General features: G+C 71.6%; 43 protein-coding genes. 20 read left to right on the top strand and 23 right to left on the bottom strand.

The genetic code is table 11. From position 1 onward, the window contains the following. Positions 1–125: 125 nt before the first annotated feature. From ACWGE1_RS11350 to ACWGE1_RS11310, 9 genes are all read left to right on the top strand, one after another. Positions 126–896 carry a GntR family transcriptional regulator gene (locus ACWGE1_RS11350; RefSeq protein ID WP_453420269.1) on the top strand — a complete coding sequence of 257 codons (771 nt, stop codon included), beginning with the start codon at positions 126–128 and terminating at the stop codon, positions 894–896. 41 nt (positions 897–937) lie between these two features. Then, positions 938–1,165 (top strand): 4Fe-4S dicluster domain-containing protein, encoded by a 228-nt coding sequence (locus ACWGE1_RS11345; protein WP_393852541.1) that lies wholly within the window; start codon positions 938–940, stop codon positions 1,163–1,165. A gap of 14 nt (positions 1,166–1,179) precedes the next feature. Then, entirely contained in the window at positions 1,180–2,535 is a 1,356-nt protein-coding gene (locus ACWGE1_RS11340; protein WP_453420268.1) for an ABC transporter substrate-binding protein, read from the top strand. Beyond that, positions 2,532–3,458, top strand: a complete 927-nt coding sequence (locus tag ACWGE1_RS11335; RefSeq protein WP_453420267.1) for an ABC transporter permease — start codon at positions 2,532–2,534, stop codon at positions 3,456–3,458. Before ACWGE1_RS11340 ends, ACWGE1_RS11335 begins: the two co-directional genes overlap by 4 nt. Continuing rightward, on the top strand, positions 3,455–4,294 hold the full coding sequence (locus ACWGE1_RS11330; RefSeq protein ID WP_453420266.1) for an ABC transporter ATP-binding protein: 840 nt from the start codon (positions 3,455–3,457) through the stop codon (positions 4,292–4,294). The genes ACWGE1_RS11335 and ACWGE1_RS11330 overlap by 4 nt, the downstream gene beginning before the upstream one ends. Before the next feature lie 11 nt (positions 4,295–4,305). Then, on the top strand, positions 4,306–7,032 hold the full coding sequence (locus ACWGE1_RS11325; RefSeq protein ID WP_453420265.1) for a fumarate reductase/succinate dehydrogenase flavoprotein subunit: 2,727 nt from the start codon (positions 4,306–4,308) through the stop codon (positions 7,030–7,032). A gap of 89 nt (positions 7,033–7,121) precedes the next feature. After that, on the top strand, positions 7,122–8,096 hold the full coding sequence (locus ACWGE1_RS11320; protein WP_453420264.1) for a hypothetical protein: 975 nt from the start codon (positions 7,122–7,124) through the stop codon (positions 8,094–8,096). 99 nt (positions 8,097–8,195) lie between these two features. Further along, positions 8,196–8,804 carry a hypothetical protein gene (locus tag ACWGE1_RS11315; protein ID WP_453420263.1) on the top strand — a complete coding sequence of 203 codons (609 nt, stop codon included), beginning with the start codon at positions 8,196–8,198 and terminating at the stop codon, positions 8,802–8,804. A 109-nt stretch (positions 8,805–8,913) separates the two neighbouring features. Next, positions 8,914–9,513 (top strand): Uma2 family endonuclease, encoded by a 600-nt coding sequence (locus ACWGE1_RS11310; protein ID WP_453420262.1) that lies wholly within the window; start codon positions 8,914–8,916, stop codon positions 9,511–9,513. Between the two features lie 66 nt (positions 9,514–9,579). On the opposite strand, the gene nuoN is transcribed toward ACWGE1_RS11310, so the two are convergent. The 14 genes from nuoN to ACWGE1_RS11240 are packed head-to-tail and all read right to left on the bottom strand — an operon-like array spanning position 9,580 to position 25,408. After that, positions 9,580–11,226 (bottom strand): NADH-quinone oxidoreductase subunit NuoN, encoded by a 1,647-nt coding sequence (gene nuoN / locus ACWGE1_RS11305; protein WP_453420282.1) that lies wholly within the window; start codon positions 11,224–11,226, stop codon positions 9,580–9,582. A 5-nt stretch (positions 11,227–11,231) separates the two neighbouring features. Next, on the bottom strand, positions 11,232–12,848 hold the full coding sequence (locus ACWGE1_RS11300; protein ID WP_453420261.1) for an NADH-quinone oxidoreductase subunit M: 1,617 nt from the start codon (positions 12,846–12,848) through the stop codon (positions 11,232–11,234). A 1-nt stretch (position 12,849) separates the two neighbouring features. Then, a complete protein-coding gene (gene nuoL, locus ACWGE1_RS11295; protein WP_453420260.1) occupies positions 12,850–14,745 on the bottom strand; it encodes an NADH-quinone oxidoreductase subunit L in 1,896 nt (631 codons plus the stop codon). Between the two features lie 9 nt (positions 14,746–14,754). Continuing rightward, positions 14,755–15,054: an NADH-quinone oxidoreductase subunit NuoK gene (gene nuoK / locus ACWGE1_RS11290; protein ID WP_030653455.1), complete on the bottom strand. Its 300-nt coding sequence runs from the start codon at positions 15,052–15,054 to the stop codon at positions 14,755–14,757. Beyond that, positions 15,051–15,857, bottom strand: a complete 807-nt coding sequence (locus ACWGE1_RS11285) for an NADH-quinone oxidoreductase subunit J (protein WP_453420259.1) — start codon at positions 15,855–15,857, stop codon at positions 15,051–15,053. Before ACWGE1_RS11285 ends, nuoK begins: the two co-directional genes overlap by 4 nt. After that, positions 15,854–16,450: an NADH-quinone oxidoreductase subunit NuoI gene (gene nuoI, locus ACWGE1_RS11280; protein ID WP_453420258.1), complete on the bottom strand. Its 597-nt coding sequence runs from the start codon at positions 16,448–16,450 to the stop codon at positions 15,854–15,856. Before nuoI ends, ACWGE1_RS11285 begins: the two co-directional genes overlap by 4 nt. A 3-nt stretch (positions 16,451–16,453) precedes the next feature. After that, entirely contained in the window at positions 16,454–17,809 is a 1,356-nt protein-coding gene (gene nuoH, locus ACWGE1_RS11275; RefSeq protein ID WP_453420257.1) for an NADH-quinone oxidoreductase subunit NuoH, read from the bottom strand. After that, positions 17,806–20,310, bottom strand: coding sequence for an NADH-quinone oxidoreductase subunit G (locus ACWGE1_RS11270; RefSeq protein ID WP_453420256.1), 2,505 nt, complete (start codon positions 20,308–20,310; stop codon positions 17,806–17,808). Before ACWGE1_RS11270 ends, nuoH begins: the two co-directional genes overlap by 4 nt. After that, positions 20,307–21,653: an NADH-quinone oxidoreductase subunit NuoF gene (nuoF, locus tag ACWGE1_RS11265; protein ID WP_453420255.1), complete on the bottom strand. Its 1,347-nt coding sequence runs from the start codon at positions 21,651–21,653 to the stop codon at positions 20,307–20,309. The genes ACWGE1_RS11270 and nuoF overlap by 4 nt, the downstream gene beginning before the upstream one ends. Beyond that, the gene (nuoE, locus tag ACWGE1_RS11260; RefSeq protein WP_453420254.1) at positions 21,653–22,408 is read right to left on the bottom strand and encodes an NADH-quinone oxidoreductase subunit NuoE; all 756 of its coding nucleotides are present in this window, start codon (positions 22,406–22,408) and stop codon (positions 21,653–21,655) included. Before nuoE ends, nuoF begins: the two co-directional genes overlap by 1 nt. Beyond that, positions 22,405–23,745 carry an NADH-quinone oxidoreductase subunit D gene (locus ACWGE1_RS11255; RefSeq protein ID WP_453420253.1) on the bottom strand — a complete coding sequence of 447 codons (1,341 nt, stop codon included), beginning with the start codon at positions 23,743–23,745 and terminating at the stop codon, positions 22,405–22,407. The genes nuoE and ACWGE1_RS11255 overlap by 4 nt, the downstream gene beginning before the upstream one ends. After that, positions 23,745–24,482, bottom strand: a complete 738-nt coding sequence (locus ACWGE1_RS11250; protein WP_453420252.1) for an NADH-quinone oxidoreductase subunit C — start codon at positions 24,480–24,482, stop codon at positions 23,745–23,747. The genes ACWGE1_RS11255 and ACWGE1_RS11250 overlap by 1 nt, the downstream gene beginning before the upstream one ends. Next, entirely contained in the window at positions 24,479–25,033 is a 555-nt protein-coding gene (locus tag ACWGE1_RS11245; RefSeq protein ID WP_030010012.1) for a NuoB/complex I 20 kDa subunit family protein, read from the bottom strand. The genes ACWGE1_RS11250 and ACWGE1_RS11245 overlap by 4 nt, the downstream gene beginning before the upstream one ends. Positions 25,034–25,048: 15 nt before the next feature. After that, positions 25,049–25,408, bottom strand: coding sequence for an NADH-quinone oxidoreductase subunit A (locus tag ACWGE1_RS11240; protein WP_030010013.1), 360 nt, complete (start codon positions 25,406–25,408; stop codon positions 25,049–25,051). An 838-nt stretch (positions 25,409–26,246) separates the two neighbouring features. Between ACWGE1_RS11240 and ACWGE1_RS11235 the strand changes: the two genes are divergently transcribed. Then, positions 26,247–27,083, top strand: a complete 837-nt coding sequence (locus ACWGE1_RS11235; protein WP_453420251.1) for a C40 family peptidase — start codon at positions 26,247–26,249, stop codon at positions 27,081–27,083. A gap of 114 nt (positions 27,084–27,197) precedes the next feature. Here ACWGE1_RS11235 and ACWGE1_RS11230 read toward each other — a convergent pair whose 3' ends face one another. After that, positions 27,198–28,163: a hypothetical protein gene (locus ACWGE1_RS11230; protein ID WP_453420250.1), complete on the bottom strand. Its 966-nt coding sequence runs from the start codon at positions 28,161–28,163 to the stop codon at positions 27,198–27,200. Between the two features lie 29 nt (positions 28,164–28,192). Further along, positions 28,193–28,603 (bottom strand): hypothetical protein, encoded by a 411-nt coding sequence (locus tag ACWGE1_RS11225; RefSeq protein WP_453420249.1) that lies wholly within the window; start codon positions 28,601–28,603, stop codon positions 28,193–28,195. Positions 28,604–29,007: 404 nt separating this feature from the next. Between ACWGE1_RS11225 and ACWGE1_RS11220 the strand changes: the two genes are divergently transcribed. The 5 genes from ACWGE1_RS11220 to ACWGE1_RS11200 are packed head-to-tail and all read left to right on the top strand — an operon-like array spanning position 29,008 to position 33,291. Beyond that, entirely contained in the window at positions 29,008–29,313 is a 306-nt protein-coding gene (locus ACWGE1_RS11220; protein ID WP_453420248.1) for a hypothetical protein, read from the top strand. Next, on the top strand, positions 29,310–30,926 hold the full coding sequence (locus tag ACWGE1_RS11215; protein ID WP_453420247.1) for a peptidoglycan-binding protein: 1,617 nt from the start codon (positions 29,310–29,312) through the stop codon (positions 30,924–30,926). Before ACWGE1_RS11220 ends, ACWGE1_RS11215 begins: the two co-directional genes overlap by 4 nt. Then, positions 30,923–31,672 (top strand): ABC transporter ATP-binding protein, encoded by a 750-nt coding sequence (locus ACWGE1_RS11210; protein ID WP_453420246.1) that lies wholly within the window; start codon positions 30,923–30,925, stop codon positions 31,670–31,672. The genes ACWGE1_RS11215 and ACWGE1_RS11210 overlap by 4 nt, the downstream gene beginning before the upstream one ends. Continuing rightward, positions 31,669–32,904 carry an ABC transporter permease gene (locus ACWGE1_RS11205; protein WP_453420245.1) on the top strand — a complete coding sequence of 412 codons (1,236 nt, stop codon included), beginning with the start codon at positions 31,669–31,671 and terminating at the stop codon, positions 32,902–32,904. Before ACWGE1_RS11210 ends, ACWGE1_RS11205 begins: the two co-directional genes overlap by 4 nt. A 57-nt stretch (positions 32,905–32,961) precedes the next feature. Then, entirely contained in the window at positions 32,962–33,291 is a 330-nt protein-coding gene (locus ACWGE1_RS11200; RefSeq protein WP_453420244.1) for a hypothetical protein, read from the top strand. Between the two features lie 41 nt (positions 33,292–33,332). Here ACWGE1_RS11200 and ACWGE1_RS11195 read toward each other — a convergent pair whose 3' ends face one another. Beyond that, positions 33,333–34,616 carry a geranylgeranyl reductase family protein gene (locus ACWGE1_RS11195; RefSeq protein ID WP_030722345.1) on the bottom strand — a complete coding sequence of 428 codons (1,284 nt, stop codon included), beginning with the start codon at positions 34,614–34,616 and terminating at the stop codon, positions 33,333–33,335. A gap of 97 nt (positions 34,617–34,713) precedes the next feature. Between ACWGE1_RS11195 and ACWGE1_RS11190 the strand changes: the two genes are divergently transcribed. Beyond that, positions 34,714–35,232, top strand: coding sequence for a GNAT family N-acetyltransferase (locus ACWGE1_RS11190; RefSeq protein ID WP_453420243.1), 519 nt, complete (start codon positions 34,714–34,716; stop codon positions 35,230–35,232). A gap of 11 nt (positions 35,233–35,243) precedes the next feature. Continuing rightward, positions 35,244–35,597 carry a hypothetical protein gene (locus tag ACWGE1_RS11185; RefSeq protein WP_453420242.1) on the top strand — a complete coding sequence of 118 codons (354 nt, stop codon included), beginning with the start codon at positions 35,244–35,246 and terminating at the stop codon, positions 35,595–35,597. A gap of 18 nt (positions 35,598–35,615) precedes the next feature. Here the strand turns inward: ACWGE1_RS11185 and ACWGE1_RS11180 are convergent, their stop codons facing one another. Next, the gene (locus tag ACWGE1_RS11180) at positions 35,616–36,512 is read right to left on the bottom strand and encodes a glutaminase (RefSeq protein ID WP_453420281.1); all 897 of its coding nucleotides are present in this window, start codon (positions 36,510–36,512) and stop codon (positions 35,616–35,618) included. A 38-nt stretch (positions 36,513–36,550) separates the two neighbouring features. After that, the gene (locus tag ACWGE1_RS11175) at positions 36,551–37,243 is read right to left on the bottom strand and encodes a demethylmenaquinone methyltransferase (RefSeq protein ID WP_453420241.1); all 693 of its coding nucleotides are present in this window, start codon (positions 37,241–37,243) and stop codon (positions 36,551–36,553) included. Between the two features lie 266 nt (positions 37,244–37,509). Between ACWGE1_RS11175 and ACWGE1_RS11170 the strand changes: the two genes are divergently transcribed. Together ACWGE1_RS11170 and ACWGE1_RS11165 are read left to right on the top strand one after the other, a co-directional pair. After that, positions 37,510–38,409 carry a DUF3152 domain-containing protein gene (locus ACWGE1_RS11170; RefSeq protein WP_453420240.1) on the top strand — a complete coding sequence of 300 codons (900 nt, stop codon included), beginning with the start codon at positions 37,510–37,512 and terminating at the stop codon, positions 38,407–38,409. Between the two features lie 47 nt (positions 38,410–38,456). After that, positions 38,457–38,849, top strand: coding sequence for a response regulator transcription factor (locus tag ACWGE1_RS11165; RefSeq protein ID WP_453420239.1), 393 nt, complete (start codon positions 38,457–38,459; stop codon positions 38,847–38,849). On the opposite strand, the gene ACWGE1_RS11160 is transcribed toward ACWGE1_RS11165, so the two are convergent. From ACWGE1_RS11160 to ACWGE1_RS11145, 4 genes are all read right to left on the bottom strand, one after another. Further along, positions 38,815–39,459, bottom strand: a complete 645-nt coding sequence (locus tag ACWGE1_RS11160) for an imidazolonepropionase-like domain-containing protein (protein WP_453420238.1) — start codon at positions 39,457–39,459, stop codon at positions 38,815–38,817. The genes ACWGE1_RS11165 and ACWGE1_RS11160 overlap by 35 nt on opposite strands. Positions 39,460–39,475: 16 nt before the next feature. Continuing rightward, positions 39,476–40,675: a cyclic dehypoxanthinyl futalosine synthase gene (mqnC, locus tag ACWGE1_RS11155; RefSeq protein ID WP_453420237.1), complete on the bottom strand. Its 1,200-nt coding sequence runs from the start codon at positions 40,673–40,675 to the stop codon at positions 39,476–39,478. Between the two features lie 111 nt (positions 40,676–40,786). Further along, the gene (locus ACWGE1_RS11150) at positions 40,787–42,535 is read right to left on the bottom strand and encodes a serine/threonine-protein kinase (protein ID WP_453420236.1); all 1,749 of its coding nucleotides are present in this window, start codon (positions 42,533–42,535) and stop codon (positions 40,787–40,789) included. A 202-nt stretch (positions 42,536–42,737) separates the two neighbouring features. Continuing rightward, complete coding sequence (locus ACWGE1_RS11145; protein WP_453420235.1) at positions 42,738–43,601, bottom strand: menaquinone biosynthetic enzyme MqnA/MqnD family protein; 864 nt, start codon at positions 43,599–43,601, stop codon at positions 42,738–42,740. A 237-nt stretch (positions 43,602–43,838) separates the two neighbouring features. Between ACWGE1_RS11145 and ACWGE1_RS11140 the strand changes: the two genes are divergently transcribed. Beyond that, positions 43,839–44,042, top strand: coding sequence for a cold-shock protein (locus tag ACWGE1_RS11140; RefSeq protein WP_030012116.1), 204 nt, complete (start codon positions 43,839–43,841; stop codon positions 44,040–44,042). Positions 44,043–44,191: the final 149 nt, after the last annotated feature.

Below are 44,191 nucleotides of genomic sequence, written 5' to 3'. Positions count from 1 at the left end.
GGGGGGGTGGCTTATCTTCCCCCCCCCCCCCCGAAACCGCAGCTCAGAGCCCTGCGGAAGCGCCATCAGGTGGCGCAACACTGCAGCAACACCACCGGCGCCGGGCCGCCGGTACGTTCCCTGCCATGCCAGCCGAACGAACCGCCACGCACACCGTCCCGGTCGCAGCCGCGCGCCGGCGGCGACTGCGCGCGGACCAGGCGCGGCAGCTCGCCGACCTGCTGCGCCACCAGATCCTGGCGGGCGGCTACCCCGGCGGGGTCCTCCCCCTGGAGAGCGATCTCGCCGACGCGTACGGCGCCGGCCGCAACACCGTCCGCCAGGCCCTCGACCTGCTGCGCGGCGAGCAGCTCGTGGAGCGGCGCCCGGGCGTGGGCACCGTCGTGGTCTGCGAGAAGTACCCGCACGGCCTCGACCGGCTGCAGGGTCTGGCCGAGACCCTGAACGAGCACGGCCGGGTGACCAACGAGGTCCGCACGGTCGGCCCCGTACGCGCCCCCGCCCCGGTCGCCGGGCGGCTCGGCCTGCCCGAGCACGCGGACGTCCTCTACATCGAACGGCTGCGGCGCCTGAACGGGCTGCCGCTCTCCCTCGACCTCACCTACGTCCCGATGGACATCGGCGCCGGACTGCTCGGCTGCGACCTGGAGAACACCGACGTCTTCCGGCTCCTGGAGCAGCTGACCGGGCAGCCGCTCGGCCACGCCGAGATCACCCTTGAGGCCGTCAACGCCGACGCGCACTCCGCCGCCGTCCTGCAGGCCCCGCGCGGGGCGGCCGTCCTGATGCTGGAGCGGCTCACCCACCTGGGCGACGGCCGGCCCGTGGACCTGGAGTTCATCCGCTTCCGCGGCGACCGGATCACCATGAGCGGCCTGCTGCGCCGCTCCCTCTGAGCCCTCCGACACCGAACGCACCCACATTCCTGGAGACAGCCATGCCCGTGGTCCCCCAGCGCGGCGACGTGCCCGTGACCATCGACGAGTCCCTGTGCATCGACGGCTGCACCCTCTGCGTCGACATGTGTCCGCTCGACTCGCTCGCGATCCGCGAGGACAACGGCAAGGCCCACATGCACGTCGACGAGTGCTGGTACTGCGGCCCGTGCGCCGCCCGCTGTCCCACCGGCGCGGTCACCGTCAACATGCCCTACCTGCTCCGGTGAAAGGTCCCGTCCCCATGCGCACGACCCGCACGAAGGCACTCGCGCCCGCGGCGCTCGCCCTGCTCCTCGCCCCGCTGGCCACGGCCTGCTCGGGCTCCGCCGGCGCCGCCGGCTCCAAGACGGTCACCGTGACCGTCGGCTACCAGTCCAAGACCATCAACACCGTCACCGCCGGCACCCTGCTGCGCTCCCTCGGCTACTTCGAGCAGGAGCTCGCCGCGCGCGGCAGGAAGGACGGCGTCACCTACAGGGTGGACTGGCAGGACTACGCCACCGGCGCCCCGATCACCGCCCAGATGACCGCCGGGAAGATCGACATCGGCTCGATGGGCGATTTCCCGCTGCTCATCAACGCGGTGCGCGGCAAGGAGCTCAAGCAGCCCACCCGCCTCGTCTCCGTGACCGGCTACAACCTGCGCGGCGGACTCAACACCGTCGTCACGGCCCCGGACTCCAAGCTGGAGTCCCTCGCCGACCTGCGCGGCAAGAAGGTCTCGACGAGCGTCGGCTCGGCGGCCGACGGGACCCTGGTACGGGCCCTGCAGCGCGCCGGGATCGACCCGTCGGCCGGCATCGAGAAGCTCAACCAGCAGCCCAGCGTGGGCGCTTCGGCGCTCCAGGCGGGCAGCGTCGACGCGCTCTCGCAGTTCGTGGCGTGGCCGGGGCAGCTGGCTTACGAGGGCCGGGCCAAGGCCCTGTACGACGGCGCCGAGTTGAACCTGCCGACCTTCCACGGGGTCACCGTGCGGGAGAAGTTCGCCCGCGAGCGGGCGGGCGTGCTGGACGACTTCCTGCGGGCGCAGCGCCGGGCCACCGACCACCTGCGCACGGAGCCGGTCGCGGCCGCCGAGTCGGTGGCGAAGGAGACCGGGCTGCCCGCCGAGGTGGTGTACCTCTACAACGGGGCGAACGGCATCGCCACCTTCGACCCGGCCCTGCGCCCGGAGCTGATCGACGCGCTGAAGCAGGACGTGCCGGTGCTGAAGGACGCCAAGCTGGTCGGCGACGTGGACGTGGACGCCTTCGTGGACCCCGAGCCCCTCGAGCGGGCGGCCGCCGAGACGGCGGAGTACCCGAAGGCGGTGGCGGCCCGCCCCGAGCTGTGGCTGAAGGGGCAGGCCCGCACCCAGTCCTTCGACTCCCCGCGCGAGCTGCTCAGGGCGGTGCACGGCGCGGACGTCCGGGCGGCGTACGTGCCCGACGCGGTGACCGGGACGCTCTGGTTCGCCGACAGGGCGGTGTGGGTCGCCGAGGGAACGGAGCTGCGCGCCTTCGTCACGCCCGCGGGCGCGAAGGCGTACGTCGAGGCGCACCAGGGGTCCGGGGCACGGATCGTGAGCTTCGCCGAGGCCGGGGCCCTGGCGTCATGACGGGCGGCCGCCGGCTGCTGAGGGCGGCCTCGCTCGGCGCGGCCCTGCTCGTGTGGCAGGGGCTGACCTCGCTGGACGTGAACCTGTGGCTGCGCTTCGAGCAGTTCCCGACGGTGGGCGAGGTCGCCGGGGCGTTCGCCGAGCGGGCCGGGACCGGACCCTACTGGCAGGACCTCGTCTCCAGCCTGCGCCGGATCGTGACGGGCTTCGCGCTCGCCGCGGTCCTGGGGGTGGCGGTCGGCACGGCGATCGCCCGGTCGCGGATCGCGGCGGACGTGCTGGGCCCGCTGCTGGAGGTGTTGCGGCCCGTCCCGGCCATCGCCCTGGTCCCGGTGGCGATCCTGCTGTTCCCCACCAATGAGCAGGGGATCGTGTTCATCACCTGCGCGGCCGCCTTCTTCCCGGTGCTGGTCTCGACGCGGCACGCGGTGGGGGCGCTGACCCCGGTGTGGGAGGAGGCGGTCCTGACCATGGGCGGCGGGCGCGCCCGGATCCTCTTCTCCGTGGTCCTGCCGGGTGCCCTGCCGGGCATCTTCGGGGGCCTGTCGGTGGGGATCGGGGTGTCCTGGATCTGCGTGATCTCGGCCGAGATGATCTCCGGCGAGTACGGGGTCGGCTACCGGACCTGGCAGGACTACACGGTGATCGACTACCCCGGGGTCTTCGTCGGCATGGTCACCATCGGCGCGCTGGGCTGGCTGACCTCCACCGCGGTGGAGCGGGCGGGCCGCCGCCTGACTCGGTGGCTCCCGGCGCGCGACTCCTCCGGCCCCGTGCCGTCCTCGGCCGCCCGCACCCGTACGTGGCGGCGCCCCGGCCGATCGCCCCGGGCCCCGCACCCGGCCGCGGCCCGGGCCGGCGCGACCGGCCCGCGTCCCGGATCGGGGGCCCTTCCCGAGCAGACCCGAGAGGTGACCCCATGAGCCTGACCCAGGCAGATGCCCGAACCGGTCCCGGCGCCGCCGCGCACCCCGCGCCGCACGGGGCTCGGCTCGCGCTGCGCGGCGTACGGCTCGGGCACCGGGGGAACGCGGTGCTCGACGGGGTCGATCTGACGGTCGAGCCCGGGGAGGTGCTCGCCGTCGTGGGCCCGTCCGGCTGCGGCAAGTCCACGCTCCTGCGCACCCTCGCGGGGCTGCTGCCGCCGCTCGACGGCCTGGTGGAACAGGACGGCGCCCCGGTCCGCGGCCCGGACGCCGGCCGGGCGCTGGTCTTCCAGGACGACGCCCTGCTCCCCTGGCGCACGGTCCGGGCCAACGTCGAACTCCCGCTCGCCATCGGGCACTCGCGGGGCCCGTCCGAGGAGAAGGGCGCGGCGCCCGACCGGCACGGCCGCTCCCCCGTGTTCGATCCGTCGCGTGCCGCCCGGCGGGCCCGGCGGCGGACCGCCGAGCAGTGGCTGGAGCGGGTCGGCCTGGCCGGGCACGCGCACAAGTTCCCGCACCAGCTCTCGGGCGGGCAGCGCCAGCGCGTGCAGCTGGCCCGCGCCCTTGCCGCGCGCCCCCGCGCCGTCCTCATGGACGAACCCTTCGGGGCGCTCGACGCCCAGACGCGAGCCGAGATGCAGGACCTCCTCGTGGACGTCCTCGCGGGCACCGGCGCGACGGTCGTCTTCGTCACCCACGACGTGGACGAGGCGCTGTTCCTGGGCGACCGCGTCGCACTGCTCGGCACCGCGCAAGTGCTCCCCGTACCGCAGCCGCGGGACCGCGGGGCCGCGCACGCCGGGCTCCGGCAGCAGATCATCAACTCACTCTGAAGGGCCGCACCATGGACATCCCCGCGATCGGCGACGCCGAGGAACTCTCCTGCGACGTCCTCGTCATCGGCGGCGGCACCGCCGGCACGATGGCGGCGCTGACCGCCGCGGAGCGCGGCGCGCGGGTCCTGCTCCTGGAGAAGGCGCACGTACGCCACTCCGGGGCGCTCGCCATGGGCATGGACGGGGTCAACAACGCCGTCGTCCCGGGCCGCGCCGAGCCCGACGACTACGTCGCCGAGATCACCCGGGCCAATGACGGCATCGTCGACCAGTCCACGGTCCGCCAGACCGCCACGCGCGGGTTCGCGATGGTGCAGCGCCTGGAGGCGTACGGGGTGAAGTTCGAGAAGGACGAGCACGGCGAGTACGCGGTGCGCCAGGTCCACCGCTCGGGCTCGTACGTGCTGCCCATGCCCGAGGGCAAGGACGTCAAGAAGGTCCTCTACCGGCAGCTGCGCCGCCGCGAGATGCGCGAGCGGATCCGGATCGAGAACCGGGTGATGCCGGTACGGGTCCTGACCTCGCCCGAGGACGGCCGGGCGATCGGCGCGGCCGCCTTCAACACCCGCACCGGGGCCTTCGTGACCGTGCGCGCCGGGGCGGTGATCCTGGCGACCGGCCCCTGCGGACGGCTCGGACTGCCGGCCTCCGGATACCTGTACGGCACGTACGAGAACCCGACCAACGCGGGCGACGGCTACGCCATGGCCTACCACGCGGGCGCCGCGCTGACCGGGATCGAGTGCTTCCAGATCAACCCGCTGATCAAGGACTACAACGGGCCGGCGTGCGCGTACGTCGCGAACCCCTTCGGCGGCTACCAGGTCAACCGGCACGGCGAGCGGTTCGTGGACTCCGACTACTGGTCGGGGCAGATGATGGCGGAGTTCGCGGCCGAACTGGCCTCCGACCGGGGCCCGGTGTACCTCAAGCTCAGCCACCTGCCGGAGGAGTCGGTGGCCTCCCTGGAGTCCATCCTGCACACCACCGAGCGGCCGACGCGCGGGACCTTCCACGCGGGCCGCGGCCACGACTACCGCACCCACGACATCGAGATGCACATCTCGGAGATCGGGCTGTGCGGCGGCCACTCGGCGTCGGGCGTCCGGGTCGACGACCACGCCCGCACCACGGTGCCCCGGCTGTACGCGGCCGGGGACCTGGCGTCCGTACCGCACAACTACATGATCGGGGCGTTCGTCTTCGGCGATCTGGCGGGCGGGGACGCGGCGCGGTACACGGCGTACGAGGGCGCGCTGCCCGCCGACCAGCTGGCGGCGGCCCACGAGCTGATCTACCGCCCCTTGCGCAATCCGGACGGGCCGCCGCAGCCGCAGGTGGAGTACAAGCTGCGGCGGTTCGTGAACGACTACGTGGCCCCGCCGAAGACGGGCGCGAAGCTCTCGCTCGCCGTGGCGGCCTTCGACCGGATGACCGGCGAGATCGAGGAGATGGGCGCCACCACCGCGCACGAGCTGATGCGGTGCGCGGAGGTGTCCTTCATCCGGGACTGCGCGGAGATGGCGGCCCGCTCCTCCCTGGCCCGTACGGAGTCCCGCTGGGGCCTCTACCACGAGCGGCTCGACCACCCGGAGCGCGACGACTCGGGCTGGCTGCACCACCTTGACCTGCGGAAATCAGCCTCGGGGGCGATGGAGTTCACCGCCCGGCCGGTGGAGCCGTACCTGGTGCCGGTCGACGGGTTCGCCCCGGCCGGCGGCCCCTCGCGGAACCTGGGCGAGGTCGCCCTGGTCCCGGTGGCCACGGCGGGTGCCCGCGAGGCGGCTCCTGCGGCCCGCGCGCATGCCTCCCCGGTCCCCGACGGCCCGGACGCGGTACCCGCGGCCCCGCACGGCTCCGGTTCCTCGCCCCGGATCCTCGAACTCCTCGCCCTGGCCGAGGAGTCGCCCGACCTGGCCGCCCTGACGCCCTACCTGGCCGACCCCGATCCGGCGGTGCGGGCCGCCGCCGTGGCCGCGCTCGGCGAGACCGTGCCGGCCGGCGCCGGACCCGCGCTGGCCGCGCGCCTCGCCGATGAGGATCCCGTCGTACGGGCGGCCGCCGCGGCCGCGCTGCGCGAGCTCGTGGAGGTCCTGCCGGGCGGGCCGGAGCTGGGGGCGGGCCTGCGTGCCGCCCTCGCCGTGCCCGACCCCGCGGTGCACTCCGCCGCCCTCGAAGCCCTGCGGGCGCTGCGGCTGGGCGACGCCGGGCTGTACGCCGCCTCGCTGGCGGACGCCGACCCGGAGGTCCGGATCCACGCGGTCCGGGGGCTCGTCTCGGTGGACGCGGTCCCGGAGCTGGCCGCGGCCGCCGCGGACCCGGCCCGCGAGGTACGGGTGGCGGTGGCCAAGGGCCTGGCCTCGGTGCACGCCCCGGCCCCGGCCCCGCTGGACCCGCTGCTGGCCGACGCGGACCCGCTGGTGCGGGGGGCGGCGCTGGCGGCCCTGGCCCGGGCGGGCTGCCCGGCGGGGTACGCCGGGACGGCGGTGGCGGCCCTGGGGGATGCCGCATGGCAGGTGCGGTCCGGGGCGGCCGCGGCACTGGCGGCCGCCGCGGCCGGGGTGGCCGTACCGGCCCTGGCCGGGGCGCTGGCCGACCGCAACGCCGACGTCCGCAAGGCCGCGGTCCTCTCCCTCCTCGCCCACCGGGACACCGCCGAGGCCAGGGCGGCCCTCGCCACGGCGGTCACGGACCCGGACGCGGACGTCCGCGCGTACGCCGGTCGGGCGGCCTGAACCCGGCGCCCGGGGCGGCCCTTCCCCCTTGACCCTCACACGGTGTCAGGCGGTCACGTGGACCCCACGTTCCGAGGAAAGGCTGCGTCATGCTCGACTACGTGGGGTCCGGCCCCTACTGCTACACCCACTCCCTCGCGATGGTGCTCGGGCCGGGCGCGCCCTCGCCCGCCGTGATCGAGACGCTGACGGGATCGCCGTTCGGCATGCAGTTCATCGCGGGCGCCCTGCCGTTGTTCGATCCCTTCGGATGGGACCCGGAGCTGGGGCTCGACTCCGCGATCGAGCTGCTGGGGTGGCGGTGCGAACGCAGCGCAGGCGGAACACGGCAGGAGGCGCTGGAGCGGTTGCGGGCCGCCTGCCGACGGGGGCCGGTCCTCGTCGGGCCGGTGGACATGGGGCTGCTCCTGTACCGGCCGGGGACCCCGTGCGCCGACGGCGGCGACCACTACGTCGTGGTCCTGTCGGCCGACGAGGAGCGCGTCCGGCTCCACGACCCGCAGGGACACCCGTACGCCACCCTGCCCACCGGGGCGTTCCTCGCGGCCTGGGCCGCCGAGTCGGTCGCCTACACCGATGCCCCGTACGTGCTGCGCACCGGCTTCGTGCGCGAGCGGGAGGTCGGCGGGGCCGAGGCGCTGCGGGACTCGCTGCCCGGGATGGTGCAGTGGCTGGCCGGCCGTCAGGACCTGCCGGTGCCGCCCGGTTCGGTGGGCGGGGCCGCGGCGGCGCAGGAGCTGGCCGCCCGGCTGTCCCGGGGACTGGATCCGGGCATCCGCACCCTGCTCACGATGTTCGCGGTCCGGGTCGGTGCCCGCCGCCTGAGCGACGCGGCGACGTGTCTCGCCGCGCTGGGTCTGGCCGGGCCCGCGGCCGTCGCGGTGGAACAGGCCGAGATCGTGGGCGAGTTGCAGTTCCTGCTGGTCACCGGCGACGACGCGGCCGCCGCCACGGCACTGCGCCGCCTCGCACCCACGTACGAACGCCTGCGTGCGGCCCTGGTCGCCGAACTGACCGTCCCTGACGGTGCCGTTCCCGGATCCGGATCCGGGCACACGGTGTAGCCCGCGGTCCGCCGCGCCCCCGTTTGGGGGTGCGCGGCGTGCAGGGCCCGCGGGGCGCCGGGATGGTGGACGGAAAGACCGTCAACGACAGGAGTCCCCATGTCGCCCCGTGCCCGCAAGGCCGCCCTCGTCATCACCGCCGCCGTGTCGCTGGGGCTGGCCACCGTGGCCCCGGCGCACGGGGTGGAGGGCCCCGCGCCCGACCCGCGCAACGCGAAGGCCATGCGGGACATGGCGAAGGCGATCGCGGCGACGGCCAAGTACGCGGACGAGCGGGAGGCCCTCAAGGACGGGTACGTCCCGCACGGCGAGGAGTGCATGACCAACCCGTTCGGGGTGGGCGCCATGAACTACCACTACGTCAAGCAGGCCAACTGGGGCTCGAAGGACCCCGCGAGGCCGACCGCGCTCCTCTACAGCAGGGAGAAGGACCGGGACGGCCGCCGCAGGCTGGAGACCGTGGAGTGGATGTCGACCGACCGGGACCAGAACCTGAAGACCTCCGACGACCGGCCGAGCATGTTCGGTCTGCCCTTCGACGGACCCATGCCGGGCCACTGGGCGGGCATGCCCAAGCACTACGACCTGCACCTGTGGGCGTACAAGGAGAACCCGGCCGGCCGCTTCCACAACTGGAACCCGGCCCTGACCTGCCCGAAGAAGGCCCCCACCCCGGGCAAACCGGCCCCCCACGCGCACGGCCACTAGTCCGCGCCCGCCGGTACGGTCAAGTGCCAAGCACATATGACTCACCCGTAAGGACGGCTCTCGCGAGAACTCCGGCGATACGCTGGTCGCACTCGCGAGACTGCGGCTCATGGGAGCACTGATGAACCCGGAACACAGCTGGCCGATCCCGCCCCCGGGCGGCTGGACTGCCGACGACCTGGACACGCTTCCGAATCTGCCTCCGCACACGGAGCTGATCGACGGGAGCCTTGTTTTCGTGAGTCCGCAGACCCGTTTCCACCTGCGAGCTGTGAACTTCTTCGAACGGCAACTGGAGTCCGTCGTGCCGGACGGACTGGAGGTGTTGCGGGAGTTCACCATCGACATCGACCGTCACAACCGTCCGGAGCCGGATGTGATCGTCGTCCCGAAGGAACCCGAGGAGGATCCGGACCAGACCCGGCTTCCCGCCGGTTCCGTCCGGCTCGCGATCGAGGTGGTGTCCCCGGAATCGGTGGCTCGCGACCGTGAGGCGAAGCCGGTCAAGTACGCCCGCGCCATGATCCCGCATTTCTGGCGGGTGGAGAACAAGGAGGGGCGGGCCGTGGTCTACGTCTACGAACTCGAACCTGCGACCAGGGTGTACGTCGCCACCGGCATCTTCCACGACCGGCTGAAGGTTTCCGTACCCTTCCCCATCGACCTGGACCTCAACCAGATCATGCCTGCACGCCGCAGCACCGGCTGACGCCCCGGCGCACCAGGGCCCGGCTCCCCCGAAGGGGGCCGGGCCCTGTGTCGTGCGGCGAACCGGTCAGCGGACGAAGGTGCTCGCCTGTCCCGCAAGCTCCAGGAAGTACTGCGGGGCCAGGCCCAGGACCAGGGTGACCGCGACGCCCACCGCGATGGTGGTCATCGTCAGCGGCGAGGGCACCGCCACCGTCGGGCCGTCGGCCTTCGGCTCGCTGAAGAACATCAGGACGATCACCCGGATGTAGAAGAACGCGGCGATCGCGGACGAGATGACACCGATCACGACCAGCACCCCGGCGCCGCCCTCCGCCGCCGCCCTGAACACGGCGAACTTCCCGGTGAAGCCGGAGGTCAGCGGGATGCCCGCGAAGGCGAGCAGGAACACCGCGAAGACGGCCGCCGTCAGCGGTGACCGCCGGCCCAGGCCCGCCCACTTGGACAGGTGGGTCGCCTCGCCGCCCGCGTCGCGCACCAGCGTGACCACCGCGAAGGCGCCGATCGTCACGAAGGAGTACGCGGCCAGGTAGAAGAGGACCGCCTGGACCCCCTCCGCCGAGGTCGCGATCACACCGGCCAGGATGAAGCCGGCGTGCGCGATCGAGGAGTACGCCAGCAGCCGCTTGACGTCCGTCTGGGTCACGGCGATCACCGCGCCCGCCAGCATCGTGACGATGGCCACCGCCCACATCACCGGACGCCAGTCCCACCGCAGGCCCGGCAGGACCACGTAGAGGAGGCGCAGGAGAGCACCGAAGGCGGCCACCTTCGTCGCCGCCGCCATGAATCCGGTGACCGGGGTCGGGGCGCCCTGGTAGACGTCCGGGGTCCACATGTGGAAGGGAACCGCGCCGACCTTGAAGAGCAGGCCCATCAGGATCAGCGCCCCGCCGATCAGCAGCAGCGCGTCGTTGCCCATGGTGGAGGCCAGCGCCGGGTCGATCTTCGTGACCGTGCCGTCGACCACGTCGGCGATCACCGCGTACGAGACCGAGCCCGCGTACCCGTAGAGCAGCGCGATGCCGAAGAGGAGGAAGGCGGAGGAGAAGGCGCCCAGCAGGAAGTACTTCACCGCGGCCTCCTGCGACATCAGCCGCTGGCGGCGGGCGACGGCGCAGAGCAGGTACAGCGGGAGGGAGAAGACCTCCAGCGCGATGAACAGGGTCAGCAGGTCGTTGGCCGCCGGGAAGATCAGCATCCCGGCGATCGCGAACAGGGCCAGCGGGAAGACCTCGGTGGTGGTGAAGCCCGCCTTGACGGCGGCCTTCTCGCTGTCGCTGCCCGGTACGGACGCCGCCTGGGCGGCGAAGGAGTCCACCCGGTTGCCGTGCGCGGCGGGGTCGAGGCGCCGCTCGGCGAAGGTGAAGACCGCGACGATCGAGGCCAGCAGGATGGTGCCCTGCAGGAAGAGCGCCGGGCCGTCCACGGCGATGGCGCCCATGGCCGCGATCTGGGCCTTGGTGGATCCGTACCCGCCGGCCGCAAGGCCGACGACCGCCGCGAAGGCCGAGGCCAGCGCGGCGACCGCGAGGAACACCTGGACGTAGTAGCGGGCCTTGCGGGGCACGAATGCCTCGACGAGGATCCCGAGGACCGCCGCGCCCACCACGATCAGCGTGGGCGCGAGCTGCGCGTACTCGATGGTCGGTGCCGGGATCCGGTCGGCCGGTGCCTCGGCCGCCAGTGTCCACAGGCTGTGGGCGGAAGTCAGTGTGCTCACTTCGCCGCCTCCCCGTTCTTGGCTTCGACGTCGACCTCGGGCTTCGGGTCCGTCTGCTTCACATCCGACATGGTGTGCTCCACCGCCGGGTTGACGATGTCGGTGAGCACCTTCGGGTAGACGCCGAGTCCGATCAGCAGCGCGATCAGCGGGGCGACCACCAGTACCTCCCGCAGGCGCAGGTCCGGCATGGTGCGGACCTCCTCCTTCACGGGACCGGTCATCGTGCGCTGGTAGAGCACCAGCGTGTAGAGCGCCGCCAGCACGATGCCGATCGTGGCGATGATGCCGATGACCGGGTACCGGGCGAACGTGCCGACCAGGACGAGGAATTCACTGACGAAGGGTGCGAGGCCCGGCAGTGACAGGGTGGCGAGGCCGCCGATCAGGAAGGTGCCGGCGAGGACCGGGGCCACCTTCTGGACACCGCCGTAGTCGGCGATGAGCCGCGAGCCGCGCCGCGAGATCAGGAAGCCGGCCACCAGCATCAGCGCCGCCGTCGACAGGCCGTGGTTGACCATGTAGAGGGTGGCGCCGGACTGGCCCTGGGAGGTCATCGCGAAGATGCCCAGGATGATGAAGCCGAAGTGCGAGATCGAGGCGTAGGCGACCAGCCGCTTGATGTCGCGCTGGCCCACCGCGACCAGCGCGCCGTAGACGATGCTGATCAGGGCGAGTACCAGGATCACCGGGGTGGCCCACTTGCTGGCGTCCGGGAAGAGCCCGAGGCAGAAGCGGAGCATCGCGAAGGTGCCGACCTTGTCGACGACCGCGGTGATCAGTACGGCGACCGGGGCGGTGGACTCCCCCATCGCGTTCGGCAGCCAGGTGTGCAGCGGCCAGAGCGGGGCCTTCACCGCGAAGGCGAAGAAGAAGCCGAGGAACAGCAGCCGCTCGGTGTTGGTCGCCATGTCGAGCGTGCCCGCGGCGCGCGCGGCGGTGATCTCCTGGAGCGAGAAGTTCCCGGCGACCACGTACAGCCCGATGACTGCGGCCAGCATGATCAGGCCGCCGACCAGGTTGTAGAGGAGGAACTTGACCGCCGCGTAGCTGCGCTGCGCGGCCGCGTTCTCGTCGCTGCCCGAGTGGGCCCGGTCCCCGAAGCCGCCGATGAGGAAGTACATCGGGATGAGCATGGCTTCGAAGAAGATGTAGAAGAGGAAGACGTCGGTGGCCTCGAAGGAGATGATCACCATCGCCTCGACCAGCAGGATCAGGGCGAAGAAGCCCTGGGTCGGCCGCCACCGGTAGCTCTTGCCCGCGGCGGAGCCGCTGTCGGACGCAGCCAGGGGGTCGGCGTCGTGCCAGCCGGCCGCGATCACGAAGGGGATCAGGAGCGCGGTGAGCCCGATGAGCACCACCCCGATCCCGTCCACGCCCAGCTCGTAGCGGACGCCGAAGTCGGCGATCCAGGGGCGGGATTCGGTGAGCTGGTAGCGGTCACCGCCCGGGTCGAAGCGGACCGCGACGAGCACGGCCAGGGCCAGGGTCGCCAGCGAGAAGAGCAGCGCGAGCCACTTGGCGGCGGTCCTGCGGGCGGCCGGGACGGCCGCCGTCAGGATCGCGCCGACCGCGGGGACCGCGGCCGTCACCGTCAGAAGCGGGAAATTCATCTCACACCGCCCTCATCAGCAGGGTCGCGGCGATCAGGACCACCGTTCCCCCGAACATCGAGACCGCGTAGCTGCGGGCGTAGCCGTTCTGCAGCTTGCGCAGGCGGCCCGAGAGCCCGCCGACCGAGGCGGCCGTCCCGTTGACCACCCCGTCGACCACGCTGTGGTCGAGGTACACGAGCGAGCGGGTCAGGTGCTCCCCGCCCCGGACGAGCACGACGTGGTTGAAGTCGTCCTGGTAGAGGTCCTTGCGGGCCGCCCGGGTGAGCAGCGAGCCGCGCGGGGCGACGACCGGGACGGGCCTGCGGCCGTACATCGCCCAGGCGATGCCGACTCCGACGAGGAGCATCACCATGGTGGCCGCGGTGATCGTCATGGCGCTGACCGGCGGATTGCCGTGCGAGTAGCCCGTGACGGGCTCCAGCCACTTCAGGAAGCGCTCGCCGATCTCGAAGAAGGCTCCGGCGAAGACCGAGCCGAAGGCCAGGATGACCATCGGAATGGTCATCGACTTCGGGGACTCGTGCGGGTGCGGCGGGTTGCCGTCCGCGTCGGCCTGCCAGCGCTTCTCGCCGAAGAAGGTGAGGAGCATGACGCGGGTCATGTAGAAGGCGGTGATGCCGGCGCCCAGCAGGGTCACTCCGCCGAGGATCCAGCCCTCGGTGCCGCCCTTCGCGAAGGCCGCCTCGATGATCATGTCCTTGGAGAAGAAGCCGGACAGACCCGGGAAGCCGATGATCGCCAGGTACCCGAGTCCGAAGGTGACGAAGGTGACCGGCATGTACTTCCGCAGGGCGCCGTACTTGCGCATGTCGACCTCGTCGTTCATCCCGTGCATCACGGAACCCGCGCCGAGGAAGAGGCCCGCCTTGAAGAAGCCGTGCGTCACCAGGTGCATGATCGCGAAGACGTAGCCGATCGGGCCGAGGCCCGCAGCGAGGATCATGTAGCCGATCTGCGACATCGTCGAGCCCGCCAGGGCCTTCTTGATGTCGTCCTTCGCGCAACCGACGATCGCACCGAAGAGCAGCGTGACCGCGCCCACGACGGTGACGACCAGCTGTGCGTCCGGTGCCCCGTTGAAGACGGCGGCCGAGCGGACGATCAGGTACACGCCCGCCGTCACCATGGTGGCCGCGTGGATCAGGGCCGAGACCGGGGTCGGGCCCTCCATCGCGTCCCCGAGCCAGGACTGCAGCGGGACCTGGGCCGACTTGCCGCAGGCGGCCAGGAGCAGCATCAGGCCGATGGCGGTGAGCATGCCCTCGGAGGTCTCGCCCACGGCGGCGAACACCGGCTCGAAGGCGAAGGTGCCGAAGGTGGTGAACATCAGCATGATCGCGATCGACAGGCCCATGTCGCCGACGCGGTTGACCAGGAAGGCCTTCTTCGCGGCCGTGGCCGCGCTGGGCTTGTGCTGCCAGAAGCCGATCAGGAGGTACGAGGCGAGGCCGACGCCCTCCCAGCCGAAGTACAGCAGCAGGTAGTTGTCGGCGAGGACCAGCAGCAGCATCGCCGCGACGAAGAGGTTCAGGTAGCCGAAGAAGCGGCGGCGGCGCTCGTCGTGCTCCATGTACCCGATCGAGTACACGTGGATGAGCGTGCCCACCCCGGAGATCAGCAGGACGAAGGTCATCGACAGCTGGTCGAGCTGGAAGGCCATCTCCGCCTGGAAGCCCTCGACGGGGATCCAGGTGTACAGCCGCTGGTACAGGGTCCGGTCATCGGCACTGCGGGCCAGCATGTCGGCGAACAGTGCGACGCCGATGCCGAAGGAGACGGCCGCGAGCAGGGTGCCGATCCAGTGACCGATCTTGTCGAGGCGCCGGCCGCCGCACAGCAGCACCACCGCTCCGAGCAGGGGCGCCGCGATCAGCAGCGCAATCAGGTTCTCCACAGCGACCCCTTACAGCTTCATCAGGCTGGCGTCGTCGACCGAGGCCGAGTGGCGGGTACGGAACAGCGACACGATGATCGCCAGGCCGACCACGACCTCCGCGGCGGCGACGACCATCGTGAAGAACGCGATGATCTGGCCGTCGAGGTTGCCGTGCATCCGGGAGAACGCGACGAAGGCGAGGTTGCAGGCGTTGAGCATCAGCTCGACGCACATGAACAGCACGATCGCGTTCTTGCGGATCAGGACCCCGGTGGCACCGATGGTGAACAGCAGGGCCGCCAGGTACAGGTAGTTGACCGGATTCACTTCGAGGCCTCCTCACGGCCGAGGCGCTCCGAGGACGCCTGCTCCAGTGCCTTGAGGTCGTCGAGCGCCTCGCTGGAGACGTCCCGGATCTGGCCCCGGGCGCGCAGCGTCCTGTTGACGGTCAGCTCGGACGGGGTGCCGTCCGGCAGCAGACCGGCGACGTCCACCGCGTTGTGCCGGGCGTAGACGCCGGGCGCGGGCAGCGGCGGGAGCTGGACGCCCTCGCGGACGCGCTTCTCGGCGAGCTCGCGCTGGGTGGCGGCCCGTTCGGTGCGCTCGCGGTGGGTGAGCACCATCGCGCCGACGGCCGCGGTGATCAGCAGCGCGCCGGTGATCTCGAAGGCGAAGACGTACTTGGTGAAGATCAGCTGTGCCAGGCCCTCGACGTGCCCGGCGGAATTGACCCGGCCGAGCCCGTTGAAGTGGGTGAGCCCGGCGTGGGCGATGCCGGTGATCAGCAGGATGCCGAAGCCGAGCCCGCACAGGACGGCCATCCAGCGCTGCCCCTTGATGGTCTCCTTCAGGGAGTCGGCGGCGGTGACGCCGACGAGCATGACCACGAAGAGGAAGAGCATCATGATCGCGCCGGTGTAGACGATGACCTGGACGACGCCCAGGAAGTACGCCCCGTTGGCGAGGTAGAAGACGGCCAGGATGATCATCGTCCCGGCCAGGCTGAGGGCGCTGTGCACGGCCTTCTTCATCAGGATCGTGGCCAGGGCGCCGATGACGGCGACCGTGCCGAGGATCCAGAACTGGATCGCCTCGCCCGTGGAGGTCATGGAGGCGGCGACGACGCTCATGCGTCCACCCCCTCGGACGGGCCGTTCTCCGGGGCGACTTCGCCCTTGGACACGGCGACCTGCCGGACGGTGCCCGGGGCGGCCCCGGTCACCAGTCCGCGGTAGTAGTCCGTGTCGTCCGTGCCGGGGAAGACCGAGTGCGGGGCCTCGACCATGCCCTCGGTCAGACCCGCCAGCAGCTGCTCTTTGGTGTAGATGAGCGATTCGCGGCTGGAGTCGGCCAGTTCGAACTCGTTCGTCATGGTCAGCGCCCGCGTCGGGCACGCCTCCACGCACAGCCCGCACAGGATGCAGCGGGCGTAGTTGATCTGGTAGACGCGGCCGTACCGGTCACCCGGGGAGTAGCGCTCCTCCTCGGTGTTGTCCGCGCCCTCCACGTAGATCGCGTCGGCGGGACAGGCCCAGGCACACAGCTCGCACCCGATGCACTTCTCCAGACCGTCGGGGTGCCGGTTGAGCTGATGCCGTCCGTGGAAGCGCGGTGCGGTCGTCTTCTGCTGCTCCGGGTACTGCTCGGTGAGGCGCTTCTTGAACATGGCCTTGAAGGTCACGCCGAAGCCCGCCACCGGGTTCTGCCACTTCTCGTCGGACATCTCTCAAGCCTCCTCTCGGTCACTGTCAGTATTCGTGCCGCCACTGACAATCAGCTCCCGCTCGGTGCGGGACCGCCTGCGCGGTACGGGTGCCAGGTGCTGGCCGGGCTTGGGCGGTACGGGGAAGCCGCCCGCCAGCGGGTCGAAGGGCGCGGCGTCGCTCACGGCCTCGGCGGCCGCCGTCTTCTTCTCGCGCTTGTCGCGGAAGACGTCCGCGACGAAGGAGAGCAGCAGGATCGCCACGACGGCGCCGCCGACGTAGAGGACGATCTCGCTGAAGTCGTACGCCTCGTTGCGCAGCGCCCGGACGGTGGCCACCAGCATCAGCCAGACCACCGAGACCGGGATCAGGACCTTCCAGCCGAGCTTCATCAGCTGGTCGTAGCGCACGCGCGGCAGCGTGCCGCGCAGCCAGATGAAGAAGAACAGCAGCAGCTGCACCTTGAGGACGAACCAGAGCATCGGCCACCAGCCGTGGTTGGCGCCCTCCCAGAAGGTGCTGATCGGGTACGGAGCCCGCCAGCCGCCGAGGAAGAGGGTGACCGAGACCGCCGAGACGGTGACCATGTTGACGTACTCCGCCAGCATGAACAGCGCGAACTTGATGGACGAGTACTCGGTGTTGAAGCCGCCGACCAGGTCGCCCTCGGACTCCGGCATGTCGAAGGGGGCGCGGTTCGTCTCGCCGACCATCGTGATGACGTAGATGATGAAGGACACCGGCAGCAGGACGATGAACCAGCGGTCCGCCTGGGCCTCCACGATCGCCGAGGTCGACATGGACCCGGAGTAGAGGAAGACCGAGGCGAAGGCCGCGCCCATCGCGATCTCGTAGGAGATCATCTGCGCGCAGGAGCGCAGGCCGCCGAGGAGCGGGTAGGTCGAGCCGGAGGACCAGCCCGCCAGGACGATGCCGTAGATGCCGACCGAGGCCACCGCGAGGATGTAGAGCATCGCGATCGGCAGGTCGGTCAGCTGCATCGTGGTGCGCTGGCCGAAGATGGAGATCTCGTCGTCCGCGGGCCCGAAGGGGATCACCGCGATGGCCATGAAGGCCGGGATCGCCGCGATGATCGGGGCCAGGACGTAGATCACCTTGTCGGCCCGCTTGACGATCAGGTCTTCCTTGAGCATCAGCTTCACGCCGTCGGCGAGCGACTGGAGCATGCCCCAGGGACCGTGCCGGTTCGGGCCGATGCGCAGCTGCATCCAGGCGACGACCTTGCGCTCCCACACGATGGAGAAGAGCACCGTCACCATCAGGAAGGCGAAGCAGAAGACCGCCTTGATGACGACGAGCCACCAGACGTCCCGTCCGAAGAGGGACAGGTCCTCGGCAGCGAGTTGAACGGTGTTCACGCGCCCACCTCCGCAGTGGTGTCGCCTGCGCCGGCCGGGGTCGCCGGGCCGATGCGCACGAGGGTGCCCGGGCGGGCGCCGGCGTCGGCGAGGACGCCGGAGCCGGTGGAGTTCAGCGGGAGCCAGACCACGCGGTCGGGCATCTCGGTGATCCGGAGCGGGAGTTCCACGGTGCCGGCGGGGCCGGTGACCGCGAGGACGTCGCCGTCCTTGACGCCGGTCTCGGCGGCCGTGGCGGCCGACAGCCGGGCGCTCGCCTCGTGCCGCGTACCGGCCAGGGCGTCGTCGCCCTCCTGCAGCCGGCCGAGGTCCAGGAGGAGCCGGTGGCCCGCGAGGACCGCCTCGCCGATGCCCGGCCGGGGCAGCGCCGCGGTGTCCGCGCTCTGCCCGGCGGCCCGCCCGCCCGTCCACGCGCCGAGCCCGTCCAGCTCCCGGCGTACGGCGTGCACGTCGGGCAGCGCGATCGGCCGGTCGGCGGCGTCGGCCAGCATGTGCAGCACGCGGGCGTCGGCCGGGGCGAGCCGGCGGGTCATCTGGTCGGGCTTGAGCGCGGCCTCGAAGGGCCGGACCCTGCCCTCCCAGTTGATGAACGCGCCCGCCTTCTCGGCCACCGCGGCGACCGGGAGGACCACGTCCGCGTGGGCGGTGACCTCGCCGGGCCGCAGTTCCAGGGAGACCACGAAGGCCTCCTGGAGGGCGGTCCGCGCGCGGGCCGGGTCCGGCAGGTCGGCGACCTCGACGCCCGCGATCAGCAGGGCCGAGAGCTCCCGGGTCGCCGCGGCCTCGACGATCTGGCCGGTGTCGCGGCCGTAGCGGTGCGGGAGTTCGTCCAGACCCCAGGCGGTGGCGACCTCGTCGCGGGCCCGCGGGTCGGTGGCCGGACGGCCGCCCGGCAGCAGGGACGGCAGGGCGCCCGCCTCGATGGCGGCCCGCTCACCGGCCCGGCGCGGGATCCACACCAGGGTCGCCCCGGTCACCCCGGCGGCCCGTACGGCCGCGGTCAGCGCGCCCGGCACCCCGGCGAGGCGCTCCCCGACGAGGATGACCGCGCCGGGCAGGCGCACCGCGTCGGCGGCTTCTGCTCCCCCGGTCTCCAGGCCGGTCCGCGACGCCAGCGCGTCGAGCCACTCGGGCTCGGTGCCGGGTGCGGCGGCCAGCAGCGTGCCGCCCGCCTTGGCCAGGCCCCGGGTGGCGAACGGGGCCACGGAGAAGGTCTTCTGCTTGTGCTTGCGGTGGGCCTTGCGCAGCCGCAGGAAGACGCCCGGGGCCTCCTCCTCCGCCTCGATGCCGACGAGCAGCACCGCGGGGGCCGCCTCCAGCCCGGCGTACGAGAGCCACTGCCCGCCGAGGTCGACCCCGCACCCGGCGACCTCCGAGGCCAGGAAGTCGGCCTCCTCCGCGCTGTGCACGCGGGCCCGGAAGTCGATGTCGTTGGTGTCGAGCACCACCCGCGCGAACTTGGCGTACGCGTAGGCGTCCTCGACGGTGAGCCGGCCGCCGGTGAGGACTCCGGCCCGGCCGCGCGCGGCGGCGAGCCCGTTCGCCGCCGCCTCCAGGGCCTCGGGCCAGCTCGTCGGCTCCAGCTCGCCCGCGGCATTGCGCACCAGCGGGGTGGTCAGCCGGTCCGGGCGCTGCGCGTAGCGGAACCCGAAGCGGCCCTTGTCGCAGATCCACTCCTCGTTGACCTCGGGGTCCTCGGCGGCGAGCCGGCGCAGCACCTTGCCGCGGCGGTGGTCGGTGCGGGTCGCGCAGCCGCCCGCGCAGTGCTCGCACACGCTCGGGGAGGAGACGAGGTCGAAGGGGCGGGAGCGGAACCGGTAGGCGGCCGAGGTGAGGGCGCCGACCGGGCAGATCTGGATGGTGTTGCCGGAGAAGTACGACTCGAAGGGGTCGCCCTCGCCGGTGCCGACCTGCTGGAGCGCACCGCGTTCCAGCAGCTCGATCATCGGGTCGCCGGCGATCTCGTTGGAGAAGCGGGTGCAGCGCGCGCACAGCACGCACCGCTCGCGGTCCAGCAGCACCTGGGTGGAGATCGGGACGGGCTTCTCGTAGGTGCGCTTCCTGCCCTCGAACCGCGATTCGGCGTTGCCGTGCGACATCGCCTGGTTCTGCAGCGGGCACTCGCCGCCCTTGTCGCAGACCGGGCAGTCCAGCGGGTGGTTGATGAGCAGCAGCTCCATCACCCCGCGCTGGGACTTGTCGGCGACCTCGGAGGTCAGCTGGGTCTTGACGACCATGCCGTCGGTGCAGGTGATGGTGCAGGAGGCCATCGGCTTGCGCTGGCCCTCGACCTCGACGATGCACTGGCGGCAGGCGCCGGCCGGCGAGAGGAGGGGGTGGTCGCAGAACCGGGGGATCTCGATGCCGAGCTGCTCGGCGGCCCGGATGACGAGGGTGCCCTTGGGCACGGACAGTTCGACGCCGTCGATGGTCAGCGAGACGGTGTTCTCCGGCGGGACCGCCGCTGCGCCCCCGGAGGCCGCCGTAGTGGTGACGGTCATGCGTTCACCTCCGTGTCGGCCCAGAGGGTCGACTTCCTGGGGTCGAAGGGGCAGCCCTTGCCCGTGATGTGCTGCTCGTACTCCTCGCGGAAGTACTTGAGCGAGGAGAAGATCGGGCTGGCCGCGCCGTCGCCGAGCGCGCAGAAGGACTTGCCGTTGATGTTGTCGGCGATGTCGTTCAGCTTGTCGAGGTCGGACATGACGCCCTTGCCGGCCTCGATGTCACGGAGCAGCTGGACCAGCCAATAGGTGCCTTCGCGGCACGGCGTGCACTTGCCGCAGGACTCGTGGGCGTAGAACTCGGTCCACCGGGTCACGGCCCGCACCACGCAGGTCGTCTCGTCGAAGCACTGGAGGGCCTTGGTGCCGAGCATGGAGCCGGCGGCACCCACGCCCTCGTAGTCGAGCGGGACGTCGAGGTGCTCGTCGGTGAACATCGGGGTGGAGGAGCCGCCCGGGGTCCAGAACTTCAGCCGGTGCCCGGGGCGCATCCCGCCGCTCATGTCGAGGAGCTGGCGCAGGGTGATGCCGAGCGGGGCCTCGTACTGGCCGGGTCCGGCGACGTGCCCGGAGAGCGAGTACAGCGTGAAGCCGGGGGACTTCTCGGTCCCCATCGACTTGAACCAGTCCTTGCCCTTGTTCAGGATCGCGGGAACCGAGGCGATGGACTCCACGTTGTTCACCACGGTGGGGCAGGCGTAGAGCCCCTCGACGGCAGGGAAGGGGGGCCGCAGCCGGGGCTGCCCGCGCCGGCCTTCGAGGGAGTCGAGCAGCGCCGTCTCCTCGCCGCAGATGTACGCGCCCGCGCCCGCGTGCACCGTGATGTCGAGGTTGCGGCCGGTGCCGTCGATGTCCTTGCCGAGGTAGCCGGCCTCGTACGCCTCGCGCACGGCCTCGTGCAGGCGCCGCAACACGGGCACCGTCTCCCCGCGCAGGTAGATGAAGGCGTGCTCCGAGCGGATCGCGTAGCAGGCGATGATCATTCCCTCGATGAGGGAGTGCGGGTTGGCGAAGAGGAGAGGGATGTCCTTGCAGGTCCCCGGCTCCGACTCGTCCGCGTTCACGACGAGGTAGTGCGGCTTTCCGTCGCCCTGCGGGATGAACTGCCACTTCATTCCGGTGGGGAAGCCCGCGCCGCCGCGGCCGCGCAGACCGGAGTCCTTCACGTACGCGATGAGGTCGTCCGGGGTCATCGCGAGCGCCTTGCGCAGGCCCTCGTACCCCTCGTGACGCCGGTAGGTCTCCAGCGTCCACGACCGCGGCTCGTCCCAGAACGAGGACAGCACGGGAGCGAGGAGCTTCTCCGGGCTGCCGTTCTTGCTCAGTTCGGTGGACACGGTCATCACTCCCCTCCCTCGGTGGTGGCCTCGCCACGCGGGTGGACGATCGGGGTGTGCGCGGACTCGCCGCGCGCGATGCGCAGCCCGATCAGCGAGGCGGGTCCGGCTCCGCCGGTCGCCTCGACCGCGCCCTCCCGCTCGTCCGGGAAGCCGGCCAGGATCCGGGCGGTCTCCTTGTACGTGCACAGCGGCGCGCCCCGGGTCGGGGAGACCTCGCGGCCGGCCAGCAGGTCGTCGACCATGGCCTTGGCGGATTCGGGGGTCTGGTTGTCGAAGAACTCCCAGTTGACCATCACCACGGGGGCGAAGTCGCAGGCCGCGTTGCACTCGATGTGTTCGAGGGTGACCTTGCCGTCGGGGGTGGTCTCGTTGTTGCCGACCCCGAGGTGCTCCTTGAGCTCCTCGAAGATCGCGTCGCCGCCCATCACCGCGCACAGGGTGTTCGTGCAGACCCCGACCTGGTAGTCGCCGGAGGGCCTGCGCCGGTACATCGTGTAGAAGGTGGCCACGGCCGTGACCTCGGCGGTGGTCAGGCCCAGCACCTCGGCGCAGAAGCGGATGCCGGTGCGCGAGACGTAGCCCTCCTGCGACTGGGTCAGGTGCAGGAGCGGCAGCAGCGCGGAGCGGCTGTCGGGGTAGCGGGCGATGACCTCCCTGGCGTCGGCTTCGAGGCGCTCGCGTACCTCCGCCGGAAAGTCGGGGGCCGGCAGCTGGGGCATGCCCAGCGAGACCCCCTGGTTCGAAGGACTGGCGGTCATCGGTCGACGCCTCCCATCACGGGGTCGATGGAGGCGACGGCGACGATGACGTCGGCGACCTGGCCGCCCTCGCACATCGCGGCCATGGCCTGCAGGTTGGTGAAGGACGGGTCGCGGAAGTGGACCCGGTAGGGGCGGGTTCCGCCGTCGGAGACCAGGTGGACGCCGAGCTCGCCCTTGGGCGACTCGACGGCCGCGTACGCCTGGCCGGCCGGCACCCGGAAGCCCTCGGTCACCAGCTTGAAGTGGTGGATGAGGGCCTCCATGGAGGTGCCCATGATGTTCCTGATGTGGTCGAGCGAGTTGCCGAGGCCGTCGGGGCCCATCGCCAGCTGGGCCGGCCAGGCGATCTTCTTGTCGGCGACCATGACCGGTCCCGGCTCCAGGCGCTCCAGGCACTGCTCGACGATCCGCAGCGACTGGCGCATCTCCTCCAGGCGGATCAGGAAGCGCCCGTAGGAGTCGCAGCTCTCGGTGGTCGGCACGTCGAACTCGTAGTTCTCGTAGCCGCAGTACGGGTCCGACTTGCGCAGGTCGTGCGGCAGGCCGGCGGAGCGCAGGATCGGGCCGGTGGCGCCGAGCGCCATGCAGCCGGTGAGGTCGAGGTAGCCGACGTCCTGCATGCGGGCCTTGAAGATCGGGTTGCCGGTGGCGAGCTTGTCGTACTCCGGCAGGTTCTTCTTCATCGTCTTGACGAACTCGCGCAGCTGGTCGACGGCGCCCGGGGGCAGGTCCTGCGCGAGGCCGCCGGGGCGGACGAACGCGTGGTTCATGCGCAGCCCGGTGATCAGCTCGAAGATGTCGAGGATCAGCTCGCGGTCGCGGAAGCCGTAGATCATGATCGTGGTCGCGCCCAGCTCCATGCCGCCGGTGGCGATGCACACCAGGTGGGAGGAGAGCCGGTTGAGCTCCATCAGCAGGACGCGGATGACGGTGGCGCGGTCCGGGATCTGGTCGGTGATGCCGAGCAGCTTCTCGACGCCGAGGCAGTACGCCGTCTCGTTGAAGAACGGCGTCAGGTAGTCCATGCGCGTCACGAAGGTGGTGCCCTGCGTCCAGTTCCGGAATTCGAGGTTCTTCTCGATGCCGGTGTGCAGGTAGCCGATTCCGCAGCGGGCCTCGGTGACCGTCTCGCCGTCGATCTCCAGGATCAGGCGCAGCACTCCGTGGGTGGACGGGTGCTGCGGACCCATGTTGACGACGATCCGCTCGTCGTCCGCCCTGGCCGCGGACTGGACGATCTCGTCCCAGTCGCCGCCGGTGACGGTGTAGACGGTGCCCTCGGTCGTCTCGCGCGCGGAGGCGTGGCCGGCGGAGGCATTGTTTGACGTGGACATCAGCTGTACGACCTCCGCTGGTCGGGAGCCGGGATCTGGGCGCCCTTGTACTCGACGGGGATGCCGCCGAGCGGGTAGTCCTTGCGCTGCGGGAAGCCCTGCCAGTCGTCCGGCATCATGATCCGGGTGAGGGCCGGGTGCCCGTCGAAGATCAGGCCGAAGAAGTCGTACGTCTCACGCTCGTGCCAGTCGTTGGTCGGGTAGACGGTGACGAGCGAGGGGACGTGCGGGTCGCTGTCCGGGACGGACACCTCCAGCCGCAGGAGCCGGCCGTGTGTGAGCGAGCGCAGGTGGTAGACGGCGTGCAGCTCGCGCCCCTTGTCGTCCGGGAAGTGCACGCCGGAGACGCCGGTGCAGAGCTCGAAGCGCAGCGCGGGGTCGTCACGCAGGGTGCGCGCGACCCGGACCAGGTGCTCGCGGGCGATGTGGAAGGTGAGCTCGCCGCGGTCGACCACCGTCTTCTCGATGGCGTTGCCGGGGACCAGGTCCTGCTCCTCCAGGGCGCCTTCGAGCTCGTCGGCCACCTCGTCGAACCAGGAGCCGTACGGTCGGCTCGTCGCGCCGGGCAGGGCCACGGTCCGCACGAGGCCGCCGTAGCCGCTGGTGTCCCCGCCGCGCGAGGCGCCGAACATGCCCTTGCGGACGCCGATGACCTCGGGGCCCTGGGCACGCGGCGCAGGGACGTTGCTTCCGTCGCTGCCGTTGCTGCCGTTCTCCGGCTCTTGGGTCTCGCTCACCGGAGCAGCCCCTTCATCTCGATGATGGGGAGGGCCTTGAGGGCCGCCTCCTCCGCCTCACGGGCCGCCTCTTCCCGGTTCACGCCGAGCTTGGAGCCCTGGATCTTCTGGTGGAGCTTGAGGATCGCGTCCATGAGCATTTCGGGGCGCGGTGGGCAGCCGGGCAGATAGATGTCCACGGGGACGATGTGGTCGACGCCCTGGACGATCGCGTAGTTGTTGAACATTCCGCCCGAGGATGCACAAACCCCCATGGAGATGACCCATTTGGGAGCGGGCATCTGGTCGTACACCTGCCGCAGCACCGGCGCCATCTTCTGGCTGACCCGACCGGCCACGATCATCAGATCGGCCTGCCGCGGGGAGCCGCGGAAGACCTCCATGCCGAAGCGGGCCAGGTCGTACCGGCCCGCTCCGGTGGTCATCATCTCGATGGCGCAGCAGGCCAGACCGAAGGTCGCCGGGAAGACGGACGACTTGCGCACCCATCCCGCGGCCTGTTCGACGGTGGTCAGCAGGAAGCCGCTCGGCAGCTTCTCTTCCAGTCCCATGGAAAATTCAGCCCCTCAGTCCCATTCCAGGCCGCCGCGGCGCCACACGTAGGCGTAGGCGACGAAGACGGTGAGCACGAAGAGCAGCATCTCGACGAGCCCGAAGATCCCCAGGGAGTCGAAGGTGACGGCCCAGGGGTAGAGGAAGACAACCTCGATGTCGAAGACGATGAAGAGCATCGCCGTCAGGTAGTACTTGATGGGGAAGCGGCCGCCACCGGCCGGCATCGGCGTCGGCTCGATGCCGCACTCGTAGGCTTCAAGCTTCGCCCGGTTGTACCGTTTTGGACCGATCAGCGTGGCCATGACCACGGAGAAGATCGCAAACCCTGCGCCGAGGGCGCCGAGCACGAGGATGGGTGCGTACGCATTCACGCTCCTCGCTCCTTCCAGTCGTCCTTGACCGTTGGACCGCCGCCGGCGCCGCGTGCCCCGCCTCGCGAAGATCAGGCTTTCGATCAAGCGCTTGCATGTGAGGCAGTTCACAAGCCGGACTGGTGCGCATCTTATGCCTGCTCGTCTGTGATCTGCGACACGGGTTGCAACACCGAGTTTGTGATCTCCACCACCTGACGAACGATCATGAAGCCCGATGAGTGGTGATCTTCATACGCGAAGCATCCACATGATCACCAAAGGTGACATCCGGGCCCGTTACCGCAGGTAGAGGGGGCCTTGCCCTATCAAACGATGCCCGCTGCAGGCAAATTGGCAAGAGGGGTGCACGGGTGATAAAGGGATCCGCGTCGCCCGGTCGGGGGACCCCATGTGTACGGAGGTGGACACGGGGCAGACGAGGGCCGTGCGCGGGACGGACGGGAGCGCCGACGGCCGCGCGGGGGGCGATGCAAAGGATCAAGCCAGGAGCCGCGCGAGTGCGTGCATCCGTTCACGAACCTCTCGGGCCGTTCACAGGAAGGTCACGGGAGGAGCACAGCGTCCGCATGGCGTGACATCCCTGTGACCTGCGCCACTCTGAATCGATGCTTCCGAAAGAGGGCTTGGCCATCTGTGCGGAGTGATGGTAGGTCAAGGATCAATTCGGACTTAATACCGAAACCCCATGATCACAGCCTTGTGAGGGCCTGTCCGTTTCGCCCGTTACGGCGTCAATAAGAAGCGAGACGCGCCCGGTTAGCGCCCTTCGCGCGCAACTGTGGCGCAAGCCACGTTTCTTGAAGGGAACCCGGACCCCCTGATAGCGGTTGTCCTCATGTCCCACACCGCTCACATACCCAGCCACCGGAAGCCCCGCCGTAGCGCCTCGAAGCTCGCGGTCCGCGCCGGAGTTGCCGGTGGCGTCCTCAGCACCCTGGCCATGGCCGGCACCGCGAGCGCGTCCCCGTCCGCCGAGCCCGTGGCCGAGACGACGCTCGAAATGCCGGTCCTCAACCTGGACCTGGCGGCCGATGTCTCCACCGCCGTCACCACGGCCGCCGAGAACACCCGCATCGCGGCCGTCGAGGGCGAACTGACCGCCCAGGAGGAGAGCGCCCGAACCGGCGCCGCCGCCGAGGCGAAGCAGGCCAAGGAAGAGGCCCAGAAGAAGGCCGACGCCGAGAAGGCCGAGAAGAAGGCGAAGGAGGAGGCCACCCGCAAGGCCGAGGCCGAGCGCTCCAGCCGCAGCACCGAGCGCACCACGCTGAAGAGCGCCTCCGCGCCGCAGGGCACCGGCACCGTCTCCGCCCCGGCCACCGGCTCCGCCGCGGCCATCGTCAACTTCGCCCGCGCGCAGGTCGGCAAGGCGTACGTGATGGGCGGCACCGGTCCGTCCTCGTTCGACTGCTCCGGTCTCGTCCAGGCGGCCTACCGTCAGGCCGGCATCAGCCTGCCGCGCATGTCCCAGGCGCAGTCCTCGGCCGGCACCTCGGTGTCGCTGAACGCCCTGCAGCCGGGCGACATCCTGTACTGGGGCTCCAAGGGCAGCGCTTACCACGTCGCCATCTACGTCGGCGGCGGCAAGTTCGTCGGCGCGCAGAACCCCAGCACGGGCATCGTCGAGCGCAACCTGAGCTACGACAAGCCGACGGGCGCCGTCCGCGTCCTCTGAGCACCGCTCAGTTCGCAGCACCGTGAACGGCCGAGGGCCGGTACTCCCCCGCTCGGGGGTGGAGTACCGGCCCTGGGGCCGTTCTTCGTGCTTCCCGGGCCGCTGCGGGCCCTCTCAGCCCAGGGAGGCCGCCAGCTTGAAGCGGGCCTCCCGCTGCTTCCTGTAGAGCGTGAGCGTCTCGGCGTGCTCCTCGACGAGCCGCTCCTGGTATGCCTTCTCGACCGCGCCCCAGATCCCGACGAGGTTCACCTCCCGCTTGCACGCGACGTCCGCCTTGGCCGCCGTGACGGCCTTCGGGCCGCCCCTGTCGTTCTCCAGGCCCAGCTTCTCCACGACGTCGTACGGTGATTCGATCCCGGCGTATCCCGACTTGTCCATGCATGACGACCACTTCTTGAGGGCGCCGACAACCCGGGAGTCCTGTCGGGAGCGGTCGTGCGCCTCCGAGGCCAGCCCGAACGTGAAGAGCAGGTCCACGCTGTCCCTGGTCGGGGCGTACAGCTTGCGGTACCCCTCCCGCCCGCAGCCGCCGGCCGGCACCTTCTGCCCGGCCGCCGTCAGGCCGCTGTCCACCGTCGCGGCCTCCTCCTCGGTGTTCGCGTCGGGGATCCTGCCGCCCTGGCTTCCGGGCTGCTCGCCGTTCATCACGACGTACGCGCTGTCGCTCAGCTCCGGCGCCCGGGGCTTGGTCGGCGTTCCCGAACCGGCCGACTTGTCGTAGCCGTGGGCCGCCGCGAACTGCGGATCGGCCAGACCGAAGAGGTACCGGTGGCGGTCCTCGGTCCCGGCGCCGGGGGCCTCGGCCGATCTCACGCCCTCGTAGGTGAAGCCGTACCGCGCCATGCACCGGGAGACCAGGGCCTGCTGAACCTGGCCCATCCGGATCCGTTCGGCCTCGGTGTCCGTGTACGCGTCCATCGGAAGGGACAGGGCGGCCGTCGCCGGGTTCACCTCGACGGGACCGAGTTCCGGTTCGCCGCCCCCGGCGCCGCCGGACCCTGCGCAGCCGGTCAGGAGAACGGCCGTCAGCAGGGCGGCGGCCGGGGCGGCTGCGGGCCGGCGGCGCCGGGAGCTGTGCATCGCGTGGAACTCCTTCTGCTGGATCCGGATTACGGGTGGAGGGTGTACTTGGCCGAGCTGATCTTGTTCCGGAACTTGTCGGAGGCGTCTCCCGCGTAGTTCGACGGGATCTCGCCGACGTTGCCGCCCAGGTCCTTGTCGGTGCCGACCTTCCAGGCGTAGATGTCCCGGTTGCGGTAGGACTCGGTGGTGTCGTTGATCCAGGATCCGCTGGCCGAGCAGGACCCCTGGTACTTGTCGTCGCTGAAGTTCACGTCATTCGTCACCAGGTCGAAGACACAACCGCCCTGGGAACGCCAGTAGAAAAGTCCGAACTCCTGGTTCTCCAGATTTCCGTCGCGCGCCCAGGCGGCCGCCGGACCCGCGGTTCCCAGCAGAATGGCACCGGCCGAAACGGCGGCGACACAGCCCGCCGCCAGCTTCCGCATTGCGTTGTCCATCACGCTTTCCTCACTCTTCGGGTGAAAGTCGGAGTGTGCGGGGCGGGCCAGGATCATGCCTTTCCGCCCGGCGGGGATTCAACAGTGAACCCGGTGCCGGAACAAGTCTTTTCTCAGCTGATGGACAGTCATTTCTGCTGTCTGATAGGTAACTTGTCCCAACCGGCCACAGCTCTCTACTATCTGGCCGCGCGCCCCTCCCCCACCCTGCAAACGGATGCGCACAATCCACTCCTACCGCCCAAGGGAAACCCGTCGTGCACGCAAGGCATTCGATCCCACTGCTCCTCCTGTGCATTTCACTGACGGGATGCGGCGGCGGAAGCGGACAACCCGTGGCAAGCGACAGTCCGCCGCCCACCGCGGAGGAAATCGCCTACTACGATTGCTTGAAGAAGCAGGGCGTGGCCATTGTCCACACGGATTACGGGGCTCCGCGCGAGGACAAGTCGAAGCCCTGGAACGAGGAGGCGCACAAGGCCTGCGAGCCGCTGCTGCCGCCCCCGCCGAAGCCGCAGCCGGCCGGGCCCGCGCAGGTCGCCGCCGCGCAGAAGGAATCCGCGTGCCTGCGGGCCGAGGGCGTCTCCTGGTACCCGGACCCGGACCCGGTCACCGCCGAGATCGACGACCGCAAGGGCACCCCCGAGCAGTGGGCCGCGCTCAAGCGCGACCACCTCGAAGCGTTGAAGAAGTGCCGGCCCGAGAGATGAGCGAACGGGAGCACGTCGTGGCGGACAGCGGGGCTCCGGCGGCCTCCGGGGCTGCCTCCGGGGCTGCCTCCGGGGCTGCCTCCGGGGCTGGCGAGGACGACCGCGGCGGGCTCGCGCGCGGACGGCGGGTGGTGCTCGCGGTCGTCGGCGGGGCCGCGCTGATGGCGGTCGGCGGACTGCTGGCCACCACGCTGGTGAAGTCCCCCGCACAGGTGGCCGCGGAGACCGGTCCGCCCGCCCAGGGGGCCCTGACCGCCGAGGTCGAGCGGCGGGTGCTCGCGCAGACCGTGGTGATGCGCGGGACGGTGGTCGCCGACCAGAGCGTTGCGGTGTCCCCGCAGGGCGTGCGCTCCGGGGAGGGTGCGGGGGCGGCCCTGGTGACGAAGCTGCCGCTGAAGGCCGGGGACCCCGTCGCGGCGGGGCAGCTGATCGCCGAGGTCTCCGGGCGCCCGGTCTTCACCCTGCACGGCGTGCAGCCCATGTACCGCGACCTCAGGCCCGGGGCCACCGGCGACGACGTCGCGCAGCTGCAGCAGGCGCTGCGCGAGCTCGGACACGGCACGGGCGGCGACGCGAACGGGGTCTTCGGGGCCGGTACGAAGGCCGCGCTCGCCGCCCGCTACCGGGCCATCGGGTACCAGCCGCTGCCCGCCGTGGCCGACGGCGGCGCGGCGCTCAAGTCGGCGCGGGAGGCCGTGCGGACCGCGACCTGGGCCGTGGAGGACGCGAGCGGCCCGACCGCGCCCGCGGGTCCGGGCCTCACGGGCGCGCCCGCGGATGGCGGATCCGGCAAGGGCGGGGCCGCACCGGCCCCCGGGGCGACCGGCGGCCCCGCCTCCGCTTCAAGTCCCGCCTCCGGTTCCGGTTCGGGCCGGGAGCTCGCCCGGGCGCGGCAGGCGCTCGGTGAGGCCCGGGCCGCGCTCGCGGCCGCCGAGGCCGCCGACGGACCGATGCTGCCCACCGCCGAGGCCGTGTTCCTGGGCGCGTACCCCGCCCGCGTCAGCTCGGTCGCCGCCCGCCCGGGCGCCCCCGTGTCCGGGCCGGTGCTCACGCTCTCCGCCGGGGAACTCGTCGTCGAGGCCTACCTCAAGGACGACAAGCGGCAGCTGCTGCGCGCCGGGATGACCGTGGTGGTCTCCTCCGAGGCCGCCGGCACGGACGTCCGCGGCAAGGTGGCGCTGGTCGCCACCGAGCGCTCCGCCGCGCAGCCCGCCGGACCGCAGCCGCAGCAGGACCCCGGCCAGAACGCCAAGGGCGGAGGCGGCGGAGCAGGCGCGGGCGGAGGCGATCTCGGCTTCCGGATGGTGGTCCGCGCCGACCAGCCGCTGCCCGCAGGTTTCGCCGGGCAGGACGTCCGGCTGACCATCGAGTCCGCCGCCACCGACGGCGAGGCGCTCGTCGTCCCGGTCACCGCCGTCTCGGCCGGCGCGGACGGACGTACGGTCGTCACCGCCGTGTCCGCGGACGGCACCCAGCGGCGCATCGAGGTGCGCACGGGCACCCGCGGCGACGGCTACGTGGCCGTCGCCCCGGACCGGGCGGGCGCACTGGCCGCCGGAACCCGAGTGGTGATCGGGGTCGCGCCCGGGGAGACCCGGGGGAAGACCGGGTGAGGCTCCTGTCACGGCGGTCCCGGAATCGCACGCAGGCCTTCGGCGACGGCAGCGGCGACGGCGGCCGCGACGATGCCGGCACCCCGGTGATCGAGCTGCGCGGGGTCGGCCTCACCTACCCCGGGCCGCCGCCCGTCGAGGCCCTGCTCCCCTGCGACCTGACCGTCCGGCGCGGCGAGTTCATCACCGTCGTCGGCCCCTCCGGTTCCGGGAAGTCCACCTTCCTCAACGTCGCCGGACTGCTCGACTCCCCCACCAGCGGCCGGTACCTCCTCGACGGGATCGACACCGCCGCACTCCCCGACCGGGAGCGCACCGCCCTGCGCGGCCGCCGGATCGGCTTCGTCTTCCAGTCCTTCCACCTGCTGCCCCACCGGTCCGCCCTGGAGAACGTCACCCTCGCCATGCTCTACACCGGAATCCCGCGCGCCCGGCGCCTCGTACGGGCCCGCGAGGCCCTGGACCAGGTCGGTCTCGGGCACCGGGCCGGCGCCGTGCCCGGGCGGCTGTCGGGCGGCGAGCGTCAGCGCGTCGCCATCGCCCGCGCCCTGGTCGGGCGGCCCTCGCTGCTGCTGTGCGACGAACCGACCGGCAATCTCGACTCCGCCAACGCCGCGTCCGTCCTCGGGCTGCTCGACGATCTGCACGGAGCCGGGATGACCGTCCTCGTCATCACGCACGATCCCGAGGTGGCCCGGCGCGGACACCGGACCGTCACCATCCGCGACGGGCGGCTCCACCCGTGAGCGCGGGCGCGCGGGGCGCCGTCGCACCGACCCGGCTGTCCGTGCGCGACACCCTGGCCGAGGCTGTCGCCGGCATGCTGCGCCGCCCCGGCCGGGCCGTGCTCACCGCCCTCGGCACCGTCCTCGGCGTGGGCAGTTTCGTGGCCGTGCTCGGCCTCACCGCCACCATCTCCTCGCAGATCGACGGCAGGTTCAACGTCCTGACCGCCACCGAGGTCAGCGTCGAGGACGTCGCCGCCCAGCGGGACGAGTTCTCCGGGCCCGGCTTCCCCGCCGACGCCGAGGAACGGCTGCGCGCCGTCGCGGGCATCGAGCACGCCGGGGTGCTGTGGACGGTGCGCCTCGACCCGAGGACCGCCGTCGGACCCCTGCCGTCGGGCGCCGGCGACCCGACCACCGGCGCGGCCGTCGTCGCCGCCTCCCCCGGGGCCGTCGCGGCCCTCGTACCGACCCTCCAGCAGGGACGGCTCTACGACGACTTCGCCGAGCGCGGCCGCGAGCGCGTCGTCGTCATCGGCAGCGGGCTCGCCGCCCGCCTCGGCATCACGACCCTGGCCACCCGGCCCGCCCTCTACATCGGCCAGGAGCCCTTCACCGTGGCGGGCATCGTCGCCGACCTCGAACGCCGGCCCGAGCACCTGATGTCCGTCCTCGTCCCGCGCGCCACCGCCGAGCAGCTCTGGGGGCCGCCGGCGCCCGGAGCCGCGAGCATGCTGATCGCCACCGAACTCGGCGCCGCCCGGCAGGTCGCCGAGCTCGCCCCGCTCGCGCTGCGCCCCGACCACCCCGATTACCTCAAGTCCGTCCCGCCGCCCGATCCGCGGATGCTGCGCTCCGGTGTCACCGCCGACCTGAGCGCGCTCTTCCTGCTGCTCGCCGGGATCTGCCTGGTCATCGGCGCGGTCGGGATCGCCAACACCACCCTGGTCGCCGTCCTGGAGCGGACCGGCGAGATCGGGCTGCGCCGTGCGCTCGGCGCCCGGGGACGGCATGTCTCGGCCCAGTTCCTCACCGAGTCCGCGGCCCTCGGGGCCCTCGGCGGCCTGGTCGGGACCTCGCTGGGCGAGCTGACCGTCGTCGCCGTCTCGGTCGCGCGGGACTGGACCCCGGTGATCCATCCGGTCACCGTCGCCGCGGCCCCGCTGACCGGCCTGGTCACCGGGCTGCTGGCGGGGCTCTATCCCGCCTGGCGGGCGGCCCGTGTGGAACCGGCCGAAGCCCTGCGAAGATAGCTGCGGGCGCGCCTGACCGTCAGAGCCGACCCGCCCCGCCCTGGAGGTGGTGGTCCCGTGAACCCGAAGCCGTACGAGCACGACGGCACCGGCGACCCCACCGCCGTCCCGGCCGCGCTCGGCCTCGGCCTGCTCGCCGTCGGCGGCTGGCTGCTGACGACCGCCCGCCCCTGGCAGAAGCCCGGCCACCCGCTCGCGCTGGGCCTCGGCTGGACCGCCTCGGGGGTGCTGCTGCTGTGCGGGCTGCTCCTGCTGGCCAGGTGCGTACGTGCCGTGCACGGCCACCCGGACCCGGAGGCGGGTACGGCCCCGGACCCGGGAACCGTCCCGGGACCGGCCACGGGAGCGGAATCCGGCGCGGACACGCGCACGGGCACGGAAGGCTGAGCGGGCCGGCGGCGCCCGCGCAGGCGCCGCCGGCCTCCGGCTCAGGCCTTCGGGGCCACCTTCGAGAGGCCGTTGATGATGCGGTCCATCGCGTCGCCGCCCGTCGGGTCGGTCAGGTTGGCCAGCATCTTCAGGGTGAACCGCATCAGCACCGGGTGGGTCAGACCGCGCTGGGCGGCGATCTTCATGACCTTCGGGTTGCCGATCAGCTTCACGAAGGCGCGGCCCAGGGTGTAGTAGCCGCCGTAGGTCTCCTTGAGCACCTTCGGGTAGTTGTGCAGCGCCAGCTCGCGCTGCGCGGGGGTGGCCCGGGCCTGGGCCTGCACGATGACGTCGGCCGCGATCTGGCCCGACTCCATGGCGTACGCGATGCCCTCGCCGTTGAACGGGTTGACGAGCCCGCCCGCGTCACCGACCAGCAGCAGGCCCTTGGTGTAGTGCGGCTGCCGGTTGAAGGCCATCGGCAGGGCCGCACCGCGGATCGGCTGCGTCATGTTTTCGGGGGTGTAGCCCCAGTCCTCCGGCATGGACGCGCACCAGGCCTTGAGGACCTCGCGCCAGTCCAGCTCCTTGAAGGCGGAGGAGGAGTTGAGGATGCCGAGGCCGACGTTGGAGGTGCCGTCGCCCATGCCGAAGATCCAGCCGTAGCCGGGCAGCAGCCGGTCCTGCGCGCCGCGCCGGTCCCACAGCTCCAGCCAGGACTCCAGGTAGTCGTCGTCGTGCCGCGGCGAGGTGAAGTACGTCCGCACGGCCACGCCCATCGGGCGGTCCTCGCGCCGGTGCAGGCCCATCGCCAGGGACAGCCTGGAGGAGTTGCCGTCGGCGGCGACGACGAGCGGGGCGTGGAAGGTGACCGGGGTCTTCTCCTCGCCGAGCTTGGCGTGCACGCCGGTGATGTGACCGGTGCGCGCGTCGCGCACCGGCTCGCCGACGGTGCAGCGCTCGTACAGCCGGGCGCCGGCCTTCTGGGCCTGGCGGGCCAGGGTCTCGTCGAAGTCGTCACGCTTGCGGACGAGTCCGTAGTCCGGGTAGGAGGCGAGTTCCGGCCAGTCGAGCTGGAGCCGCTGCCCGCCGCCGATGATCCGCAGACCCTTGTTCCGCAGCCAGCCGGCCTCTTCGGAGATGTCGATGCCCATCGCCACCAGCTGCTTGGTGGCGCGCGGGGTCAGTCCGTCGCCGCAGACCTTCTCGCGCGGGAACGCCGTCTTCTCCAGCAGCAGGACGTCCAATCCGGCCTTGGCGAGGTAGTACGCGGTGGTCGAGCCGGCGGGCCCGGCCCCGACGACGATCACGTCCGCGGAGTGTTCGGAGAGGAGCTCGGTCACTGCGGGGTCTCCCGAAGGCTCGATAAGGGGTGCCGCTCGGCACCGGACGTGTGCAGTCTATGCAGCGAGAGAGATCACGATCCGAAGGGTGCCTCCGATGACGACCTCGCCGACCCGGCCGCTTCCCGCCGTACAGCTCCGCGTGCCCACCGACGATGACGCCCACTCCTGGCACGAAGTCTTCGCCGATCCCGATGTCATGGAGTTCCTCGGCGGTCCCGCGGAGCTGTCCGCGTACGAGGAGATCACCGCGCGCCAGCGCATGCACGACGCCCAGCTCGGCTACTGCCTGTGGACCCTGCTGGACGCGGAGGGTGCGGTGATCGGCTTCACCGGTGCCCAGCCGTGGCCCCGGGAGAAGGGATGGGGCCCGGTCGGGGAGATCGAGATCGGCTGGCGGCTGGGCCGCACGGCGTGGGGCCGGGGCTATGCCTTCGCCGCCGCGCTGGCCACGCTGGAGCGGGTCCGCGAGGCCGGGGTGCCGCACGTGGTGGCGATGATCGACGCCCGCAACGCGCGCTCGGTGGCGGTGGCGGAACGCCTGGGCATGACCCTGGCCGAGGAGTGCACCACACCGTCGGGCAACGCCGCCCGCCGCTACGAACTGACCCTCTAGAGCGGAAGCGCATGTCCGTGCCCTCGAACAGCTCTGCCCTGCCGTCCGCCGCTGTCCGGCGGACGGCCACCGTGGTGACCGCCTGGTGGGCGGCGTCTCCGGCCGTCTTCGTCTTCAACGCCCGCCTGTCCGTGTCGGCTCACGACCACAGCGTCCTGTGGGGCCTCTCCGCGATGCTGGTGTGGGTGGGCCTCACGGGCGTGCTGGTCGCTCCCGTCGCCGGGCTGGTGCTGGCGTACGCGGGCGGGCACCGGCGAGCACGCCGGCGCTTCGCCGTGATGGGCGCCGTGTCCCTCGCCGTGTGCTTCCTCTTCTTCGTCTTCTGGCAGTTCGCCAAGGAATGCCCCCCTGGCGACAGCTGCTGAACGGGCCCAAGACGGCCCCTAGAACACCGAGAGACCGGTCAGCGTGGTGAACCGGTCCAGGGCGGCGACACCCGCCACCGAGTTGCCCCGGGCGTCCAGGCCCGGGCTCCACACCGCGAGGGTGCACTGGCCCGGGACCACGGCGACGATGCCGCCGCCCACGCCGCTCTTGCCGGGCAGTCCGACTCGGTAGGCGAACTCGCCCGCGGCGTCGTACGTCCCGCAGGTCAGCATCACCGCGTTGATCTGCTTGGCCTCGCTGCGCGTCAGCAGCCGGCTGCCGTCCGCGCGGAGCCCGTGCCGGGCCAGGAAGCGCCCGGCGCGGGCCAGGTCGGCGCAGCTCATCTCGATGGAGCACTGCCAGAAGTAGTGCTCCAGCAGTGCGGGCACCGGGTTGTCGATGTTCCCGTACGAGGCCATGAAGTGGGCCACGGCCGCGTTGCGGTCGCCGTGCTCCTGCTCGGAGGCGGCGACCTCGGCGTCGAAGCCTATGTCCGGGTTCCGGCTCTCCTGCCGCAGGAACTCCAGCAGTTCGCTGCTCGCGTCGCCCGTCAGGGTCTGGAGCCGGTCGGTGACCACGAGAGCACCCGCATTGATGAACGGATTGCGCGGAATGCCGTTTTCGTACTCCAGCTGGACGAGCGAGTTGAACGGGTTGCCGGAAGGCTCCCGGCCGACCCGCTCCCACAGGCTGTCGCCGCCCTCCGCCAGGGCCAGGGCCAGCGCGAAGACCTTGGTGATGGACTGCGCGGAGAAGGGGACCTGCCAGTCCCCCACCCCGAAGACGTTGCCGTCGAGGTCGGCGATGGCCATGCCGAACTGCCGCCGGTCCACGGCGGCGAGCGCGGGGATGTACTCGGCCGGAGTGCCACTGCCGATCAGCGGGGCGATGTCGGCCGCGATCCGCTCCAGCAGGGGCCCGTAGTCCGTGGGCGCGACGTCTGGCACGGCGGTCAGCCCTTGATGCCCCGGTGCAGCGCGACGATGCCGCCGCTGAGGTTGCGCCAGGCGACCTTGGACCAGCCGGCCTTCTGCAGCAGGGCGGCCAGCGCCGGCTGGTCGGGCCATTCGCGGATGGACTCGGCGAGGTACACGTACGCGTCGGGGTTGGACGACACGGCGCGGGCCACGGGAGGCAGTGCGCGCATCAGGTACTCGGTGTAGACCGTGCGGAACGGTGCCCAGGTGGGCTGCGAGAACTCGCAGATGACGACCTGGCCGCCGGGCTTGGTCACCCGGTACAGCTCGCGCAGGGCCGTGTCGGTGTCCTGGACGTTGCGCAGACCGAAGGAGATCGTCACCGTGTCGAAGACGTCGTCCCCGAACGGCAGCTTCGTCGCGTCGCCCGCGGTCAGCGGCAGCCAGGAGTGCTTCTTCTTGCCCTCCAGCAGCATGCCGAGGGAGAAGTCGCAGGGGACGACGTACGCGCCGGTGGCGGCGAAGGGCAGCGAGGAGGTCGCAGTTCCGGCGGCCAGGTCGAGGACCTTCTGCCCGGGGCGTGCGCCGACCGCCTTGGCGACCTCCTTGCGCCACACCCTGTCCTGGCCGAGGGAGAGGACGTCGTTGGTGAGGTCGTAGTTCGCCGCGACCCTGTCGAACATGGAGGCGACTTCGTGCGGCTGCTTGTCCAGGGAAGCCCTTGTCACTGGCGTTCGCCCCTCGGTGTGCGATGCGGATCGGCGGGTACGCACCCATCCTCTCAGGCCGTGCCCCCGCCGGGCCGCAGGGGCTCCACCGCCACCCACTGTGACCGTCGTGGGGCGGATGTCGGAAACTGTTCCGAAGGACAGTTACGCCGCGCACCCGCGGACACGTTGACTGACGAGAGTGCGGCCCGGTGAGGGTCACCCACCGGATGTGTGCCCCCATGGTGGCCGGTCCGGCAGTGGCCGCCGCGAACAGAGGGCTTCAGATGCCGGCAGGCCATTCCGACGGTCGCTCCCGCCGCAACAGCCCGCGCGCCAGGCGCCGGGCAGAGCGGCGCAGGCGGCTGCGGCGCACCATCCTCCTCGGCTCGGTGGCACTGGTCGCGGTCTCGGCGACCGCATACACCCTGCTGCCCGAGGACGACGCCTCCACCGCAGCCTCGGGCAAGGCCACGGCCCAGCCGGACCCTACGGACGGGGAGTCCGCCGACGGCTCCGGGAACGCCGTCCCGCAGGGCGGCCAGGAGTCGCCCTCCCCGCAGGCCCCGGCCTCCCCCTCGGTCTCGCCGTCCACCGCCCCCACGCCGTCCACCGCCGCGACGACCGCCCGGCCCGGCGTCTTCGCGGCCTCCAGCGCCGCGGGCAAGCCCCAGGGCAAGGGGCCCGCCCGCCGCTGGCGGATCGAGGTCGAGGAGGGCAGCGGGGTCGACCCGGAGGCGGCCGCCCGCTCGGTCGAGGCGATCCTCGGGGACCCGCGCGGCTGGACCAGGGACCCGGCGTACGGCTTCCAGCTCGTCGGGGCGGGCCAGCCGGTGGACTTCACGGTCAAGATCGCGACGCCCAAGACCACCGACCGCCTGTGCGAGGTGCTCACGCCCGAGCTGATCGGCGAGACGAACTGCCGGGCCGGACACACCGTCGTGGTCAACCTCAAGCGATGGAAGGAGGGTTCGCCGCAGTTCAGCGGCACGCCCGAGGAGTACCGGGCGCTGATCATCAACCATGAGGTCGGGCACGAGATCGGCCGCGAGCACGAGACCTGCCCCGCCCCCGGAAAGCCCGCTCCGGCCATGATGCAGCAGATCAAGGGGCTGCTCGGCTGCAAGTCCAACGCCTGGCCGTTCGACGCGAATGGAACCTACCTGTCCGGTCCGACCGTCCCATAGGGAGAGAGCCGACCGCATTACGGTCGGCCGGGGGGACAGGAGAAACCGTGCGCGTCGTCAGCTTCAGCGTCCCCTCGTGGTTCCCCTCGTACGAGGAGCCGGGCGGGGCGGCGCAGGCGCCGCGCGAGGACACGCCGGGCGGGGAACCGCCGCCCGTGCACAGACCCGTCGACGCCCAGTTGACCGAGCAGGAGTCGGCGGTGTTCCTGTGCCTGGCCACCGGGGCCTCCAACCGGGAACTCGCCGTCGAGCTCCAACTCTCCGTCAGTACGGTCAAGTTCCACGTCGTCAACATACGGGCGAAGCTGGGCGGCATCAGTCGCCTCCAGGCCTGCCTGCTGGCCGCCCTCGCCCGCGAGGACACCCGGCGCGCCGCCGGCGCCGGTCCCTGCGGGGAGACCGGAGTCAGCGACGGCGGTGCAGCAGCCGCCCACCGATGACCGTGGCCACGCACGTGGTCGCGCCCTGCTCCAGCAACTCGGCCTCGTCCGCCACCGCGAAGACCGCGAAGCGCGCCGGGACCCCCGCCTCCAGGACCCCGTGGAACGCCTCCGCGGCCGCGGCCCGCCCGGCGAAGGGATCCAGGGCGGGCAGCCCCCCGTAGGCGGCCGGCGGCAGGATGGTGAGCCCGGACCGGGACACCGCCGTGCGCACCGCCGGGATCGTGAAGCGGCCGCAGACCGCCACCACCCCACGGGCCAGCAGCCGCTGCGTGCCCCGCCGGGCGCTGTTGCCCCACCGCGGTTCGGTCATCTTCAGGGCGTCCAGTGCGGCCGCGCCCCTGATCGGGTCGGCGCCGAGCTCGGTGACCTCGTACGGGTCGTCCGGGTAGTACGTGCGCTCCAGCAGCTCGTCCGCCCCGCGCACCAGCAGCCCCGGGGTGATCACCCCGGGCCAACGGCGGGTCCGGGCGTGCGGGTGGGCCGCGGCGACCTCCTCGTACGGCCCCAGGCGGGCGATCCGGTCGCCGTCGACGAGGACCGCCCCGCCCGGCAGCGGCGCGGATCCCGGCCCGGTGACGAGGAGTTCGGCGGTGTGCAGCGTCAGCATCGGTCGGCCGGCGTCGTCAGTTCGTGGAGATGAGCTTCAGCTCGGGGTGCGCCGTGCCGCCTTCGATGGCGGTGGAGGAGATGTGCGAGACCACGCGCTCGTCGACCGGGTCGTTCGCCGGGTCGTCGTGCACCAGCAGGTGCTCGTACGTCGTCGCGCGCTGCGCCGGGGTGCGGTCCGCCTTGCGGATCAGATCGATGATCTCCTGGCGGTTGGAGCGGTGCTTGGCACCGGCCGAGGAGACGACGTTCTCCTCCAGCATGATCGACCCGAGGTCGTCCGCGCCGTAGTGCAGCGAGAGCTGGCCCGCCTCCTTGCCGACGGTCAGCCAGGAGCCCTGGATGTGGGCGATGTTGTCGAGGAAGAGCCGCGCGATCGCGATCATGCGCAGGTACTCGAAGATCGTCGCCTGGGTGCGGCCCTTGAGGCGGTTGTTCTCGGGCTGGTAGGTGTACGGGATGAAGGCGCGGAAGCCGCCCGTACGGTCCTGGGTGTCCCGGATCATCGCGATGTGCTCGATGCGCTCGGCGTTGGTCTCGCCGGTGCCCATCAGCATGGTGGAGGTGGACTCCACGCCCAGCTTGTGGGCGATCTCCATGATCTCCAGCCAGCGCTCGCCGGACTCCTTGAGCGGGGCGATCGCCGTGCGCGGCCGCTCCGGCAGCAGTTCGGCGCCCGCTCCCGCGAAGGAGTCGAGACCGGCCGCGTGGATGCGCTGGATGGCCTCCTCCGCCGAGACGCCCGAGATGCGGGCCATGTGCTCGACCTCGGACGCGCCGAGGGAGTGGATGACCAGCTGCGGGAAGTCCTTCTTGATGGCGGAGAAGTGGTGCTCGTAGTACTCGACGCCGTAGTCCGGGTGGTGCCCGCCCTGGAACATGATCTGCGTGCCGCCGAGCTCGACGGTCTCCGCGCAGCGGCGCAGGATGTCGTCGAGGTCGCGGGACCAGCCCTTCTTCGCGTCCTTGGGGGCCGCGTAGAACGCGCAGAACTTGCACGCCGTGACACACACGTTGGTGTAGTTGATGTTCCGCTCGATGATGTACGTCGCGATGTGCTCGGTACCGGCGTAGCGGCGGCGGCGCACCGCGTCGGCCGCCCGGCCCAGCGCGTGCAGCGGCGCGTGGCGGTAGAGGTCGAGCGCCTCTTCCTTGGTGATCCGGCCCCCCGCGGCGGCGCGGTCGAGGACAGACTGGAGAACGGCCTGGTCGGTCACCGGGAGTCACCTTTCGGCGGTGTGTCTGTGTCAAGGTCCGGACCGATCCAGCCTACGCCAGGGCCTGACGCGCCGGTGAGGCCGGTCAGGCCCTGGGGCCGGCCGCGGAATTCAGGGGCTGCGCCTGAGGTCGCCCTCGGGGTTTCCGGCCGGGCTGTCGCCCGACTTGTAGTGGAGGGTCCCGTCGGCGTTGAGGGTGAAGCGCTCGTCGGCGGAGCCGTTGGAGCACACGCCGGGCGCCGGGTTGGGTCCGCCCGAGGTGTCCAGGACGAGCGAGCGGTCGGTGGCCGAGGAGAGCTTCCAGTCGCCGCTGCAGTCGGTGCCGAGGACGGCCAGGACCGACTTGTCCCTGGCGACGACCTCACCGACCCGGCCGGCCCTGATGGTGATCTCGAACTCCGAGGAGAGACCGAGGCGGGCGGTGGTGACCGTGCCCTTCCAGGTGCCGATGAGCTCCTTGGGGACGTCCTCGCGGGTCCCCTTGGGCGCCGCGGCGCTCCCGCTCGCGCTCGGGGTGCCGCTCGGGGTGGCGCCGGGGGCGACGCCCGACGCGGCCGGAGCCGGGGTGGAGGGCCGGGTGTCCCCGGCCAGGTCCCGCTCCCGGCCGCCCTGGCCCGGCAGCAGGTCCATCCAGAACAGCCCGCCGGACAGCACGGCCAGCGCTGCCGCCGCGGCCAGCACCACGGTGCAGCTGAACCGGCGCCCGGCGGCGGTCACGGTGACCTTCCGCCCGTCGGGCGCGGTCCGCGGCTGCGGCACCCCGCCCGCCGCCGGGTCCGCGCCCCCGCCGGCGGTCCCGGCGGGACCGCCGTACGGCCCTGCGGCCGGGACGGCGTAGGGGGAGCCGCCCGGGCCCCCGTACGAGGGGTCCGGCGCGCCGAAACCGGCCGGGGCCCCGCCCCCGTACGAAGAGGACGTGAAGGGGACCGGCCCCGACAGGCTCTCCCGGGGCGGCGCTCCGCCCTCGGGGGAATCGGCGTCGAGGTCCAGCAGCGCCACCGCGGCCCTGCTGGCCTCCTCCACCAGGGGGCCGGGGAGCCAGCCGGGGGCGCCCAGGGCCCCGCCGAGGGCCGCCGCGACCGCCTCGGGGGCCGGTCGGTCCGCGGCCGTCTTGGCCAGGCATGCCTCGATCAGCTCGCGCAGCTCACCGGCCGGCAGCGCGCCGAGCTCGGGCGGCTCGTGCACCACCTTGTAGAGGAGGGTGGCCGAGTTGTCCCCGGTGAAGGGCGGCCGCCCGGTCGCCGCGAAGGCCATGACCGCGCCGAGCGAGAAGACGTCGGCCGCCCCGGTGATCCCCTTGCCGAGGATCTGCTCGGGCGACATGTAGCCGGGCGAGCCGACGGAGACCCCGGTGGAGGTGAGCGAGGCCGTGCCGTCCGTGGCCCGGGCGATCCCGAAGTCGATCAGCCGCGGCCCGTCGAGGGTGAGCATCACGTTCGACGGCTTCACGTCCCGGTGTACGAGGCCCAGCCCGTGCACGGCCACCAGGGCGCGGGCCAGCCCCGCGCCGATGGCCCGTACCGAGGCCTCGGGCAGCGGCCCGTGCCCGGCCAGCGCGCGGTCCAGGGAGGGCCCGGCCACGTATCCGGTGGCCACCCACGGCACCGCCGCCCCGGGGTCCGCGTCCAGCACCGGCGCGGTCCACTCGCCGCCCACCCGGCGGGCCGCCTCGACCTCGCGGCGGAACCGTGCCCGGAACTCCTCGTCGGTGGCGAAATGCGGGTGCACGATCTTGACGGCGACGGTCCGGCCGCCGGCGCTGCGCCCCAGGTAGACCCGGCCCATGCCACCCGCGCCGAGCCGGCCCAGCAGCCGGTACGCGCCGATGGTCCGCGGCTCACCCGCTTCGAGCGGCTGCATCGCGTCCCCCAATTCCCCGTGATCCCGGGCGCCTTGTGCCGCCCGGCCGAGCAGCAGCCTAGGCGGTGCCGGGTCGGGGGAAGGAGCTCGGTCACCCTTTATGCATTTCCACCGCGGGGCGAGAAATGCAAAAAGAGCCGGAATTCCCGGTAAACCGCACATTCGACCGCCCGACCTTTGGACTACCTCCGGGTAAACCCGGTCAGCACTCCTGGACCACCGCGCTCAGCAGCTCCACGGCGACATCCGAGGGATAGCCCGTCGTCGGTCCCGTACGGCGTGCGAATTCCCGTACGCCGGCCAGCTGCTCGGGGCCGAAGCGGAAGTCGAGCGTCGTGAAGTACCGCTCCAGCAGCTCCGCGTCGAAGGCCTCCCAGCGGGCCGCCTGCTCGGCCACCTTGGTGACCTCCTCCAGGGAGACGTCCCGGGAGGAGAGGAAGGCTTCGTGGACCTCCCGCACGACGGCGGGCTCGCGGGCGAGGTAGTCCTTGCGGGCGGCCCAGACGGCGAAGACGAACGGCAGCCCGGTCCACTCCTTCCACATGTGCCCGAGGTCGTGGACGGTCAGCCCGAGCCGGGGTGCGTCGTGCAGGGAGGCGCGCAGTGCGGCGTCCCCGATCAGTACGGCCGCGTCCGCCTCCTGCATCATCACGCTCAGGTCGGGCGGGCAGGTGTAGTAGTCGGGACGTACCCCGTACTGCTCGGAAAGCAGCAGCTGGGCGAGGCGTACGGACGTACGAGAGGTGGAGCCGAGTGCGACGCGGGCGCCGTCGAGCTGCTCCAGGGGGACCTGCGAGACGATCACGCAGGACATCACCGGACCGTCGCAGCCGACCGCGATGTCGGGGAAGGCGACGAGCTGGTCGGCGTTGCGGAGGAACTCCACGAGGGTGATCGGGGCGATGTCCAGATCTCCCTGGACGAGGCGCTCACTGAGCTTCTCGGGGGAGTCCTTGGTCAGCTCCAGGTCCAGCAGAGTGCCGGTTCTGGCCAGCCCCCAGTAGAGGGGCAGGCAGTTCAGGAACTGAATGTGGCCGACGCGGGGCCGGCTGCGATAGACGTCCACATCGCGAGACTAGTCCCCGAGTCTGCGTCAGCCTTCCAGCGGGTCTCAAACGTCCGGGTGACGTGATCTTTCCCTCTGGTCTCGGCCGCAGGGTGCGTGCTAGGCTCGACGCAAGTTGCAGTTTGGTTTCCCTTGCAGTACGAGGCCTGCGGAGAATGTGACCCGCAGGCTTTTGTAGTTTTCAGACTTCTTAGCAGGTTCTGGAGCAGGGCGACCCTTTGGCCCATAGGAGGGCTCATGGCTACCGGAACCGTGAAGTGGTTCAACGCTGAAAAGGGCTTCGGCTTCATCGCCCAGGACGGCGGCGGCCCGGATGTCTTCGTCCACTACTCCGCGATCAACGCCTCTGGCTTCCGCTCCCTCGAGGAGAACCAGACGGTGAACTTCGACGTCACGCAGGGTCCGAAGGGCCCGCAGGCGGAGAACGTCACCCCGGCCTAGTCGCCTGGGCCAACCTAGTCGCGGGTTGGAAAAGCAGTACCCAAGGAGCCCCTCCTCTCTGCGCGAGCAGAGCGGCGGGGCTCCTGCCTTTCCCCGCCCGGGCGGGGTGACGGGTACGGCGGATGCGCCAGTGGCCCCCGGCACCTGTA

The organism is Streptomyces sp. NPDC054932 (assembly GCF_053610205.1).
Note: the sequence above shows the minus strand (reverse complement) of the source record. Positions and strands in the feature narration are given on the sequence as shown.

Bases quoted from the DNA above. Each gene is read 5' to 3' on its own strand.
- ACWGE1_RS11350 (WP_453420269.1), top strand. From the start codon at position 126: ATGCCAGCCGAACGAACCGCCACGCACACCGTCCCGGTCGCAGCCGCG.
- ACWGE1_RS11345 (WP_393852541.1), top strand. From the start codon at position 938: ATGCCCGTGGTCCCCCAGCGCGGCGACGTGCCCGTGACCATCGACGAG.
- ACWGE1_RS11340 (WP_453420268.1), top strand. From the start codon at position 1,180: ATGCGCACGACCCGCACGAAGGCACTCGCGCCCGCGGCGCTCGCCCTG.
- ACWGE1_RS11335 (WP_453420267.1), top strand. From the start codon at position 2,532: ATGACGGGCGGCCGCCGGCTGCTGAGGGCGGCCTCGCTCGGCGCGGCC.
- ACWGE1_RS11330 (WP_453420266.1), top strand. From the start codon at position 3,455: ATGAGCCTGACCCAGGCAGATGCCCGAACCGGTCCCGGCGCCGCCGCG.
- ACWGE1_RS11325 (WP_453420265.1), top strand. From the start codon at position 4,306: ATGGACATCCCCGCGATCGGCGACGCCGAGGAACTCTCCTGCGACGTC.
- ACWGE1_RS11320 (WP_453420264.1), top strand. From the start codon at position 7,122: ATGCTCGACTACGTGGGGTCCGGCCCCTACTGCTACACCCACTCCCTC.
- ACWGE1_RS11315 (WP_453420263.1), top strand. From the start codon at position 8,196: ATGTCGCCCCGTGCCCGCAAGGCCGCCCTCGTCATCACCGCCGCCGTG.
- ACWGE1_RS11310 (WP_453420262.1), top strand. From the start codon at position 8,914: ATGGGAGCACTGATGAACCCGGAACACAGCTGGCCGATCCCGCCCCCG.
- ACWGE1_RS11300 (WP_453420261.1), bottom strand. From the start codon at position 12,848: ATGAATTTCCCGCTTCTGACGGTGACGGCCGCGGTCCCCGCGGTCGGC.
- ACWGE1_RS11285 (WP_453420259.1), bottom strand. From the start codon at position 15,857: ATGAGCGTCGTCGCCGCCTCCATGACCTCCACGGGCGAGGCGATCCAG.
- nuoI (WP_453420258.1), bottom strand. From the start codon at position 16,450: ATGTCCGACGAGAAGTGGCAGAACCCGGTGGCGGGCTTCGGCGTGACC.
- ACWGE1_RS11270 (WP_453420256.1), bottom strand. From the start codon at position 20,310: ATGACCGTCACCACTACGGCGGCCTCCGGGGGCGCAGCGGCGGTCCCG.
- nuoF (WP_453420255.1), bottom strand. From the start codon at position 21,653: ATGACCGTGTCCACCGAACTGAGCAAGAACGGCAGCCCGGAGAAGCTC.
- nuoE (WP_453420254.1), bottom strand. From the start codon at position 22,408: ATGACCGCCAGTCCTTCGAACCAGGGGGTCTCGCTGGGCATGCCCCAG.
- ACWGE1_RS11255 (WP_453420253.1), bottom strand. From the start codon at position 23,745: ATGTCCACGTCAAACAATGCCTCCGCCGGCCACGCCTCCGCGCGCGAG.
- ACWGE1_RS11245 (WP_030010012.1), bottom strand. From the start codon at position 25,033: ATGGGACTGGAAGAGAAGCTGCCGAGCGGCTTCCTGCTGACCACCGTC.
- ACWGE1_RS11235 (WP_453420251.1), top strand. From the start codon at position 26,247: ATGTCCCACACCGCTCACATACCCAGCCACCGGAAGCCCCGCCGTAGC.
- ACWGE1_RS11230 (WP_453420250.1), bottom strand. From the start codon at position 28,163: ATGCACAGCTCCCGGCGCCGCCGGCCCGCAGCCGCCCCGGCCGCCGCC.
- ACWGE1_RS11225 (WP_453420249.1), bottom strand. From the start codon at position 28,603: ATGGACAACGCAATGCGGAAGCTGGCGGCGGGCTGTGTCGCCGCCGTT.
- ACWGE1_RS11215 (WP_453420247.1), top strand. From the start codon at position 29,310: ATGAGCGAACGGGAGCACGTCGTGGCGGACAGCGGGGCTCCGGCGGCC.
- ACWGE1_RS11190 (WP_453420243.1), top strand. From the start codon at position 34,714: ATGACGACCTCGCCGACCCGGCCGCTTCCCGCCGTACAGCTCCGCGTG.
- ACWGE1_RS11185 (WP_453420242.1), top strand. From the start codon at position 35,244: ATGTCCGTGCCCTCGAACAGCTCTGCCCTGCCGTCCGCCGCTGTCCGG.
- ACWGE1_RS11170 (WP_453420240.1), top strand. From the start codon at position 37,510: ATGCCGGCAGGCCATTCCGACGGTCGCTCCCGCCGCAACAGCCCGCGC.
- ACWGE1_RS11160 (WP_453420238.1), bottom strand. From the start codon at position 39,459: ATGCTGACGCTGCACACCGCCGAACTCCTCGTCACCGGGCCGGGATCC.
- ACWGE1_RS11150 (WP_453420236.1), bottom strand. From the start codon at position 42,535: ATGCAGCCGCTCGAAGCGGGTGAGCCGCGGACCATCGGCGCGTACCGG.
- ACWGE1_RS11140 (WP_030012116.1), top strand. From the start codon at position 43,839: ATGGCTACCGGAACCGTGAAGTGGTTCAACGCTGAAAAGGGCTTCGGC.